Below are 53,637 nucleotides of genomic sequence, written 5' to 3' on the forward strand. Positions count from 1 at the left end.
TTGTGGGTTCTTGCCGTCCAATGCGCATAGAGCGTGTGGTTTTCCGCGCGGGTTATCTGTGTATCTTCCGTTACTTTTGTTCCACCGTTTTTTGCCGTGTACCATCCGTCAAAGGTGTAACCGTATCGGGATGCCGTTGTTAAGGAATAATCCTTATCGAACGTGTTTGGCAGTTCAGCGTCTTTTACCTCTCCTCCATTAGCATCAAAAGATACTGTATAGGTGATTGGTTCCAGAATTGCCTTGAAAATAGAGTTGCAATCTACCGTCATGGTGGTTTCCGGTTCTAATTTCTCCGGTTCTCCTACTGCTTCTCCGTTTGCATTCATTGAATACTTTTCCCAACGAATCAGCTTATATCCAATAGTCGGATAAAAGTTTTCCGGCAGATTTGGTGAAAAAACTTCCTGATAGGAATGTTCTTCATTCTGCACGTTGGTATTCTGATTGTTTCGGAACGAAACCTGATAGACTTCCGGTGTCCATTTGGCGTATACGTCTGTTCCATCCGGAACTTTCAATAAAACGCCGTCTTTGTCGAAAATCTGAGTGTTTTTCTCAAAATATCCTTCAAATACATAGTGGTCTTTCTTTGGCGGATGGATGTTGCCGAAACTACGGCTTTTCTCATCTTCCTTTCCTTCAAACACATATACCGAGTCATATTTCAGACCACTGCCCCCGCGGTTTACTTCACCGCCATCCGGAGCATCTGCATGAAGCGTAACTTCTTTTGCGGCTGCACCGATGTAAGGGAACTTGTCCGGGTCTTTCAGAATGGCCGGAATGTTAGTTTTGTACTTTGATTTGTAGATTGTTTTTAAGGTGTTCTCTGGTGTGGTAATCGGACCACGATAAGCAAAATTGTCCGCTATATTGTCCGCCCCATTCAATAAAACATTAGGCGAATTGCAGTACACAAGATTTTGATTAAAGCAGTTTTTTCCAATAACTTCCAGAGAATCCGGCAAGTAAATATCTACACGGCCTGCATAGCCATCATCTGTACTCCCATAAGCCCCCTGACTAAACGCCCAATCATTAACCGTTTTCAGCCCCGTACAAGCCGTGGCGTCAACGACAATGCCTGAACTGGTGACGTTGAAGGAGCCGAGAAAAAACGAATCCTTGTTTTTCGCGTCTGCATCTCCTAACGATTCCACCTTGTGATAGGCGATGATTTTTCCATCTTCATTACATTCCGGTACTTTATCCGGAATAACGATGTCGTTGGTGATTTTTTTTGAGAAATCACCATTTTGATATACTCCAACTATATGAAGATTCATTGCAGGACTATCACTATCACCAGAGATAGCATCATACGCCCATTTTATTTCTCCTTGCGTTTTAGAATTATATCCTTCTACCGGCACTACCGCATTCTGTTTTCCCTCTTTAATATAACAAGAACCGGCTAACAGGCCGGCAACAAACAATGCGCAGATAGCAAAGGATATAATATTTCTTTTTCTTGCTTTCATAAATAATCTCCTTTCTTAAAGCGATTCAGTTGTACGGCAGCTAATTACTACCGGACTCCTGTTGTTTTTAGTATAGTATTAATATGTCTGTTAAGTAATTGATACAACTTAACATATGAAAAAAAGAGATGGCCCTCTATGAGATAGGGACTATCCCTGTACGGTATCTTTTAAACTTATTTCAGATGGCTCTTCCTTTATAGTATCTTTTATGTTTTGCCATTCATCTGATATATCATCTGTTTGTTCTTCTTCTAATTTTTCATTAACATTATGTAGCATTGGATACATTCTAATATCATATTTTTGAATATTTTTCACAATAGCAACTGCGCTTTCGTCTTCTTGTGGATTAAATAAGTACTTTGCTATAATTTCAGGCAACTTCAATAACGAAATTATAATTGTCCCAAAAGATGACACAAGCGGTGTTAACGTTGCGGTAATCATATTAAATGAAACATGATTTGATTTTATCATATTTTGTATCATACTGATTGTGTATGTAATTGTATAATGAAATGTATACACCAATCCACTTAATATAAACATAACAATAGCAAAAAACAACATCTTCATTATAAACTTTGCCCATGTATTTCGCCGTATTCCATTTACATAATTGTTAATTAATTTTGTATATCCATCAGAACGAGCTTCATGTCCTTCTTTCTTTAAATCTTTAATCGTTATCATCGCAAAGTACTTCTCCAATTCTTTTTATTATAGATGATTTTTTTACCTTAAAGTATCTTGCAAGATATTCAATTACAAAAATTTGGCTTCCATCCGGGTTATATCTTTTATCACAACAAGCATCTATGTATTGTTTCATAAATAATTCACGCGGCATAAGCAATTCGGCCGCAAAACGGTCTGCTCGTATTTCTTTTTCAGAACAATGATTGTTTTTAGGATAAGTTTCCATAAATAAATGATTTTTATTCCGATATTTAGGATTTCCCAAACAATCAAATAAATAATGACCAAGTTCATGAGCTGCTACAAAACGTTGATGTTCAAATGGTTCATTTTTATCTGTTGCAATTACTTTGTCATAATCAAGACATTTTTCTGTTGTTCCGTGAACATAAATTACACCAGATATTTTTTTCCTTAATTTTGACACACCAAACACTTTTAAGCCAAAAGCCTCTATTATTGGTTCAATTGGCGTTTCTCCACGATAATTATAGCCAAGGCATTTCGATATATCTAATATCTCATGTGCAATTTCGGTCGCCTGCTTTGGCGTAAGATTTTGCACAGACTCGCCTGGTTTTTTCGTGAGATGTTTAATTAAATTTTCAAAGTCCTTTCGTGCTTCCATTGTCTTATCCTCTTCTTTTTGATTTATCTTATTAAATCTGATTATATTTCCCATAGTACAACCCCCTTTTCTGTTACTGTAGTGTATCAGATAAGTTGTAGCTTGTCCCATGAAATTTGTCGAATAGATATTATTCATCTATTTGACACTTTTATTATAACAAAAAACTAATTATTTGACAAGTTTTGCAAATTATATTTTTGTCAATCATGTGAATGATTGAAAGTCACTGTATTATCTTTATAATAAAATCTTTCCCCATCTGTCATCTATTATATACCTCTGAAATACGCCTTTTAGCCACAAGAAGAGGCACCCTAAAAATTTGTGATAGCATACTAATTATCATTTCCGGGTCACCAATTCGTTTAAACAATCCTTCATAAACATTTTTAAAATGTTCAGCAGGCATCAAGATGCAAGTAGCAAAATAATCCGCTTCTTGTTCTTCTTCTGATTTATCCTTATGAAAATCCACATGCAAAAAAGCAGTTTTTTTATTTATTCTGTTTTCATCATAATGTAATGCAAAATGTCCGAGTTCGTGTGCAACAATAAATCTTTGTTGGTAATCATCAAGGCTATCTTCAAATAAAATTTCTTTTATTATAGTATCATTTTCTTTTCGGATTATAATTCCTCCATCTACATTTTCTTCATGAAAAGTGGCAGATGAGACTTCAAATCCTTTAGCTCTCGCTAAAATAATAGTATCAATAATTTCATTATCCATTCCCTGTCTAAACTTTTCCGCTTTTTGTTCAATTTCTTTTTTTCGTTCTAGTATTAAGCGCATATATACCATACCCTCTATATTTGTTTTTTTCATGTAACTATCTCCTATTTTATCAATATATATTTCCCCTTGTCAACTATTATTATGCTCAAATAATAAGAAAATCCAATACACTATAATAGTAGTATTGTTTTCTAGCACTATATTGTTGCAAAAGAATTGTTAAAATTACATTTCCTTTTTTAATATGTCTGTTTGGCATTAATTTAAATGCTCTATTGACAAAATTAGTGTTTAATCTTTATAATCTATGTATATTTTTAAGAAAGGAACGATATACAATTGAATGATACATCAAAATACGTCACATTATGTCACAACTTAATAGCAGAATACTTAGAGGACGATACTCCTAAGACATTTAATGATTATAAGATGATTTTAAACCAAATTTCGTCTACAAAAGGAAAAATGCCGGACCCATTATTTAAGGAGATATTAAATTTTGCAACGGCGCGTCTATTTAATGAGGTCTGGGATTACAATATTAATGCTGAAATTTCAGATGATATTGATACAGAAAATTATCTGCAAGAAGCAAAAATTACTTTTGAAATTTTCACAAATGCCGAATTAGCACCTTACCTTGGAGAATTGCCATCGCCAGATACGGTATCTGATACTGCTAAAAAAAGCATTTTTTCATGTTATCTACTAATGAATGACTATATACATAGTGAAAATGCAGATTCCGAAATTGAATTTGACAAATTATCAGATGCTATTGATGACAAGAAAAACATCATACCGCCAGTAATATTCAATAGAATTCAGCATTTTGTTGAATATGAACTATATGAGATGTGCTATATCGAAGCCGAAGTAGAACAGCTAGGGCCAGAAAAAGCGGTTTTAATAAAGGGCGGAATCCAATTAAAGGACGAAAATGCAGCTAGAGAACTTATGTATTTATACTTTCAAAAGGTCGAAAAATTATTGGTAAAATTCAATTGTTTTGTGGAAGAAGAATTAAGACCATACTTTCCAGCAAAAAAATAAGAGGGAGCTTTTGCCCCCTCTTTTCTATTCCAGATTTTATTTTCTGACTTTCATCGTCTTAACGAATCCGGTTTTCTTTGTGAACAGTTTCTTGTATTTCTTCAAATACTTCTTAGGCACTTTAATCTTGGCCTTTTTGCTGATACCCTTAATTGCGTTCTTTCCAACCTTTTTCAAAGAAACGCTCTTAATAGTAATCGTTTTCAGTTTCTTGCAGCCCTTAAAGGCGTTTTTAGCGATTGCAGTTACTTTGTACTTTTTGCCGTTAATAGTTACTGTTTTCTGAATCGTTACCTTTTTCAGCTTTTTACTTGTAACCTTTTTAACGAAAGCACCTTTACCGCTAGCCTGGTATACTACCTTGCCTTTGGTTACGATTGAATGGACTGGCGTAGAATCATTCACGTGATGAATTTCCTCAGGTTTAGCTGTTGGTGTTGGCTCCGGATTTATAGGTGATGGAGTCGGACCGGTCGGGTCTGGCTCTGGATTTGGACTTGGTTCTGGAGTATTCACTCTTGTCCAAATTGCATAAACATCTGCACCATTCACGCCCATAGTAACCTCTGTTACAATATCGCCATCTGTACCATCAGGCTCTTCTGCCCAACCAACGAAAGTATAACCAACACGTTCCGGCATTCGCATATTCAACACTGCTTTAGAACCCCAAATAAAGGTATCTTCGCTTTCCGTAAAGTCCGGTGCTCCTGCATAATTCTGATGGAATCTTACTTTACCGTAGTCACGGTCTAAGATAATCGTAAATGCAGCACCATCTTCTACTTTGTGTTTCAAAACAGAATCCGGATTTACATGATAGCCGTCCGGTACATGGAAATCATAATTTGCTTCCAATTTAAGGTCAGTACCCTGTACAGCAGAGCCGGTAGCAACCGTTACTTCATATGTTTCGTCTGCTTTTTGAGTCTTTGTGGTGATTGTATAATTTGTATCACCGGCAGTACCCCATACAGCATATAAAGTAATGCTTTCCTCTAAATCCGAAATCACATCACCGGCTTTGTATTCCGGTTCTGTTGCCCCCTGAATAGTGGACCAACCAAGGAATACTCTTCCATCACGAGTTGTCTCGAATCCCGGCAAAGTAATTGTATGACCCTCATAAACTGTCAACGTAGTAGCATCTGTTGTTCCACCATTGCTATCAAAAGCAATTTGATTTCCCTTCTTGCCATCGTCAACAGCCCAGATTGCATACAAGTGAATCGTTTCTCCGGCAGATGCCAGATTAGCAGCTTTGTATTTGTCATAATACTCAGCATTTGTTGCTTTTGCATCACGGCTCCATCCAAGGAACTTGTAACCGGTACGTGTAAATGTATTAACGCTTAACTCCTGCTTAATATCAGAAGATAAAGTCTGCACATCCATCGTTCCGTTACCACCATTTGCATGATACGTGATAAAGTAATTTGCCGGCTTCCAAACCGCGTATAGAGTTACTGTCTGATTCTTGCCTGCAAGGTCTTTTACGGTATCTTTGTCCGTATACATTGCTTTTGTGGCATTTCTATCGGTAGACCAACCGAGGAACTGATAGCCTTTTTTGCCAAAAGCATTTTTCGTCAAATTGACGTTTGTTTTTGTATCAAAGGCATCTGCTTTCATAACGCCTTCTGTTGCTCCGTTGCCATTATAAGCAACTGTATACTGGTCGTGTTTCCATGACGCATACAAAATAAGATTCATGGTTCCGTCCCATGTTTTTGTAGATTTTCCGTTTTCGTTAAAGTATTGAACTCCGCCGTTTTCGGAACTGAAATATCCTACAAAACTATAATCTTCTTTTTCCGGAATCACAATCGGAGGAATCGGTTTGCCGTTTACAACGTAAACTTTTTCGTCTCCGTTAATACCGCCCATTGTGTTCAACTGAACAACATAAGCCGGTTTTCCGTAAGAAGTACAGGACTTATTCAAGTATGCTTGCGAATAAATATCCGCTGTAGAGTTGGTGTATCCTTTAATTTCTGTTCCATTCGGAACTAATGGACCGGCTGGGAATTTACAATTTGGATTCTCTACGCCCAAAACGTTAAGCGTAGAATCTGCAAAAGCATTTTCTCCAAAACTGATTAAACTATCGCCGGTTGTGAACTCAGTAAGAGCGGTTCCGGCAAAAGCATTTTCGCCAATTGTTTCAAACTGGTCCGTATCTTTTAAGGTTGTAAGAGAACTACAACCGTTAAACGCATTGTTCGGGACATTCGTTACTCCGCCAAAGGAGACACTGACTAAGCTTTCCGCTTCTTCAAACGCTCCTTCGCCCAATGTAATCACCGTCTTTGGTAATTCAATTGCAGCAAGTCCAGAATTTGCAAATGCGCTTTCTCCGATTTCAGCTAAAATAGCTTCTTCATCGAACGAAATTGTTGTTAAATTCTTGCAGCCCTTGAAAGCACCCGCATTGATTTTCTTTAACAACGGTCCAACAGTTACTTCAACAAGATGAGCCGGAGAATCCTGTACATAAGAATACTCTTCTGTCTTGTCTTTTTCATATCCAACCATAAGAGAAATCGGATATTCATGCGCCATAGCAAAGTCATATGCTTTACTCTTGTAATAGCATTTAACAACTGTACTGTTCGGGAATACGGCGCTGATTTCATCATAAGTAAGGTTTGCATTCATCCCTTCAAAAGTTGCTTCATTGAGAGCGAAGCATCCGTTAAATGCCCCTTTTCCAACTAAGACAACAGATTCTGGAATGGAAACTTCTGTTACGTTTGCTTTCGCAAAAGCAAATGCTCCAATATTGGATAAAACGCTCTGGTCTTCAAATTCAATGGTCTCTAAAGCGGCAATACTGGAGAAAGCACGTTCTCCGATTGATTGTACCGTATTTGGAATTTCCAATTCGGCAATCTTTGTATTATTGAACGCATAAGAACCAATTGTCTGAACGCGTCCCAGAGTAATATCTTTCAAGTTTACGCAGCTATCAAAAGCATTGTTTCCAACACTTGTGATATTAGCCGGAATATCAAACGATTCCATAGTTACTTCGTCCTTGAAGAAATCATCCGGAATTGTTGTGAGAATTTCATAAGATTCACGGTTTGCGTTCTGACAATAGCTTGCCACGCTTGACCCCTGAAAACCAATCAACTTCTCTGTTGTATTCGGAATTGACTCTTTCTCCAAAGTAGTTTCCGGATTTTTCACCGTTACAGAATGTAAGTTTGTGTTAGCGAACGCGTTTTTCTCAACCGTTTCTACCGAATACGGAATTGCTACATTTTTAACTGTGCAGCCGGCAAAAGCATTTGCCTGAATTGTTTCGCATACTTTGCTGATTTCCGGATTATCACTGTGTTTCTTCGGGCAGTAAACTAAAATGGATTTATCTTTGTTATAAAGTAATCCACCCTCTGATGCATAATCAGCATCTTTTGAGTTTACCGTAATGGATTCCAAGTTTGCAAATTTACTAAAATCCATGTCCGCAATATTATCTACATCAACGGCAAATGCAATTTTTTTAGCGTTTGCACATTCTGCATAAATAATAGAGCGAGTATTTTCTGAATTTTTGTAAATTGTTACGGTATCATCCGAAGTGTTGTAATCGTAAATATGAGTATAATTGGCTACATAATTGCGATTTCCAACAGAACCTTTTGTAATTACGACATCTTTTTCCGGAGTGTCGCCGTTGCTGCCGGTCCATCCATTAAATACATATCCCTGCTTTGTTGGTGCATTCAGATGAATGTCATCATCTTCTACTGTATAATTGCTAACATTTGCAGCAGTTCCACCATTTAAATCATAAATGATTGAATAAGTGTTTTTGTCATAAACAGCAGACAATGATTTTGTTTCATTGATTGTGTAAGTTCCATTAAATCCATCCCAAGAAGAGAATGTATATCCTTTCTTTTTCGGAATAGGCAAATTAATGGTTGTTCCACCGACTTTTACAATTGAAAAATCAGTTTCATAAATAGTTCCATTATAAGTTACTTTTCCACCATTTGAAGAGAGTTTTGTTTGATAACAAACAATTTTTTTGACAGCAGATATATTTCCTGCGCTGTCTTTAGCGAAAAAGTAATAAGTTCCTGCGGCAGAAATTGTTTTATCTACCGAAAATGATTTTGTGGAAGCCACTTTGGTATAAGCAGAACTTGCCGGACTAGCCGAAGTTCCAAAATAATAAGAAGTAACTCCTACATTATCACTAGCCTCTAACGTCACAGACTGATTTTTGCCCGCCGTAATATTAGAAGTAATACTTCCTTCCGGAGCAGTTTTATCCACAATTGTAAATGTTTTTGTAACTGAACCGGAATAATTTCCTGTACCGTTTATTACGGCAACGGCAGTTCCAACATTTGTATTGCTGCTGTAAGACACTGTATAGTCCTGTCCAAGTACTAAGGCTTTTTTGGTATAAGGGTTTTTAGCAGTTACACTATTGGTAATTGCACCTCCAGTATAAGGAACAGATGAATTTGTCAAAGCGACCGAACAATCTGTTATCGGGCATTTATTAACCATTAAAGTCCCCTCTATGAGGTTACTGTTTTTGGTTGATTTAATTGCCTTTGTATAATTGCCGGCATCCAAAACATCATCTTTTGTGTGGCCGGATAAGCCACTACCCATTGCATACTGTAAAGACTGATTTGCATTTGGCGCAACGAAATAATATCCTTTAGATGTTTGTTTCGTGTAATTGTAGCCAACAAGCCCACTTTCTGTCATAGCAGAATCAAGAGCGTCTGAAACAGTCTGTCCATAAGTAATAGATGATGCAATTGACTGATAATCACCATTTGCCTTCTTGTAAGATACATTTTTGGTAGTATCTAGTGCTGTCTTGTAAATACTAAATGAAGCAGAGTTTGATGTGTCAAGATAATTAACATAACATCCTGTTCTTGCAGAAGTATAAATTTTATCTTTTGCTGCGCTGTTTTCTCCATAGACAGTAAGCCATAACTTATCACTTTCGTCACAATCTGAACCTGTCTCATTAAAGGTCTTGTCATCTAACGAAATACTTGATGCAATGTTTCCAAACAGCAAATAACCATGTAAACTTGTGCAGTTATCAAATGCTGCTTGTAAATCACAAACATCATGATTTGCGTCACCCATTGGACACCAAATATGCTCTAATTTTCCACAATTCTGAAAAATACCTTTGGCATACGCTACCGGCGGAAGACGAAATACTTCAACCAAGTTTACGCAATTAGCAAAAGCATATTCCAAAACGCCATCTCCGTCCAATTTCATGTTGGAATTCAAGCCACCAATAACATACTTGATTTTCTTTTTAGCAGCAGTTGACATGTTAGCCAAACAACTGCCCATAACATAATAACCGGCATCATCCATTTTCGCAGACGGGCGGTTATTTTCCATCTTGTAAAAAGCGAAAACGCCATTTTTATCAATGCCCCAATAGGTAATTAATGCGTTATTCACATAAGAATAACCGGCAGTTCCACTTTCAACAATGGAATTGACATCAAAAGAGACATTCGAAAGATTGCGACTTCCGGGGTCTGTTTCGACTTCGGCAACGGACCCAGTTGCTACACTTTGTACAGCAGCTTTACTTCGGATTGAACCGATATTGCCGCTTAAAAGCATTGCCAAAGCCAAAACTCCGGCTACCGAACGTTTAAAAATTTTTCTTTTTCTCATGAAAATAGAATCTCTCCTTTCCAATAAAAAAATTAACAGTTACTCGTGTAATGCTCTCTTCTCCATTACACTTATATTAATATGTCTGTTAGCCCACCCTAAAAACAAACAAGAAAAAAAAGAGCCCTTTTCAGGCTCCTTTTTCTTACATCATAATATCCCACAAATTCGCATCCTGTTCCTGCATAGCAATTTTAAGTTTCTCTGATTTTTCTTTTTCTTCTTCTGCTATCTTCTTTTCAGTTTCCGTATTCGCAACCTTTTCGTTTTCATGTTCCAATTCCAAACATTCTTTTAATTGCTCCGGATTTCCATTACAGACCTTGTTCAAAATTGACTCAGTTTCATAACTAGGTCCATTAATTACCTTTTTCTCATCTCGCGCAATTTCTTTCTTATAACGAGCGACCTTATCATCATGTGATTGTTTTTTGTCTATCTTAGAATCAATTACACGTTGACTATTATATGGAATTTCATAACGAAGTGCTTTATCAGCGTCCCCGGTCAAATGGTATTTTGGATGTTCTGTATAATTGTATTTTGTTGTATAAAAAGGTTTTTCTCCTCGAATAAATACAATACAATCATCATCCGCCATTTCACGAATCTGGTTAAAATCTAACAAATCCGTTCCGGTATAATTATAAGACTCGTTTCCTCCGCCTTTTCCACCAATAGAAGTTCCCTGCTGACGTTTCGTTGTTTTACCAAGCATAGCTTGAATATATTCAATCATGTCTTTTTCCTGACTGCCAAGGAAAATCATAGTATCACAGTTTCCAATAATGGTGTTCATATCATCATCCCACATTTTTTTCAACTGGCTTTGATTTTGTAAAATAATGGTACACCACATCTTATAAGAACGCATCGTTGCAATTTTTTCAACATATCCGGGGATTTTACCAACATTCGCAAACTCATCTAACATAAAACGTAGATTATATGGCAACGTTCGGTCACCGGGAACAATTTTCCCTCCGGCATTAGCTAAAAACCATTCTGCTGCTTTCTTATTAAGGAAGCGTTCAATAAAAATATCTTCTTTACTAACAACTTCATAATGATTTTCTTTTTCGACAATCTTTGCGCCATGAAGCATTTTCTTCTTTGCTTTTACTTCTTCAATCGTTTCGCCCCATAAGAAAGTTTCCGTCAATCCATTTACTTCCTTTTGCAAAAAATAACTATGAGGATATATATTTTCTACTAAATAATACAAATATTCAAACAACTGCGTATACAAACAAGCGGCAATAAAGTTAAATGCTTTATCAGCGGTAGGAATGATAATAAACAAAACCTGTTTTTTTCTTCCCAATTCTTCTAAATGTAATTCATCTCTTTTTAACAAACTAGCTACATTGCTATAATCAAATGCACTTAATCGAGTCATTGTTGTAATCAACACAGATTTCAATGTCTTACCGGATGCAATACGAAACTCCTTATAACATTTCGTTGCCATACTTTCCGGTTTACCGGCTTCTTTATTTGCTTTTTCGTAATTGTCAAACAATGTATCCAATTCGGATTTTGCGGAAGAGTTATTTTCATCCACTTCCGCTAAACGAATCAGCTTCATTGCCGTAGATAAATTACACTCTTCTTTTGGCAGCTTTTCCATCATATAAAAAGAAATTGCCTGTAATAATACCGTCATGGAATCATCCCAAATCTGGTCTCCTCCGGAAGTGCCTTCTTTTCGCGTATTTTCTACAATACAATTTACCATGGAGCGGACACCATTTTCATCTCGAATATAAGCATACGGATTATAGCATAGAGAATCCGACATTTTACTAAGGTTAAAAATTTTAATTTCATAGCCAGCATCTTCCAATGGTCCAGCTAAAGCTTCCGTTAATTCTCCTTTTGGGTCAGTAAATACATAGGAGCTATTCATCTGCAGCCCATTTGGCTTAACAAGCGAAAATGATTTACCAGTACCGGACCCTCCGAAAACAATCTGATGACAGTTTCTTCGTGTTTTATGACCATTCATAGACATATACAAATCTTTTGCCAAAATTATATTATCTGCTCCATTTGTTTTAATTGAACGAAATGGCGTATTATACTTTTTATTATACGCCTTCATATCTGTATTCCATTTAGCGGAGCCTCCGGCATCTTTATCTGTATCTCTTCTTATTACCATTAAATACGCATATAACATAATAACACCAAAGATGCAGGTTCCAATCATTGAGTAAATAAATGAATATGACGTGAATGGCAAAACAGCAAGTGGCTTTTCCTGTATGTGTTCCATTGCTAATTGCATAATCTTTATCGGATTATTTTCATACTCCGGTTTGATACAGCCCATATGTAAGGTGAATAATAAAAGTAATAAATAAAGGATTCCTCCGCAAAACATAAACATTTTTCGGATTCCGCGCAATCTTTCTTCCTTATTATTAGGCATGATTAATCACCCACTTCCGGCTCAGCCTCAGGCAATGCATGTGTTGCATTTGTTGTCTGAATATCATTCAACATATCATCAAGACTTGCTTTGTAATCAAGGTCTTCAATGTCTACTTCTTTGTCAATAATCTGTTCTGTAACATGCTCATAACGTTCAATGTATCCTTTAATCAAATCGGCAGCTTGGCTTTTTTCTTCCTCGCTCCATTTTGCAATGTCTGCATCTGGCGCTGCATTTGTTCCTGAAACCAAATAATCCTCTAATGCCATATCACCATTCATGACATCCTGCAGCATCATTTCATCCACGATGGCATCATATGGCTGCACTAATTGCGTCATAGACACTTTTCGTATATAAGCATTTTTTACTTCTTTTTCAAATAAAATCTGCGCTTTTTCCTCCAGACTGGCATACATCGGGAACTTTCTTTTTCCCTGCACTAATTTTTCTAACGCTTCTTTGTCATCTTTAACAGCTTCGTATTCGTCCTTCTCCAAAACAACCGGGGCTCTCATAGAAGACACTTCCTGTTTATATACTCTGGCAAGATTGCTGAAATCTTCCTGCCCTTTAACTTTTCTCATAATTTGTGGAGTACCATCTTTTCGAATCGTTTGATGATTTAAATTATCTCCGCTTACCTCAATTACATTACTGGTGCACGTGCCGGATACAACATAAAAATTTCGAGTAGCCTTATTAGCTCCAATGTAATTCATTGATTTTGTAATGGCATCTACTTCATTTTGACGAATCATATGCTGCCGTGTTCCGGAAATTCCATCAAACTCAACCTCTGTTCTTGCCAGACAAGATTCAACTTTTTTACGGTCTTTCGGGTTGCAGTAAAAAGCCTGCCTTGTTTCACCGGCATCTCCTTCCTGCTCTACTTTGCTGAACATAACACCATTTACTCTAAATTGTTCTGACAGCATGTTCGCCTTTACTTCATCCATCGCCGGCAATTGCATAAGTGTTGGATATCCGTTTTTGCTTGCGCTGTATTTCAACGTAGGAAGACTAACTTCAACCGAATTTGACAAAACATTTCCTAATTCATCCATTCGCGTCTGTCCAATAGAAAGCGCCCTTTCCTTTGCAATCTGTGCTAAAAGCATATCTTCTTCTCGTACAAAAGCTACAACCGTACCGGTGTACGGCCCTTTTACAACTCGACCAGAAACCATGCCTTTTCCGCCCAATCCACGAAATTCATCTTCAAAATCTTTGAGTGCGAAATCTTTTGGCACAAAACATGGCGGCAGATAGTTCGGGTTATCTGCTAAATGTTCATTCATAGATTTCATTAATGCATGATAATCTGCTTTTTGCCCCCACTTTTGAGACACAGACTGTAAGATTTCTCCAAATACTTTTGGCATATCAGTAGCTATATCTGTAAATCGGGCAAAACCTTGTAATGTATCTTGTTCTACAGTTCCCATTCTTCATCATCCTTTCTTATTAATTCTTTCTTTTAATATGTCTGTTTGCCCTTGTTTTTTTCTGCCATAGTAAAAAAGACATATTATAAATATCAATCAAATAAAAGGAGGGTTAGATATGGCATACTTCAATCGTGATAAAATTTACGAAGCATTGGACGGGATAACCGTTGCAGAAAAGCTTGGCCTTGATGTTTCAAATCATGGCCGACTTGAAATTTTGTGTACAAACTTAGACCATGATGACACACACAAAAATAACTGTGTTTTAAACAAAAGAGGTCATTATTGCTTTGTGTGTGACCGGCAGACCAACTTAGAGGGCATGGTAATGAATGTTTGCGGAATTGATTATCAGAAAGCCCTTGAAACACTCGCCGGATGGGCCGGCATTGCTCCGGAGAAAAAGGCTGCTGATATTAAGCCTGTAAACAAACCGCCTTTATCCCAAAAAGAGATTGAGGAATTAAATCTTGACCTTGAAACGCCTCATGCCGTAGCAGATATTACTTCTTATGGAAATTATCGGACAAAAGAAACACGAGAACGTGATATCGCCGGTTATTATCTGAATGGCGAAAATCGTAATTTCTCCTTAAGACGGTTATGGGAAGAAGACCCGAATACTTACCGGGTTATCATGAACGGGAAAATTATGGAACGACTACACGCAATTGTAGAAAGCGGTTATTTGTATTCTTCCAAAGAAGGAAAAGAATTTTTGAAAATGACCGGAACCAGTTATTCAGTAATGAAACGTGTATTAAATCAAGAAGCGGCTCAACTAATTGCAGCTAGGAAAAAATTGTATGCTATGTAAAAAAAAGGTCACTCGGCGTTAAAACCGAGTGATTTTTTCTTTTCTTTAGAAATATAAGGTTCTTTGTGATACTAGAAGTTGCCGTAAACACTTCTTTAGCTATTGCTCATACAAATATTGGTCTTTATCATCTTTTGTAATAAGATAACCGTTCTCTTCTTTTTTAAAGTATCTTTTGTTATAATCAATTTTAGTTATATCAATGTCTTTTGAGTAGGGACGGTTAATATAACGAAATAGTCCGCTGTTTTCCACCTTATAATATCCAGAAACAAAGGATTTTGAAGTAGTTATTTCAGCAAACCCAGATTGATACTGAATTGTTTTCGTCCAATAATTCTCGATGTTGCTAAATACACGTACATCTGCTTTGGTCTTAATTGTATAGGGGGTTGTGCCGGCATAAATTTGAACCTTTAATTCTGTATCTGTATTAAGATTCTTAATGCAGCCATTTTCTCCTAAATCTTTTTGAGAAAGTTTCTTTCCGTTAACAGAATCAATTGTAAATGTTTGGTAATATTCATTGTCCATTTCCTCAACACGATGCATTACTTTGTCAAATGGACCATTCTCCAAAAGATTGGCTATATAATTTGATGTAATCAATTTACCGTTTTCTGATAAATTAATTCCTCGCAGACCAATTGTATAACCATCATCTGAAAATCGTTCCCATTCAAACACATTGTTAATTGTTTCCGATGTTTTATATACGATACTATCATCCTGATACATAGTAGGAATGATTAACTCATCTTTACCTTTTTTGTAAAACCAGTTTCTTGTCGGCTCCGGTTCATCATCCTGCGCCAAAACATATTCTGCATCTGTTTCTTCGTTTTTATAGAAACTTTGCTCCCCGTACGGAATCTCATAAAATTCATCACCATGCTTAATATAATAACAGTCATCCTGCAAATCATCTTTTGTATGTATCTGTATCGCATAAGGGTCCGGGGTATTGGACGGCGTATCAATAAATGGATTTTCGCAACCGGTATTCATCAGCATAACAACACAAACCATAGTTACCGCCAGTATTTTCTTAATAACTTTCATAATAATCTCCTTTCTACTACTTTTAATATGTCTGTTATATCTCTTTTTCTTCTACAAAATCTTGACAATTTGTTCGCGCAGGCAAATAGAAAAAAAAGAAGCCTTAGCCTCTCTTTTCAAATATGTACTATTACATACAATTTGGTATTTTTGTGCTTATATTTTAGTGAACATAAGCTTTAACGAGTAGTATAATACCCTCGCCATTCGACTACAAAATCAGCCGTTACCGGCAGCAGGCTTTAAGCCTGCATATATGCCGTTTTTACTCCGGATAAGATATATCATATGTATCAATTACAGTTCCTTTAGGAACATACAATTCCGCGCTATCAATCGAGCCACCTCTTTTTTTAATAATTATATGAGGTGTTTCTGATTTACTTAATGTATCGTAAACTGTAGCCCACTGCATAGGAACACGGTCAATAGATTTCCCGCCCTTTTCATTGATTCGATAAAAATAATAATAATCATCTTTTTCCATTCCACTGGTTCCTAAAAAGAAACAAGAAGAATATTTTGATTGAGTTTTCACACTGCATATATCATATTCTTCTGTTGATGTTTTCGTTAATGACATATACATGCCTAAAGTTAAAACAATAAAACCGCCAACAATAAAAATTACCCCGAGGGCTATTTTAATATTATTATCACTTTCGCCATTTAAACAGGAAAATATAACTCCAACCATTACTAAAACAAATCCAATTATAATAAGTATTGCTTCTAAATCCATTTTCCATTCCTCCTATCTCATATTCTTCTATTAATAACTCCACATTGCTAAAATTAAAACAATAGAACCGCCAATAAGAAAAATCACTCCAAAGATTGTTGTAATTTCATTATCGCTTTTGTCTCTTAAACGGGAAGCTGCAAATCCGGTCATAAATAAAATCGTTCCAATTATTAAAAATATCATTTTGGAATCCATATTTAAGTCCTCCTTATGAGATTCTATATTATAACGAAATCATAGCTATAATCCAAAATACTTTAGCACTTCAGTTATTAAAAAAATAATAAATATTGCTAATATAGTAATTTGATTTATTTTAACGGCTTTTTCTGCGTCTCCGTGTCGTATAATTATATTGTATCCATAAATGGCACAAACACCAAAAACATAATAGGGAATTATTGTACTTATCATTGGCTCACATCCTCTCGTTCCCTCTTAAAAGAAAATTAACATACTGAATTCATACAATCGTATTCAAAGGAATTCATGTTGTCATCCCAATTGCCAATTTCGAAAATTTTCATTGCAACTTTTGCATTGCTTTTCATAAATACACAAAAGCCAAAAGAATTAAAGCACTTACTATTTTTACGGCGGGGCTTGTAAATGCATGTAATTCGCCACTATCAATTTTATATGAATAAAGATTCAAGGAACAAAAAACTAAAAAAATAACAAATAATGCATTCCTTATAATAATTAGTGCCATTATCGCATCCTCCTTTTCCCCTCCTAAGCAGGAATTAGCATACTTTTTTAATGTCTCTTGAAAACTGCTCGCATCCGGTCACCAGATGCTTTGTCCTATTACTCCGAGACATGCAACTGCCTATATGCCTTACTCATAATTATCATACAGTTGTCACAGTTACAGTTTTTTCAACCATTCCTCGTATGAGATTTTCGAAATGGTCTAAGCAGAAAAATGAAAGAGTCCGGAATCGAACCGAAACTACAGTGTGGCCGACTGTTGTGCTTAACCTTTACACTACTCTTTCAAAAGGGCGTTGGACGGACTCGAACCGACACCTCTTAATGTATTTCACTAAGCGAGCTACCAATCGCTCTCCACCGCCACGCCTATCACGTATTGCATATGCAAGGTTGAATTCCACATTCGTCCATTAGCCTATGAACGATGATAAAGATATTTATCTACAAATTAAGCTTTTTCCTTCTATACATTTACATGCGTTAAATAACGCTTTACAAAAAATTATCTCACATTTTCACATAGCGATGGCGACCATCCTGCTTTTTTTAGCACACAAGTTATAATAAATTGTTTCTAGTCTCGTCTCTAATCCGATTCATACAATCACCTTCTATCTTGATATATCTTCATTTAACTCAGACGCTGTTTTTGCGTTTGATTCAGCAGCCTTTAATGTAATTTCATTAGTTTCTAAATCATATACGCAAGAGTCTTTTTCTAATTTCTCATTTGCTTTCGCCTGAATCCGGCTTTCTCTCAACTGCTCTCTTGATACATCGGACGTTTTCTGCTCTGCCGTACCAAGCATATCCCCTAAAATTCCCATAGAAGCAATACTTTGGCTTAAATCTGTCGGGATAAAGATTTTTGTAGCCTGTCCATCCGCAACATCTTTCATTGCTTCAATAGATTTCAGACGTAACACGTTGTCATTCATCTGCGAATTAGCCAGCATGCGAATACCATCTGCCTCTGCCTCATATACAAGTTTAATTGACTTAGCCTTACCTTCTGCCAGTGCAATTGCAGCATCCTTTTCCGCCTCCGCAGCTAACACTTTAGCCTGACGGTCTCCTTCCGCCATTGCTACTACAGATTCTTTGTGTGCCTGAGCCTGGAGTAATGTCTCTCTTCGCTCGCGTTCTGCACGCATCTGTTTTGTCATGACTTCTTCGATTTCAGCCGGAGGAATAATATTTTTAATTTCTACACGACTGACACAAATTCCCCAAGCATCCGTTGCTTCATCCAAAATCTTTTGCATTTTACCGTTAATAACTTCTCTTGACGAGAGCGTTTCGTCCAATTCCATTTCTCCGATAATGCTTCGAAGTGTTGTTGCCGTCAGATTTCGTAATCCGGAAGATGGGTCTTCTGCACCATATGTAAATTTCTTAGGGTCAAAAATAGTAGCATAAACAACCGAATCAATCTGCATCGTTACATTATCTTTTGTGATAACATTCTGCGGCGGATAATCCAAAACCTGCTCTTTTAAGGTAATATATCGCACTACGTTATCAATAAATGGGACTTTTACATGAAGTCCGGCCTGCCAAGTTGCCTTATATTTTCCTAATCGTTCAATAATCCGACAGGAAGATTGAGGAACCACCTGCACATTTTTTGCAATAATGCCGATTACAACCAAAACAATAACTGTTAAAATAATCATACCAATACTAATATTTGCATCCATAATAATCACCTTTTTGCGAAAACTTTTTCGCTATCCTTTCTTAAAATTCATTGTTACTCTGTCCATTTTATTATTGGACGAATAAAACCTTTGACCTCCTTTTCGTTATTATTTCCTACGGTTTCCCGCGTTGGATATTCTTCCAACGCAGGCATTTTAATTATTTCAGCAGGGACTACCGTAACGCCTGCCTTATCCGGTAATGAACCGGAATCTTGATGTGGAGAGGAATCGAACCTCTCATGATGCCTTTGTCCATATCCTTTCGGCTCACTTTGGCATCGTACTTGTGGTTTCCTGCGTCTTCCTTTCCGCCACACATCAACTTGTTATTGGATGGATTCAGAGAGACCTTACGCTTCCGGAAGCGCCCCTTGCTCTAAACTAAGTTCTGGTAAAACAGCCAAATCATTACAATCTTTATCCATCTAAGATTAAAACGGTCTATTACATCACTATTGTGATGCAAACGCAGATAATAGGATTTGAACCTATACACCGTTGCCGGTTACTAACGCTTTAGCAAAGCGTTGCCTTACCAATTAGGCTTATATCTGCAAAAAATAAACATGATTAAGGCTTCCCTTTATCCATTATAAACTCAGTCATATTCGGCCACCGTGATGATAAGTCTGAGCGTTCGGGAGCGACCCTTGGCTTCTTACCACTGTCTAAGCACGGGTGGGAATGATACCCACAAATTTCACGGTTCTTTCAGAGAATATTATTTTTTCCTATTTGCTCTATAAAGCAAAAGATAAATTTAATAGTTCTGCCATACCGCTACTTTAACGAATTTCTTGTGTTATACCCTGATTTCTCAGGTTCAAGGCAAACTGACTTGTTGAGATTTCCGTTTAGTCCGTGGTCTCTCACACCTCTCACATCAACGGATTATTCCCGAACATCGGGCGTCTATTATGTCAGCCACAAGGATTCTGCTTTTGACCTCTTTATAATGATACACCACACAGCGTTGTTGACAGTTTCTGTCTCCATATCAAGAATCACTTCTTAATAAAAGTTGTTAATCAATTCAATATCTCAAATTAATTCAACTTATTACCATGCGTCTCAGCAGGATTGAAAACTCCTTCTTCACTGAGATAATCATGTTTAAATGACGGCTGCGGGACTCGAACCCACACTCATAGGATGAAAACCTATTGTCTTGCCTTTTGACTAAGCCGCCATTCCCCTCTCTCGCAAAAAGAGAGGGGGCCAACCCAAAAAATAAGGAAAACAATAACATCTTTGAAACTCCCCGACTTGCTTTTTGCAAGTTCTCGTTATCACTAAAGATGTCTATAACTGCCAGCAAAAACCTGGTCGCAATGTCTTTGTTTTGCTCTCTACAGTTACAGTTTTTTGCCAAGACCCAACCTGCGACTGGTTAAACCATTTCGGCTTCAGGAAGTTTGTCCTATGCGCTCCTATCCTCCCTCGCTAGAGAAAGTGAAGCGCAAATCTGACGGTAAGGATTCGAACCTTACAAATTCGGGCAGTTCATGAAGAAAGTTTCAAATGGGAAAAAAACAAACTCTTGCAACTTATTCTTCTCGCCCGATGCATTTCCGCAAATGCCAACGTCAGAACCAAGGTTCACATATGTTAAAAATTGTCCATTATATTTGGACAGTGGCGGTAGCAGGATTCGAACCTACGAATACAGGAGTCAAAGTCCTGTGCCTTACCACTTGGCGATACCGCTAGGTTTTGTCAAGGTGCTTGCTTTTCCGCCTTGACATAACAAAATGAACTATCTGGAAAGAGGTGGATTATTAGCTCCAAACGCATATCATGATACATTGGAAAAATGTTTCACGATACATGCAAGCATTAAGGAGAGGAAGATATGGGATTTGAACCCATGACCATTCGGTTAACAGCCGAACGCTCTGCCGCTGAGCTAATCTTCCTTTTGCCCGAAGCGTTTGCGGTTATCACTCCGGGCTTTAAAGAACTTCTCTTTGCATTTAATAACATACGAAAGAAGGTTTCCCGCAAACTTTAAGAAATGGGGAGCGTGGGACTCGAACCCACGACCAACTGTGTATAAGACAGGCACTCTAACCAACTGAGTTAGCTCCCTATTTTACTGGCTGTGTTCTCCAAAAATGTGTTCTCCGCTATGTGCCCTCCTTTAATGTGTTCTCCATGCAAGAATATTTTTCTTAATCATCCTTACACTACTAATATGTCTGTTTTGGATTGAAATGAAAACGATATTATGAGCAAAATTTTCCTTACACATGTCATTGCTCATTTGTTCTCATATTCTTAATATGTCTGTTTAGAATTAAAAAATCATACAAAAAAGCCCCCCGAAGGGAGCCTTTTGCAAAATCAAATTAAAAATCATTTTCCCAACGCCAATAATGTTCCTGGTCCTCGTCCAATTCCTTGATTCGTTCAATAAGTGTTTGGATACTATAGCCGCATACTCCTATAAGCATATTGTTGGCGACTTGGAACTCTCTTTCTGTTTTGCAATCAGAAAAGGCATGTAAAATACCTCTTGCCATATCAATGGTAAGATTATCGTCTTCCTGAATAGCGTCATAAAAATTCTCACCCAATTTGTCCTCAAAGTTCTCAATCTCTTTTTTTGCGTTTGCAATAATATTATTTTTCTGCATAATTAGTCCTCCTATAATGTTTTTAAATTTTGATAATGGTAAATTCGTTGCAGTTCCCTATATAAAGAACCATCTGTTACATGCACATCCTCTGTATCATCAACCCATTCTCCATTTTGAGCCGTGCTAATTCTTACCAAATTTGCATGGTACACGTCTTTTAAGGCATTAAATTCTTCATCTTTGTAAATATGTAACACTAAATCATAGTGTTTTCCAAACTCAAAGACTATTAATTTCTCGCCTGCGGCGAGTCCATTACAAAAATCAATAATAGTTGCAAATCTGGGTCTGTTCAATTGATATTCCATATATTTCTCCCTCCTGTAGTTTTTAATAAGCTTACCGGAATTTTTTTATTGAATAATCCGGAGCCTTTTTTGTAAATTTGCTTCCATACTTTATCTTTTCTGCGCAATTCTTCAGCTAAATCCCATGGTGTCAAAACTCGTTTACTTTCTATAATTGAGTCAATTAATTGCTTATCTTCTTTCGCTACGTTATATTTTGCCGGCGAAAAGAAGATAGGCATAGTGCCATATCCACAATAACGGTCATATACACTTGAAATAGCTGGTCCCCAAGCTTTCACTCTTATATCATCCAAAAAAGCAAGTTTGTCTTTTTCAATCAAAAATGCCTTTTGAATATAATACAAAATATATTGAAGCTGCATACTGTTGATAAGATGATTTTCCTTAATACATTTTGTGATTATGTACTCAGATAAATTTATTACATCATACATAAACTTACTGCTCCTTTCTAATTGATTGCAGCCATTCTAATTTGCATTTATCGCAATCGTGTTCATGCCAACCATAAATGCACTCATCATAAGGGTCTTTCATATAAGGGCAATCAATAAAATCCGCCAGTTCTTTATCTGTCATATGTCGAATTCTATCTGCATTAGTAAACCCTTTCTTTTCTCCATTAGCCATTGTTTCTTTTTCCTTACGTCTTTTTATCCTCTCAAATCCTAACGACATTTTAATTACCTCCTTCTAAATATTCCTTTTTTCTTTTGAACTGAATTGTTCAAGACTAATTGGATATTATCTAAGAACAAGATGATTTAGCAAAAATCACTTTCATCCATACCATAATACTGTTGCGCATCAATATAATATTGGTCATCATGTAATGGAGTTCTCTTAGCTCTTTCAAAATACTTGCCAATATCTAACCAACATTGATGTTTCGTAAGAGGTTGAATATCCATGTCTAAGTGATTGTTGATGAATAATATTGTCTTTTCCTGTTTTTTCGTTGGATTATATTTCTCAGGAATCTTCCATTCATCATCTAAATATGTAATTTTACAGGACTTACAAACAAATTTTTCATGTTCAACTTTCTGATAATAAGTTTCTTCATCTTCCCAATGATAAAACCCTTCCATTTTACAATAGGTTTTATTATCCATTTCTTTATCGCAATTAGGGCACTTCATATTCTCACCTCCTCAAAATCCGAATGAAACAGTGAATATTTCTTTTTTTCAATTTAAAAACCATTACTAATTGCCTTCATTTAAAATCAATACCTTTCTCACTATTGTTTGTAAAACATTAATATCTGTAATCTGTTTTACCATTTTAAGTTGTGCGCTCATATCATCTTCCTTTTTAATTTCTTTTATCAATTTATCTGCTTGTTTATTTTTTTCTATCACTTTTGCAAAATTCATACTTCATTACCTCCTTTATCATTCAATTGTTTCTTTGCCAGTTTAAATGCGAGCATGTAAATATCAAGAATATCGGTTTCTTCTCGGCCAATATTTTTCACAAATTTATATGCATCCTCTTCTAATTCAACTAACGAATCATATCCTTTGTCCCCGATACCTTTTTCATCATTAAAGCCCATCAAGATATCATCCATAACGATATCAAGCTCATCTGAGCCAACACATAAATAGCCCGACCAATCATTTTTTTCTGCCAGTTCTTTTAACTGTTCCTTGGCTTTTTCTATATCATATTTGAAAATCGGTCTGCTATGACAAAGTATCTTTTCTGTAAAATAGTTGATGTTATTTACATAATCAGAAAATTTGTCGAAGGTCATATTATCGAAATTTGCAGCAATCAGCTCACCTAAATCACCACTAATATGTAACCGGCAATAATCCTCTTCAAAAAGAAACCGGATTCGGTAAATATTTGTGTCCGGCGCTTTGAAGTCCAATACTTTAATGTTTCCATAGTCAGTAAAAGTAGCTACATGGTTTTCAAAAATTTTCTTCCATAATTCTGAATTGAATTTTCTTCTATACATAGAATTCCTCCTTTTTAATTTGATTGTTAATACCTCCATGATGTTTGCTGTATAATAATAATATGTCTGTTTGTCCGGTGAAATAAAATCCCATTATAAAGAAAATTGGTAGGGAAACCAGAAGTTGTAACTGTAATCAGCTTCCCCTCAGCTCTATATTACCTATACATATAGTCTGTTAAAAAAATGAGGGTAGTAATATTATATATTAAACACTCTCTGCAACATACCATTTTCTGTTGTTTTTCACAAAAAAAAGACTTCCTAAATTATAGAAAGCCTCTTTTCATACTTAAATCAATCAAGTGGTAGATTTTTTATCTGCTTTTCCGTCATGACTTTGTATTTTAACAAAAGATTTACCATAATCTCTGCATCATTATCACAAAGGTCATGTTTTGGATGATAAGCCATTGCATCTGCAATTTCCTGCATTCCTTTTTTGATGGAAATATGTTTGTTCCCGTCATAATCAATAAATCTCTTATTGGACACAACATCAAACACTTCATCAAGCTTAACGCTATGCGTCCACGTTGCGATTGCCGAAAATTCTTCATCGGTCAAAGTATCTTCATCAATCTCTAATGCTCGAATACCGACTAACTCGATGTATTCTACGGAATCTTCATCACAGTTAAATTCCGGACACAAAGAACGCCAAAGCTCTTCTAAGTCGGATAAATTGATTGCATCCAGTTCTGTTTCGTCTAATGCATCATTCTTATTGATAAATCCGATTCGATAAATATGAATTAAATCGGAACCGGACGGAATAACAACATTTTTTCCTGCTTCTAAAATTGTCATATAACTTCCTCCTATAATCATAATTTATTACACTTTTGGCTCCTGCTTTTAAAATTATCATATAACTTCCTCTTAATCTACAAACCACTTACCGACTTTATTACCGTTGATGTCCATAATGTTACCATTATTACGACCATCAGCAAGGTCTCTTGAAATTTCGGTAAGATTTCTCTGTAATTCACAGCGTCCGGCAAATGTAAGTCCATCACCGTCATCATATGCAGCTCCGCTTGTTTTAATCTTAATTTCTAACATAATTTAACCCCCCTTTCAATTGTGAGTCTGGTATTTCCCGGGTAAGTATCATAAAGCGATTCGCACCACGCTTCATCATAAATTTTTTCCTCCAGGAATAAAATATCCTGAGCACGATGAGTTGTTTTAAAATAAAATGTTTTACGCCCATCTTCAGAATCTTTTGCATCATTTTTCCATTTGGTAATAATTACAATAAGACTTTTTTCATCTTCTTTTGTCATTTCTCCGGCCAAAAAACCGGTATATAATTTGTAATTACTCATTTTTTTACCTCCTTAATTCTCTAAGCGGGAATTTTTTCTCTCCATTTTCTGATTCGAACAGGATATGTTACATTCTCTCTGTATGTCTTTAACTGCATTTTTGCATCTGCAAGGTCTTCACAGTTAACTTCAATATCCCATCCATAGCCACAATTTCCTTCGATTGCATAGCAATCCTTTGTTTTTCTTTTATACATATTAATTCTCCTTTCCGTTAAGCCGGAACCAAAGGGCTCCCTGCATGAACTGTACCAATCCTTCTACACTTTTACTATGGCAAAGCATATTTTCAAATGTCATTGGACGGTCAGCTTTGTAAATGTAATAACCATCTGACGCCTTATAAAAAGCAACCGGAGTAATACAATTTTCAAAGCCAATTAATGCCCCTTTTCCAATGGGGTTACTTGTGATTTTTTCTCTGATTTTAGTTTCTGTCATAATATTGTCCTCCTTAAATTAGCTTGCCATACTTAAAGATTTCCACCAAGTCTTACCGCCGCCGGGAATATCATAGAATCTCAGAAATGCGTTAATATGGCGCATTGTAGTTGCGCTATACTTATCCCACAGTTTCTCAAATTTACCATTTCGAATTCGGCAAACGGTTGTAGCGTAACTCATTAATTCCACATCTCCGTTGTCGTATTCCGTTACAATAGCTTTGTTGTAAAAACTTTTTCTTGCATCGCCGATTGCCGGCAGTTCAAATCTTTTCATATTCATACCTCCTTGATTTTTACGTCTCCGTATTGTTTTATTGATACTATTAATATGTCTGTCAGATAGGCGCATAAAAAAAGACTCTCCGAAGAGAGCCTTATTAAATAACAAAATTAGCATACTTTTTTCCAGTTAAAAGTTTGTATGTAGCCATCTGCCTGATAAATATGAAGTTCTTCATCGGGCGGAATATCATACTCTTTTCTGCAATATTCTTCCAGACCGGACTGTGATGCCTTCCACAAAACGTCATCTGCAATTACATCACTAAAAGATTCTGTATCTGTAATAATTGTAACACAAGACACTCTGTTGAAATAAAAAGCTTCAAGCAGCTTTACATCAACATCTCCTTTAATAATATAATTTTGCCATTCACGCTGGCAAGCACTCCGGATAGTGCCGGTAGTAAATGTATCTTTCGGATATAATATACGAAGTGTAGCCATAAAAATATCCTCTGTGCATCTGCAATTCTCATACAATTCTTTAAGTTTTGCATTTGTTTCATCGGATAAATCTTCCGGATATTCACCCCAAGCATCAATATCATCCAAAACTTCTTTTGTTCTTTGATACCATGATGCCTCTGTGAAATTGTTATAATCCCGATTTCCAGTCAATACAACTTCTTCATCAAAATTTTCACAGTCAATATAATCTCTCCACATAGCACTTTGAGTATATAAATAATCCGTGCCATTTCCGGTGTTATCAATTCTAATTTCTGTCATAATATTATCCTCCAATCAAAATGTGTTTTTTATTCAATTATTTTCAATACATTCTGTCTCATATTTAATACTTTCGTTGCCTTTTTCTTGTTTGTTATAATTATAATTATGAAAGACTAACATATGATAATATGATTGATTTCTCATAACATCCAAATACAGCCTCATTGAGCTGTCTATATACGGATGTCTTAATATCATTTCTGCAATTATTTTATCCATTTCTTTTCTGGAAAACTTTTTTCCTATATATTCTGCTAAAACACCATAATCAGTTACTTTTTTGTCTGTTTCATATGGATAACAATATCTAATACTTTTTTCATTAATATAATATTCTTCCATGTTTTCCTCCAATCTTAAAATCATCGATTCATTGCCATCTATTCCATTCTTCTGTTAACACTTTTGTTGCATCACAAATATTATTGTAAAAACTTGGAATATTGATATATTCTCCATTAACAAAAAGATTGAAAATATAACCAACGTAATGGGTTCCTAAACCAACGTGTTCATAACTTACGCCAAGGCTTACATTTCCACATTTATGAAATTCAAGAATTCCACTATCAACTTCTAAGTCTAATGGAATTTCATTCTGCAAAATTGCTTCCATTTCTTTTTCTGTTATTTTTGCCATATTATATCCTCCATTCTAAAACTATTTCTTCACTACTTATATAACGCATAAGGTAGCTGCAATTTCAAATTCCTTTCTTGATAATTTAAATGGAATCTGTTCGTATTCTTCTTGTAAGACAACATAATCATCCGTTTCTTCAAGTAACTCACAAGTTTCTCCATCCATACAGGGAGTACCATTACTGGTTTCCAGGTCAAAATATTCGATATCGCCATCAGTTTCTTTTTCAATATATCCTCCATACTCCAAGAAAGCACATTCTTTTTCTTTATCAAAACTTGTTAATGCATCAAATAATGTTGCTGTGCTTATTACATACTGTTTCATATAGCTTCCTCCTATCTAAATCACCGTTTCAAACTATTACAAAAATTCCTTATTTCTTTTACAATATTATCTTTCGCAATTTCTCCTTCATCTCCTTCATAACGATTGATAACAAACACATCTTTTGTATCTAAATGATACTCATATGTATTTCCTTTATTATCATGTATAATATAGAAATCAATCTCAGAATTTATTTTATCTAAAATATATTCCATAATTTTCCTCTCTTTCCAAATTAAGAAATCATTGTTTCATCTTGTTATAATGTGGAAAATTTTTCATAACTGTTGATTCTTTCTAACTCCCTACACAAAGAACCATCTGTTACATAGATATTTCCTGTGTCGTCTACCCATTTTCCATCTTTCGCAGTGCTAATGCTGACTAAATTAGAATAATCTTTGTCTTTTGACGCATCGTATTCCTCGTCTTTGTAAATATGAAGAACCAAATCATTATTCTTGCCAAATTCAAACACTTCTAATTTTTCATTTGCAGCAAGGTCATTACAATAATCAATAATTGTATCAATACTTGGTCTATTTAATTGATATACTGCCATAATATTTTCCTCCAATCTTTTAAAAAATTACTGCAACATTTCTGGATAAAAGTCATACAGATAATCGCCAAAATCCCCACGTCTTTCTGAACCTGTTTGGCTCTGCCAAAAATGTTTCCACTTTTCGCCTTCTTTTGTTTTAATAAATTTGTCATACCTCTTTTTTAATTTGTTCTTCTTTTCTGCATTACTCATTTTTATGCTCCTTTCGATTCGTTTTAAGTCTATAATTCTTTCATGTATCTTTCTAAAGTCACTCTCGCAGCTTTAAAATACTGTTTAATAGTTCCATGATTGCAAAACCACCATTTACCGTAACCATCACGATAAAACTCAACAATAACTTTGTTTCCAATGTACTTCTTATTGATTTTCTTGTAATCCGGACATATTGTTTTAAGATATTCATTTGCAATCTTGTAGTTCTTTTTGGCTGTCAAATCCAAAATATAACTTGTTTCTATATCAATCCCGATTTCATCGCTTAATGCATATGTTGGAATTGGCTTACAAATCAAATTAAATTTTGCTCCTAAATCCATCATTAATACCGCTATATTAAATTCTCTTTTTGTTAAATATACTTGTTTTCCGTATCCTGATGTACCAATTATATATTTGATTCCGTTTTCGGCTGTTTTCCATTTACCAAATGATAATTGCTCACCATCACTTAACAATAGTTCTTCTTCATTACTATCGTCTTTATACAATTCATAACAACAATAGCCATCTTCTTCATTTGTAAGTTTAATATAACCTCCAAATTCAAGATACTGAATTCCATTGTCCAATAATTCTTTTAAGCTTATACAAAATTTTGTCATATTGTTCATCCTTTCTAAATCACTGCTTCTTCATGCCTTTGTTTACACCGCTTGCCTATCAATTAATGTTCTTACTGACTTATTTCCATAAGACCATGTGCATAACAATATTCAACTTTTTTCATCATGTATTCTGGGTTGTCACTACACAACATAAAATCTTCTCTTAATTCTAATGGATGACAACCTTTTGCAAGACCTTGTTTTTTTCTTACTCTATCATTTTTTGTCTTGTTATGAATGCAAATACTATTATACGAACCAAGCCAAGTATTAGGATTCCATTTATTTGCAAATACACAAAGATAATCTTTTCCGACTGTTACATCATAGTATTTTTGATTGTCATTTTCTCCATACTTCCATTTATATTTCATAATAATTTCCTCCAATCTTTTAAGTAAATTATTGTTTCACTACTTGCTATCCTAAAGAAATACCACCTGGAAATCTATACAGTGGAAGTGGTTCTTCGCCTTGATTCGTTTTTTGCACTCCGCATAAAACACCTTTGCATTCACCATGCCAAACTTCTAATTTCCAGTTATACTTCTTTGCTATTTTTTTCAGTTCTTCATTCATTTTAATTTCCTCCATTTCTTTGTTTAATTATCTCAACATGTGCATCTCCACGACCAATGGCCGCGCCAAAATACTTTTTCATAATACTTGCAGCCTTTACAGCCAACATTTTTTCTTTTAGATTTACTAGTCTTTCTTTTGCAAAAAAATGCCATTCTATCACCTCTAAATAATTCTTTTAAAATCTTTGTAACTTCTTTATCTTGCTCGCTCATTAAATCAATCCCTTTGATATGTAGATTATTTAACCAATCTTTCAAGGGATTTTCTTCATGATACACAAGATAATATCCAACAACCTCTTCTGTATTTGCAGTTTCATCAAGCAATATTGATGCATCATATCTAGGGTCTTTACTCCCATCATTGGATACTTCATCAAAACATTCTTTCCATCTTTCGTTATATCTTGCAATATAATACTGTTTTGTTTTCATATAGTCCTCACATAATTCTTTATAGGCTTTTTTAGCAGCTTCTTTTAACTTTGCTTCCCAATCATTGTCCGCAAAATCAATTTCATACTCGTACCATTCCTGGTCATCATCATGTTGCCAACAACCATCCTTATTTTTTAATAATCCATAAAAAGCGCTACAATATATCGTTTCTTTTGTTGCCGTATTATCAATACAGATATTGTACTCAACTGCTCGTTCATCATTTCCATACTGAACTTCGCCCCATGAATCATAACATTCATGGTTTTGAATCGCTTTTAAAATTTTGTCTTTTCTCACATTACTTATATAAATAAATTTGCTCATATATTTTCCTCCATTTCTTTTTCTTAAACCATAAATTCTCCGGCAATATACAGTCTGGCAAGATTCAGCCCTTCTGTTGAATATCTCGAAATCACTGACGTAATATTAGTAAATTCACCATCCTTATTTCGGATATAAATTTCAGCATCCCATGCATACCGACTGCTAAATACTATAAGGGAATTTGTGTAAACAACACAATCTTTCTGCCTTTCTAATAACTCATCAAGAAAAGCAATATTGGACGAAACACCATTGGCTGCATCAACAATATAATAAAAGTCTTCCTCTAATTTTGGCGTTCTTAGGCAGGAATCTTCAAAATATATTTTCATAAGCTATATCTCCTTTCCTTTTTTGTTATTTAATTTCAACTCCTCTTGTTTTTAATATAGTATTAATATGTCTGTTTTAAGAAATAAACAAAAGAAAAAGCCCCCGAAGGGGCTTCATGGAATTACAATAAATTTTGAACTGCGCTAACAAGGTTAAAATATTCCATACCGTATAACCTAGCAACATTTCCGCCATCATAACGGCGTTCCTGTTCTTCCTTATCTGAACACGGCACATCAATGCCCTTTTCGTCCAATAATCCCTCAAACAACTCTACGATTTCTGTTGCATGAGCGTTTTTCTGTGATTCAATATCATCACAATTTTTAACTTCCGGAAAATTGAGAGCATCGTCAGGTAATTGAGGCAGCGGCATCCAAAACAATACTTCTTTTGTCACATCAGCTTCTGCTTTTGAGTCAACGTATTTTCCGAGACACCATATTTTTTCCGGTTGAATAAACCGTGCTTTTCTTATGTAAATTTCATCAAACTTAGGCAAATATTCTCCTTTTGACTTGCGGTGTTCGATGATTAGATAGTAACCACTTTTCGATGGATTTAATACTGCCGGAATCCACGTCCGAGCAGCATTATAACCATCACGAAAACCATTTTCATAATTTGATTCCATAAAAGCCCTCCCTTTAGCAGCAAACGCCAAGCCAACCGTGATATTCCTTTTTAATATACTTTTCATATAAAAAGTCACACGCTTTTTCTCTTGATTCTCTGCTGATTTCCCATGAATTACATACACATATCTTGTGTACCAATCTCTGCAATAACATAATTGGACATGCCGTTTTTCTTAATCTCTGCAATTCGTCTCCGAAAACCTCTTCCACTTTTGCTGCTACGATTTTTTCTGCTGAATTTTTACTCATATCCGTTCTCCTGTTTGTTCTAAAATTTTTTGTTACACTCAATCTTCTTAAAAAATGTGTTCAAAATCTTCTGGTATTCCCATAATATTCTCCTTTCTTGTTAATAAAATCATTTTTAATATGTCTGTTTTCTTTCCATACAAAAAACCACCATGATAAATCATGATGGCTTTTGTGAAAGCAAAAAGTATTAATTGTCTGATTTCTGCCAAGGTCCATAAAATCCGTATTCTCCAAAACCTTGAACAACTTCGTCATCTTCACCTGCCTTAACACCATACCAAGGAAGAATTGCAACAACCGGCTCTGGGTCAGTGCTCCAAGGGGAGCGTTCTGTTTCATCCAAAATGCGTATATCTTTTTGTGTATACGCAATGCCGGCTTCGGCTTTTTTCATTGCATCTTCTAAAGAATAAGCTGTCTCACTTCCGGTTCCAGTTCCAAAATCTACTGTATAACGACCTTCAGCAAAATCAAATCCAAATTTTTCTAACAAGTTTCCATTTTCATCAACATCAAGAGCTTCAATAAACCATTCTTTTACTTTAACAGTTCCATCATCTTGATGAATTGCGGAACAAAATTTTTCATCCAGTTTTTTGGCCTTATCCACAAATTCTGTGTAAGTTGCGAAATCATTTTCGTCCCATGTTTCTACACATTTTATGGTGTTTGGGAAATCAAATGCTCCACAAATCGTATCACCTTTTTTAAAATTTGCGTATTCTGCTTCCGGCATAATCTTTTCTGCATATCCAAATCTACATAATTGCATATCAAATCCTCCTTATCTTAAATACCAATCCGCGGCTTTGCATTCAAAACCAACAATATTGTTAGAATTGAAGCGGGTTTTCTTTTTTCCCTGATAAACCTCAACATATTTATCGCCGTCATTATCAGCTTGAAAACGAATCTTTGTTACTCCGCGTAATGTTTTTACATTACCATTTGTGATAATAATAATCTGATTCATAATAATCCTCCTTTTACACATATGCTTTTCTTACAAGTTCTCCGGTTTCTGTCACTTGCATAAATTCGTCATCACCAGACCATAGCAGCAATTCTCTTTTTTGAGAAACGGTTAGTTCATCATGCATTCGAAGCAATTCGCTCATACAAATATCATTTCTCATGTATTGCTTTTTTACTATGGTTACAAAATCTAAACTAGTGAAAAAATATTTACTCATAATAACAACCTCCTATGGATATACACAGCCGATGTTAAAATTTTCTTCAAACCAACAATGGTCTGACACTTCCGGAACATCCACAATGATATGGTCATCATGCACTTCTGTTACTGTGCCGGAATAGAATTTTTCGTCCAATCGGCATTCTACTTTTTGCCCTACATGAAATAAATTTTTAATCATGCTCCACCTCCTAATGTTTTTTAAGATATATTTAATATGTCTGTATCCTTTTACATATAAAAAAGACCCGGTTAAAAACCGAGCCTTTTCCAAATAACAATATTTAAATTTCCTGATTCTTTTTAAAGCCAGTCATTTTTCTTCCACAATTCGGGCAATATGGTGTATCCATACAGCCATATGATTTATGGCATTTAGAACATTTACATTTTACTATTAAGGTAGGTTCTCGCCAGTAAATCCATTTTGCTTTTTTCCTAAACATTATTGCTCCTTTCTTTTCACATTATCATCAGAAAGAAATTCAACATAACTTAATGCAAGAATCTCCTGCATAAAATCATAAAACTTTTTAGTTACAATTACTTTTTCTGGTGAATAAACTAAATGGCCTTCATTAAATAATGTGCCTAAAATATCTATTTCCTCAGAATCCATCTTATTGTAACTCCAGCCTTGACAACCATTTTTTATTGAATAATCAATATAGGGATATAGTCTTAATTCTTTCTGACTAATTTCTCTTTTTAAAAATTTTAACGCCTTTTGCTTTATCTCTTCTGTTAATATGTCTCTCATTTAATTATTACTCCTTTCTAAATCATGATTAAATTAAAATCCTTATTAAATGTTTTCATATCGGTTACATACCCACACTTATCTTCATCAATAAGTATCATATCTTCGCCACGCTTCATACATCTGTATTCATTGCCTTTTACAAAATTGCTAAACCGATTATCCTCCATTAATACTTTTACATCATGCTTTGCCTTTGCTTTCATATGCATTCCTCCTATTTCCTTAAAGATAATTTTGAAAAAGATATTCTCTTGCGTATTCATCTCCAAATTTTTTATACATCCATTTTCTGTAGTCTAATGTGCAATCACCGGAATGATGATATACTTTGACATCATAATCTGTGATTTCATAATCATCGTCAACAACAATTGTTGCATTTGGGTCTTCTTTTAGCAATTCTTCCTCAAATTCTGGTATTTCTATATACCCTTCAAGGCTAATCGAATACTCATCTCTTGTAATGGTCAAGTTCTTAATTGTTGCATCTGAATCAGTGAATAAGCGATAAAGCTCTTTCAATTCATCATCTGTTAATTTGTTTGCATACTTCATAATAGTTTCCTCCTGTTTTTCTATACAGATTCATAATTAAAACTGTTTGTTTTGCCTTGTAAATATTCAAGTATATCTATTCTACCTCCATACTTACAATGAATTTTAATTAGCTTGCCCTGACTATATAACCATCTTGCTGCTGCGTACCTATGCCATCCATCCACAATAATAGGACGAGGAAGAATATAACCTCCATTACACTCGTTATCAATTTCAATATCCTTTATTTCATCTGGATGATTGATAAAGTAGATAATCCTTCCTATATGCCATTCTCTTGATTTGTGTTCTGTTACAGGATACTTCCATGTATCTCCATATGGGCTAGATATTTCTGGCAGAGCTTTCTGAATAGCAGCGGATATATCATCTAAATAAATTTTCTTTGTCCCATCCCACGACCAATATTCTGTTGGCAAAAATTCAATAAGACGGTCAATTTGAATAATATCTCCGTTATATTCTTTTAATGGTTCAAATTCTACTCCTTCTGAAACAAGCTCATTGTAAAAATCATTATTAGGAGTAGCATTAAGTTCTTCAATTAATTGTGGTAATACATCTCTCATTTTTTTAGCTACTTCATTCATGTAAAACTTCTCCTCATATCATAATTATGCCCATTGCAGTAATGATGTTTTAATTTCATCCTCACAATTATTACAATCATTACCATCACATAAGCTGCAAGGATGTATTTTCATCCCACAATTTGTACATGTTATATATTCGTTCTTCATTGGATTATATTTAAAATCTGTCTCTCTGTTACAATGAGGGCACCATTCCGTCCCTTCAAATTCTTGATTCAACAATTGTTTTTCTGTTTTTGTTAATTGTAAACTCATAATAATTTCCTCCTGTCTAATTCTAAACTTCCTTAATACAATAAAATTTTTTGGCTGTATAATCAATATATTTGGTATTATTGAATTTTTTTGATTGCTCTAATTTCATTTTTGTATGTCGTCCGGAGCAATATATCTAACTTATCATCAACCATTAAAGTACTCCCTTATCGCTTTAATTGTAATCTCGTTATTCTGATATGGAACATAAGCATCAATCCATGGTGACTGTCTATAAGTTAATGACACAAGATTTGTTGCCGAATAATCTGCAAATTTATCTACAACTCTTTCTATAAGGCTTTTGTCCTCATCTGCAATAATAGTATCCTCAAACTTGATTCTTTTAGCATTCCATATATCCTTTTCATTAAACATGATATATGACTTGATTGTAGGTATGTCTCCACTTCCATATTGCTTATATTCATAATACGCTTCTGGAACAACGGGTCCAAAATCCCATGCTTCAATCTTCTCATCAAAACAAGCAGAATGGTCTTTCTTTTTTATCAAAAAATATGCTTGAATAAAATAAAGCACTTTTTGAAGTTTCAAATTAGAAATTCCATAATCACGCTCGTTACTATAATTAATAACAAAACGACAAACATCTAAAACCTTATAACTCATTATCTCGACCTCTTTCCTCTATAATTCCATATTATATTACTTAATAATCTTTAATTAAATTTTCCCCCTGTTCAATTCTAAACTTCCTTAATACAGGAAAACTTTTTGGCAGAATAATCAATGTGATAATCATGAAAAACACTATAACCATAAAGTTCTCCAGTTTCATTATCTTCGCTGATTTCTTCAAATGATTCCGTCCCGTAGTCACGAGTTTCTACGGCAAGAAATGCCGTTTGCACATCCTCTAAAATCAAGCGAAACAGCTCTCTTTTTGTTTCTTCTTTTGTTCCCTTAAAACGATAAAGCTTTGCACCGCCATCGGCTTCAGAGTTACAAATTCCAATAATCCATTCGGAAGACATTATATTATTTTGAATTGTCTTCCAAATATCCTCAGTTCCGGATACCGGAATCGTAATATCATCCATTTCTATTGAATCTCCCTGTTCCGGATTGAACGAAAAAATCACTCTTTTTCCTCTAAAATTAATTTCCGATTGGGCGACCGGATGCGGGCAATGAGCGTTTAAACCTCTTCCCTCTTCTCCTTCTCCTGTCATAACAAGATGCGTGATAATATCCATTACTTCACTTTTTGTAAATTCAATTTCCATTTCCATATTATTTCTCTCCTTTTTCTGCAAGCATTTTTTGAATTTCATCTACCTTAATACTGTTCTTACTAGTAAAATCTTTTGTATACACATTTGCATATGTATAAATGTCGATTTTCTTTTTGTCTGTTTCTGATTTACATTCGACAGATGTGATGTCAATAGAGACACCATCTTTTGTTTCAAATACAATGTGAATCCCATCATAATTAGGGTCCGCATTTCTTCTGGCGACTAAATAGCCGTCATTTACTGGTACTCTAATTTCATTTTCATTCATTTTAAGTCCTCCTTGTTATTTGGTTTTATTTACTCCTATTTTTTCTAAGATATATTTAATATGTCTGTTTTAAGAATAACAAGAAAAACCACCAATCTTTTGCTGACTGGTGGTTTACAAATGCAATTAAATATATTTTTTTACTCCGGAGCCCATCCATAATATTCATAACGAGCCATTTCCAGTACCATGATTTTGTCATTGGTCTTTCTTTGAGTCCTTTTTTGAATTTTTTGCTCTCCAATACACTTCCAATACTTGTCTTTTTTCACAATGTAATAAGAGCCCACATATTTTGCCTTTCTTAATTCTTCACAAGCCAGAGCTTTCATATCTCGAACTGACCCTTCGGCAATTACGGTAAAGCAATTTAAGCTGAATTTTAACAATACAGATGGTTTTTTGACCTTATACAAATATCTTTGTAAAAAAGATGGTGTCGCGCCATTGTCTTTTATTTTAGCTTGACGTATAGAATAACCTACGTTGCCAATTTTAACAATTTCCCCCTCTCTTTTACCTAACACATCCATTCTTTCATGAATATACTTTCGCAAAGAAAGCTTTGGGAGAGAAGTAAAATCGCCTTTATATGTAAAACTTACACAATTAGGACCTCCACTATAGCCTTCTTGATAGCCATATTCTTCCGTATATGCTTTTTGCACTTCTTCAATTCCTGTTTTCCAATCCGTAGAAACATATGTTCCTTCTATGTTACAAGCACCCATTTGTTGACCTCCTATTTTATATTATTTTTAATTAAAATATTTCTTTAAATTTCTCATAATTGCCATCTTTTCCCTGTGGAATAGCAAAAACAACTTCCATCCATAAGAATCATAGTAATACCATTTTGTCCCATTCTTTCTTTGGATAGCAACCGCATCGCCCATAGATACAGAATGCACGTTGTAATCAACCGGTTTGCTTTGATTGAATCGCATAAAAAGTTTATCCAATACAATCTCATCATTTTCGTTGACCTTTTCTAACCTCTATGGGAGGAAAGCATAATCCGCGTCTATCTGATAAATAAAAATCTGACTCATAATAATTCCTCCTTGATTTTTGAAAGTATTAGTATTCAGTAAATTCTCCATCTACCAACTTGTAAAATGTATCTTCTTTGATGCGTTCTCCGTCTACATATTCCGTCTTAACACATTTAGGGGTCCAAGTATGACCATCTTTTTCATTCCATTCAGCAAGAGTTATCCAGCTACCCTTTTTAGCTCTTGCAATAGAGCTATACCCTGCCGCCATAACAACAGAATGATAGCCCTCTGATGTAATCTTTGCGAAATCTCCACTACTGCCAATCCGTGCGGAATCTCCACGACTGCCAATCTGTGCGGAATTTCCGCTACTACCAATCTTTGTGAAATTTCCACTACTGCCAATCCGCGCGGAATCTCCACTACTACCAATCTTTGCGAAATGACCGTTACTACCAATCTGTGCGGAATTTCCACTACTACCAATCTGCGCGAAACTTCCACTACTACCAATCTGTGCGGAATCTCCATTACTGCCAATCTTTGCGTGACTTCCACTACTGCCAATCTTTGCGTAATTTCCGCTACTACCAATCTGTGCAAATTTTCCGTTACTACCAATCTGTGCGAAATTATTACCATTGTCATTTTCTGCATTGTTTTCGTTTTCCTCAATCGTCTTTTCCAAAGTAAAATTTATGCAAGCCTTAATAAATTCTTTTAAACCTAATTTTGCTTTAATGTGGAGTTTATTAGTTGCACTTTTGTTTTCTTCTCTAAAAATTTTTCCTAACGGTTCAACTTCTGCAAATTCCGAAATCTCGCCACTCTCGTTTACAAGAGGATAATAATTTAATACGTCAAACGGATTTTCACAGTAGTGCATTACACCGGCTTTACATATCTCACTCCCATTTTCTTCATATATTGTATTTTCTTCGTACTGTTTACCGTTACAGGTAAAATCTGGATTAAATGCTTTATATCCTTTATTATTCATAATAAAACCTCCTTAAATTTTGTCGTTTCTATACTATTTTTTGTTATATTTTTGATTTTTGTTCTTCATGTTCTGCCGCCATACTTCTTTAAATTTCTCATAATTGCCGTCTTTTCCTTGCGGAATAGCAAAAATGACCTTGTGAAATACATTTTTAAATTTGTTTTCTAAATTATCCTTAAATACCTGAGCCACTTCTGCTGCATCTTGTCCAAAAACTCCACATCCAAAAGCTCCTAAAATTAAATTTTCGACTTCATTTTCCTTCGCAATGTTTAAAACGAACTCAATACGGCTCTTTAGCGCTTTGCTATTTTCTTCCTTTGTTGCGCATCCATATCTCTGTGCAACAGAATAATTCGGCGCTGCGCATGTAATTACATCACAAAATCTTGCGCTATATCCGCGGAAATATACATTGGGCGAATACAAAGCTTTATTACGATACAATCCACCATTTAAGTCCTTTCTGTTTTCTGCGTAGTAATTGTCCTCAAATTTACTCAACACATTGAACAGCGTAGACTTATGGCACAAACATTCTTCCTGCGCACGGCTTCCCTGTAAAAAGCCGCCACCCGGATACTTATAAGATGCAAAATTAAGAACAGCGGTAGGACTCGGCGCGCTATATTCCATGATGGCGCTAACGCTATCTATGGGTTCGACAATAATTTCGCACTTATCGCTTTTGCTTACAGCATCATCAAATACAAAGTTTTCCGAATAGATTTTTGTTTCCATCGCCACACGAGAAATATTTTCTGAATAATATTTTCTCATCTGCTCTTCATGTTCTGCTGCTTCTTTTGCTCTTTGACTTTTTCCAGTCCAATAAAAACTATTTCTTCCCATATTTACTCTCCTTTTTCGTTTGGAACTGCCGGTCTCGGCATCCAATATTTAACATAACTTCCTTTTTTCTTTCCACCAAAGTGACCTTTTTCCCGGTACTCATTTGGCTCATACCATGGCGCAACTGTTGCTCCACCACTTTCGCCCAATACAAGATATGTTCCTGCTTTATCGGGCAGTCGGTCCCTTACTGAAATCCATTGAGTATTTTTTTGATTTTCATACTTATACAGTTTCTTTAACGGTTCCTGCATAGCAAGATTTGCTTCAGCAGAAGCTTCTCCATACATATACACTTCCTTAACTGGACAATCCGGATAGAGTTTTGACAAATTAATTTTTTTTACTAAATGCATAAAAAACCTCCTTTTAACATTTTTTCATATTTGTTTAATTTATAACGGTTATTGATTTCCTCCTTTTCAATTGCATACTCCATTTATTGGTTTTAGATACATTTAATATGTCTGTTAACCAAACTTCTTAATTAATAAACAGAAGAAACTGCCGCGTAATTACGGCAGCCTTTGTAATTTACTTTTAAGTTATTATTTACAAATTAATTAACGCATAAAGAATAATATAAAATACAGCTGGTCCAATAAAGACAAGGCTCAAAAACGTAAATTCCTCCACATCTGCACCGATACAAAGAGCTATAATTCCAGCTATTACTAAAATAATTCCAATTATAAAAAATATCATTCCTAAATCCATATCTAAGTCCTCCTAGCTCATTTTCCAATATGCAACCATAGTTTCGTTTTCAACCTCAACTTTAGCCTAAGTCTTTAATTAAGGTCGGCTTTCCAACATACTCACCAGATGCAAATATATCATAGACATATCTTTGGACTTATACTGACTTTCTATATCTGTTACCTTAACTTCGCCTGTGCTTTTATTCCACACGTGTGCAGTGCTTTCTTGAAAACTAGTTTGTCATCCTAGCGCTTAGGCTTAATGCGAAGTGGTGGAGTCGAACCACACTTATTGTAAAAGACACCTACTTGCCTTGACTCCGCCAAATTACTATATTCAACTCCTTAACAAATCTTCTATTCTCTACAATAATATTTGCAATTCAATTAACGCATGAAAAACACAAAGCGTACCAACTATGCAAAGGCCCCAGCCAATCATTGGCTTTTTTAAACTTTCCGCCTCAAAAAACCAATAAAGAATCTTAACCCCTATAAAAATGCAAATAATTCCAACAATTGCATATATAATTCCCGGCAAATTCCATGTAGGTGCATTTAATTTGTGTGAATTATGGTGCGCCTTTTCAGCTCTCCATTCCTGAAACCCTGCTTCCTTGTGGTAATCTTCTTGTGCCTTTTGATACCCCTGTTCTTCTGCCTGCTGAATAGGGTCTGCGGTTGCAGATGGATAAGCGGTGTCATAATTTTGGTGATTATCATTGCAACAACAACATGCTTTTGCTGACATTGGAATAGTTGCACCTAATACAGTACATAAAAGCAATGCTAAAAATAATGTCTTTTTCATATTTAAGTCCTCCTAGTATCGAACTTTCCCAATCCATTCTTCTATTTCTTTTTTAAGAGTCGGCATATCTTCTTTCGAAATCATTCGTCTTTTTAGTGATAGGTGGTTATTAATGTATACATTACTCATACAATTAATTGTGTCTTTATATCTTTGAGCGCGAGTATTCGTAAATAATGGCTCGCCTTCACCTTCAAGTTTATGAGCCAAAAAATAAGACACAAAATAAATTAATATGATAATTGAAAGTACACTAACAATAATGCATATAAAACGATTTATAAAGAGAAATGGGGAAATCAGTAATAATGCAGAAGCAATAACAAGTCCCCAATATATGTATATAACGGCATTAAGCATTTTTTGTTTTGGATGCCCTAAACAAGTAACGCCATCAATATACCATTTTTCTGGGCTCTTTTTGCATGATGAATATTTGAATTCCACATTTATCGGAGCATCTTTATCCAAAGTGCTGATAAGCTTCTTTTTGATTAAATATAGGCCGACATAAAATCCGGTAACAATAAGTACCGGTCCAATAACCAATCCAATCAATTGCAGGATTAGCGACAAACAAGCAAAATAATCAGTTGTTACACTTTTATGCTGCAACTGGTTTACAATATTAGTTAATTTTTCTACTGGAAACATATCAATTCCTCCTTATTTGTTATCAATAAAAAATTGCAGACCAAAAAACAACAAATATTGCTACAATTAAAAATATTATAATAATTAATATAGACAAATTGTGTCTATCTTCTTCTGCTTCTTTTTCCTTTTTTTTCTTCTGTTCTTTCTTAAAGCGCTTATATGCTTTTTCCTCCGCTTCTTTAAGAATATCCGGCGTTGCCGTTGGGCCGGCGGTGATTAAAGCGCTTTGATTTTGACATTGTTCACAGGTACACTCTTTTGCAGATACCATAGAAGCACCGCACATCATAAGGCAAATAGCAGTGACGCTAAATAAAATTGTCTTCTTTACTTTTTTTAACATAATAATATCCTTCCTTTCTCTTTTTTAGCAATGTGCTCTCCGTTATTGTGTTCTCCTTATATATCTAATATGTCTGTTTTGAATTAAAACGGAAATCATATTATGAGCGTTTTTTTGAAATAAGCTTTCTTGAAATGTTTGATGAAGTATGTTAAGATGCCGATATACGATAACAATTAGCAAAAGAAAGGGAATATTATGTTTGTAAAACCGATAAAAATTGAGTTGATTACATCGGACGATTCAAAAGTTGTTATAAGTCTACATCCGAGTCAAAAATGGGAATTAACAAGAAAAGATTCTTATTTTATAGTATCACGAAAGAATATTATGCTTTTTCTAACGGAAGAAGAATTTCATAAATCTTTTCAAGAAAAAAGACCGTAGGAATTATCCTATCGGTCTCTTTCTTTTTATTATGAAAAAATATTTGGTTCATGTTCTCTCATTGAAAAATATGGATGTGAATTGTCTCCAATTACAATATGGTCTTCTAACTTAATATCCATAACTTTCCCGGCTTCAATAAGTCGATTGGTTATTTCATAATCAGCATTGGACGGAATTGGATTACCGCTTGGATGATTATGTACGATTACAAAATGATTTCCTCCGGATAGTAATAATCTGGTAAAAATTTCCTGTATTCCGATTAAAGATTGGTTTATTTTTCCATGGCTTACTTCAAATATCCCCTTTGGTTCTAATTTAGTGTTCATGGAGATAAGCCATGCTCGTTCTTCCGCGAGCCGGTCCGCATGAAAAACTTCGCTCATCATTTTATAGATGCTCTCTGGGTCCGGATGCATTACATTATAATCACACATGAAATCCTTTACAAGCATTGGTTTTCTCTCTTCATCCAATTCTAGGTTATACGAAATAATTTTCATGTTCATTCCTCCTTCTCGGCAACAGTTTCTGTGGACACCCATATCCAGTGCTTGCTGGTATAGTGTATATTGCTACTGTGCTAAATATGTCGCCGCCTTTTTATATGCTGTTGCATACCGATGTCTACTTTCTTCTATTTTCCTATCAGCCTCTTCAACTAACTTTCGATAAATATCACTTTCATTCATCTTCTTCTCTGCTACATTCTGAATTCCAGTCTGCGCGGCCTGACTCAAAATTATTTTCGCCATATTTATTCCTCCTTTCCGGCAGCAGTTTCTTCTTTCGGAACGGAAGGAAGTATTGGTTCAAGCCATTTTTTAGGATAAAAAATATCCTTACATCCTTCAAGATAATAATATCTTTTCGAATCAAAAGAGAAGCTATCTTCTATAATGTATTCTTTATTTACATATTTTTTCAACTCTGGAATTGCTATTTTTGTTAGAAGTGATTTTTCCTCTTTGAGTTTCTTAATTATTCCTTCCCGGACTCGTACTTTGTCACCGACTTCAAATTTTATTACTTTTTTGAGTGGGACTGTCTCTTCTAGGCTTATTGAACACATTGGTGTCCTCGTCATTGTCCCAACGGCAGTTGTCAGCATTGGTGGCGTTGACGATAATGTAATTGTTTTTGATTGACAACGATACTCTTTCGTATCATTAAAATAAGTCGGCTCAGTAAGAGACCCAGCCCATATATAACCAGCTTTCTCTGCCAACTGCATTAGGAGTAAATATTCTCCTTCGTTATTGATTTTCACTTTTGTGGTCTTTTTTAGTCTTTTTAATCTCATATTTATTTCTCCTATTTTTTAATCTCTTTCCAACCGGATATATCTCGATAGTAAAATCGAGTGCCAATTTTTCGTTCAATAGCAACAACATCACTGACAGATAATGTATGTCCGCTTCGATTTTGTGGTTTACTAAATCGGGCAGCTACATCTTCTAATATCGCTAAATCATCCTGATTTGTTAATGTTATTTCTTTACGATATTGAATTTCATCAATGATTACTTCGCAGTACACCGCCCGGTAATCATCTAATGAGTAATTGTTTTTTGCTATCTCCCATGGGGCGGAATAATATTCCGCGTTTGTTTGAAAAATAATAAATCTACTCATTCTTCATCTCCTAATTTTAATTTTTTAAGTGCGTATATAGCCATTGCTCTATATTTCAGTTTCTTTATTTTAGCAGCCTTGACATTTTTTTCGCATGTTGACAGGCGACATATCATTCTGTCTCTTTTATTTTCTGTTTTAAGAAATTCTATTGCATCAGATATTTCATCTGCGTTGTAAAACTTTTTCTTTGCATCTTTCATTATTGTTCTTCCTTTCCATACTCGCCCATGAGATAACCCACGGGCGAGATGTTTTTACTGTAAGCTATATAAGCCTGACCTTCGAAAAGTATCTGCTTTAACTTCTCCGCTCACATTGTCACAGCCTCCATATGTTGTGTTACAACGATATGGGTAAGCGGTTACGCTTTCTCCGTTATGGTCTTCTTTGATGCCATACATTACCATGTTGTTTTCTACGTATACTTCATAGCCTTTTAGTATATGCCATCCATCTTTCATATTCATACCTCCTGCATAATGTTAAAATCATCGAGCGAGAAATACACATTCCCATTGCCTGCCTCTGCCATAACCTGCTCCTTTGAGTAATTAGGCGGATAGGCAAAGATTTGATTTCCTTCTACACTGATTGCGATATACCCTTTTTTTGAAAATTTCTTAAACTGCCTTTCTGCATCATACAATTTAAGAAAACCAGAGACGATATATACAATGGAATTGGACGCCATAGTCTCCTTGGTGATGTCCTCTTCTGGAATATATGGATGGGTTTTACGAAACCATTCACATTCTTTTTTGTATTGCTCTGGACGTTTCTGATACAAATTTATAACAAATTTGTTCGGGACTTTTTTTGCATAGGCGATAATGGTTTTCATCATCGCTTCTTCTGCTTCTTTGGAAATATATTCAACATCTTCCGGACCACCATCTGCATAATCCGCATAAGTACCAATACGTTTCCCATCTAAGTAAAGACTGGCTGTGCAGCCATATCCTTTTCTTCCGGTTAAAGTTTTAATATTCTTCATCTGAAAATTCATAATCTTAGCCATAATTACCTCCTATTCCGGCAGCAGTTGGATAATACATCCATACTCGCCTGCTCGATACACGTTAATTTTTTCTGCGTAATATTTTTTACACAATCCATCATCATCATAAACTTCCATCCATTTACAAAATTCGGTTATTTTCTTATAATGATTTGGAATCTCAACTTCCGGGTCGTCTACAATGTACGCACTGTAACAACCATCTTCGCCAAAATTAAGAATCTGTGCACGAAGTCCTTCTTTTGGTTTTGGTCCTATAAGTGCCAAAGCGGCTACATCTGACGAACCAATATCTTCTTTTCGGTCTTTGTAAAATTTCATAACGAATTGCCTCCTTGATTAAAATAAATTTTTATTGACAGCGAACAATTCCGCCATAAGTGTCTACTATTACTCCAATTTCGCCGATTTCCTGTTCTCCGGTTGTAAGATTACAGCAATTAGACAAAACATAACAAACATCATTGTTTATATACATAGGCGTTGCCTCATTTTCCGGTAAATCTTCTTCCGACACAAACAATAAATCTGCCAATGTGCTAAAAGCTGTCTTTGATACAACAACGTGATATACACGGCAGTTATAAGCTTCTTCTGTTTTTTTTTATTAGACGCTCAATATTATTGCGGTTTGGAAGTTCGAACAAATGATACGCAATTCCGAGTTCAGAAACGCCTCTAATGCATTGAGGGGGAAGAATTCTTTTTTTAGACAAAAGAATTTCTCCCGGCTCCACTTGCAAATAATCGGAAAAATTTGCACCCATTTTTGCTAATCGCCGTTCTCCTATCCTTGTAAGTTCTTCATAAATTTCTTTTTTCATAAAAAACCTCCTTTTATTATTTTGATATTTATAATATGTCTGTTTGAAAGCAAGACAAAAATCATATTATAAAGAAAAAGCCCAACTATTAAGTCAGGCTTTTTGCGATTATTGCTTATTCATTTAGTTTTGCCATCAGCCGATACCCGATGTCTGTAATTTTATACGCCCATGTATCACCTACGCAATACATAGTATTGATACCGACAAGGCTTGGGCCGTTATCATATACAGCCCCTTTAGTAAGATATTTCTCCCGGATATGCTTCGCTGTCATTAAGAGGTTCTCCTCTCCACTGGCAGCATTGATACCCTCTGCTTCATCGGAATATACACCAAAGCCGGTATAATTATGGTCCTCTTTGGCACGCTTAGAAGTTCCCCATCCACTTTCTAATGCGGAAAGTGCGCATATGGCAATTGCGTTAATATGTAATTCTTTTTCAATCCTTACATAAACCGGAGCAAACTCCTGCAAGTCGGTATCCTGCAAAATCTGCCGCATCTGCTTAACTGAAATATTGCTGAGTTCTGTAACATCATTTGGATTAAAGACAACGCCGTCAAGAGAATTTAATTCTTGCAAGTCAATCTTCATCTGAGAAAGCACCTGTTTTTCCATATCGACATTCTGGCTTAATTTTTTCTTTTCGACCTCTAATGTTTTAATCCGTTCACTAATCTTCTTTTCTTTTAAGATTTTCTTAACGGCATTTGTGTCAATTTCTCGATATGCGAAATTCTGCGTTTCCCATGGCTCATCTTGCAAATTGTCAACAAATGGTGATTTTCGCTCTTCCATTAGCTGATTTTGCACATTTGCATCTTTTTGGGATTTCTGTGATTTAATCTCAGATGCAACATCTCTCTTTTTTTCTCTAAATGTTTTTACCACTTTGGACTGATACTTCATATCCTCTTTAAGCTCTTCTACTTTTGAAGTGACCTCCGGAGAAACATATACGACTCGCTTCATTTCAACCTCTTTAACATCCTTTTCTACGGCTGATGCATGATGAAACATTCCACCAACAATACTTAATGTAGCTGCTACTGCAATAATCATTCTTTTCATATGAAAATTCCTCCTTATTATTGATAATGATTACATTCTTAATATGTCTGTAAAGCAAGGCGTTTTAGAAAGAGAGGTTAAATTTTTCCCACCATAATGGTTATATATAAATTTGTTATATATGAAATTTCCCCCACAATAATGATGCAGAAATTAAAAGCTATCCCCACTATAGCGTTTATTATCTTATCCCCGATATACTGGGTGTCTTTTTGTTATATATCAAAACGTATTATGACGTTTTTTGTTATTAAAAAGGCGACACCTCCCACCATAGCGGAATCCCCGCTACTCCACCATGCAGAGAAAGTTTATTTTCCCCACTATAGAGTGGTTTATCTTCAAAGCGGGTACCGGAATTCTTATTTCCCTACCCCACCATAGCGATATTACATCGTTTCCCACCATGACGGCAGTTCCGATTACGATTTACCGTCTACATAGAGGGATGATTTATTATCGTGGGAGGGCAATCCAATACAAGGAAATATTTTTTTGTCATATATGAAAAAACATTATATCAATTATTTCACAGAGAGTTTAAGCCGGTCTTCCTCGTCCAATGATTTTATTTACTCCTACTACATCTCCGGGAACTCTTCTTCCTTAGTGGTAGCGGTTATTTCTTATGCAGGCACATCTGATTATGGTATAATTTGATGTGAGAAAATGGTTAAGTATAAACCTAATATACAATTGTGTAGAAAGTATATATACTTTTTTCTTTTTGAACAGGAAAAAATAATACTATATAACACAAAAGACGCCTGCTCAACGCAAGCGCCTTCGTTGCTCTTTCTTCCTATAAATGGTAGACGAGCTATAATATCACCAATTATAATTTTGCATTTTATACTCCAATCATTTATATCACTCCTTTTTGTTTAAAAGTGCTTTGTCTGTAATTTGCTTATCCATAACAGCGGCCAATTCAGTTACGAATCTTGATTCTCGCATCTTCTTTCCTCTTGAACGGTTTGTATACGAGATATGTAAAAAATCCTTTGCTCTTGTCATAGCCACATAGAACATCCGGCGTTCTTCTTCAATGTCATTAATTTCGCCTTTGTGTGAGTATGGCGTAAAGCCTTCATTAGCGTTAATAATGAATACATGCTTAAATTCTAAGCCTTTAGAGCCGTGCATTGTCATCAAATAGATGCCCTCTTTTGTCTCATCAATACTCTTTTTTAGAGTAAACGTGTAATCTTTTGCATATTCAACCCATTCATCGAAAGAATCAAATGTTTTTGATGTATCAACAATCTCATCCAGAATATCAATTAATTCCTGAGGATTCATCCTGTTATAATCCGCAAAATCAAGCAAGGCCTTTTTATAATCCATGTGATTGATTAAATAATCCAAAAAGCTTTGTAATTTCATACGGCTCATGGTTTTTATATCCTGTTTAAACCGAAAAATATTTCTTGCAATGTATGGTTTACGATGCATAACGCCCCATTCAACTAAATCATCTAAGCTCTTGCTCTGCTGCAAGGCTTCATTAGGAATGTATCGCGTTGGACGTTTTAAAGCTTTTTTGATTTCACCAAACGGAGCAGTATTTATACTTTTTCCGAGTTCATGAAAGCGAACAATGTCTTTAAAAATCCAATGTTCAAATAAATTGACAACACCTTCTGTTTTTGCGATAAACGGAATATCAGCATCCATTAAAACAGATGCGATTTTAGGACATTCTTTATTTGTGCGATAGATAATAGCAATATCGTCTAGTGAGGTGCCTTTATTAAGCAATTTTTTAATATCGCCTATAACGCCTATAGCTTGGAGTTCCGGCGTGCGGTAGGGCTTAATCTCAATAGAACCCTTTTCGCGAACTGATTTGAAATCTTTATCAAATCGCTTTGAATTTGATTTAATGAATTCAGAAGCAGCACTCACAATTTTTTCTCCAGAACGGTAATTTGTATCAAGTGTAATTCTTTTAGCATTTGCTTTCTTTTCGAATGCTAACATAATTTCCGGTTTTGCGCCTCTGAATTGATAAAGTGATTGGTCATCATCTCCAACAATGCATAAATTATTGCGAGGATTCGCCAATAATTCAATCAACTCCATCTGTGTATGGCATACATCTTGGCACTCATCTACCTGAATATATTGATATCGTTCACGCCAACAATTCAATATGTCCTTGTTTTCTTTTAGCAATTTTAGGCACTCAATTTGCATGTCATCATAATCAATTTTTTTGTTTTGTTTACAATAATTACAGTATTCATTGAAAATTAATTGCAACTGTTCTTCCCGGCAACCGCATTTGATGTCATAAGGCGGTTTAAGCATTCCGGATTTAATATTACTGATAGCACTTACCAAATCCTTGATTAAAGTATTAATGTCTTCTGTGTAAATTTTGTTGTTCTTTATGATTTCGCGCAAAACATTCCATTCGTCTCTTTCTGTTAACACATTCTCATATGTATAATCAAAAGAAGTTGTTAATATAGCCAATGCAACAGAATGAATTGTGCCAAAAGTAACACCCGGTGTTTCGCATTGAGTTAAAGCCTCATATCTCATCTGCATTTCTTTGGCAGCGGCTTTCGTAAATGTAATGACTAATATATTATATGGATTTACGCCTTTTTCAATTAATTTAGCCGTTCGATTTACCACAACTGTGGTTTTCCCGGAGCCCGGTCCGGCTACTACAATTAACGGCCCATCTTTATGATTGATAGCTGCTTTTTGTTCTTTGTTAAAACTCATAGTTTACCTACTTTCTTTTCTTAATTTTGTTATTTTTAACTACAATAGCTGCCAACGCAACAAATAAAACAATAAGAACTAATGCATTATATTTATTGTTTTTTGCCACATCAGCTCCAATTTCTTTAAATTCTTCTTCAGGACTTAAAGTTGCTTTTGGCGTTGAGCTCGCAATTGTTGCGGCACTATCTGTTGCACTTTCAACATTGTATTCATATTGACTTGCAGGTTGCATTGTAGTTTCTGCCTTTGCATAATTAAATGGCAATGCCATAATTACAAGAGCTATCATTAAAATATATTTTTTCATAAAAATCCTCCTTTTGTTGTTGTGATATTATTAATAGTCTCCTTTTATTATCGTGACACTATTAATATGTCTGTTTTTAGGCAAAATGAAAATCATATTATGAGAAAAAAGGCTTCATTAGAAGCCTCTTTAACAACATTCAGTTAATATATCAACTGCAACTTGGTTCAGCCCTTTATCCGACTTCATAATTTTAAGAGCTTCTTCTTTTGACCGTTTTTTATGATATACGCGGTCTGCAGTCAACGCTTCATAAACATCAGCTACGCTCACTATTTGAGTTAATATATCAATTTTATGTCCTCGTAATTTTTGTGGATATCCACTTCCATCTAGCCGTTCATGATGATGATATACAATATCTACAACTGTACGATTAAAGTCCAATTGCTTTAATACCCAAAAGCCGTACTGGGGATGACACTCAATTAAGGTTCTATCATCCTGAGTTAATTTTTTGGCTTTATTAAGTACGTCTTGATTTACATAAGATTTTCCAATATCATGTAATAAAGCTCCTGCTGCTAAATCAATTTTTTGTTGCAAATTAAATCCATATACTTCAGCTATTTGCAAAGCAATATTGCACGTCCGGTTGCAATGCTCAAATACATCTTCACCTAGTGAATATTGAAAATCTTTTGCATATTTATCCTTAATAATGTTTAATGCAATATCTTTAATATTTTTCATGCATAATTTGCACCTCCTTAACATAATCATTTTTAATATGTCTGTTAAAATTCAAAAAATCATATAAGAATACTTAATATGATGCAGCAGCTAACATATAAATAGGGAATTAGGGCCTTAGATTTGTCACTTTTCCTCATATAACAAACAATACTATATAAGAAAAAACAAACACACGCTGTCAATATAGTTATAAGCAATATAAAAAAATAAATTTTACCAAAGACCGCTAAATAATGAATAGCAACCCCTACGCAAAGAAATGATGCTTTTTTATTCCATTTTCGAAATCGGCCTAGAAGCATAATACCTAAAAAGAAAAATATCATGGAAAAAGTTTCTTCTTGTACATCCACAAAAGACGTCTTCATCACAATAATTCGAATTGTATATAAAATAATGCCAATACAAATAAATAAAATACCTTGCCAATTTGCAATATCTTTCATGTGTGCGTCTTTTATTGAAGTAAACAATAAAAAGACAAAGATTGATATTATTGGACAAATCAACAACATCTTTGTTATTAAAGGCATACTTATTGGAATTATGCGTATGCATATACTAATCAGACTAATCAAACATAAACATACTGAAAATATAAAATATCTGTCTTTGCAAAAATTATTTATTATTTTTTTGAACATTGAGTGATAAACTCCTTTCTATTATTTATTTTAATATGTCTGTTATAAAGTAATTTTTCTAACCAAAAAAGGCACCCCTTCTGGGATGCCTGGAATAAATATATAATCTATTTGATATATTTGCTTGAATTTTCTCCTCTTTCCAAAAATAATCTTATCATATCCTAAAGTCCTAACTAATTCAAACACTAATATCTCCATTTATTATAAACGCAATATTTTAAGAGGCTGCTCTTTCCTCTTTTTGTTCTCCTCTTTTAGCTTTTCCCTTCTTAAATCGCCCACACAATCTCCGGAGCAATAAACATAGATAAATAACTTACACTTGCGACAATTCCAAATGCAAGAAAAAATACCATAACTTTTTTTGCCATATTTTATTCCTCCGTTTCCTTGCTTGCATCACCATGTTGCCGAATAATTTCACATGTTTCATCCGACACCCCGCGTTGCTGCAACTTTTTTGCAAATCGTTCATTGGGCGGTAAGTTCTTCCATCTTGATTTCCCTTTTGCCATTATTTTGTCCTCCTAAAATTTGAATTTTAAATGCAATTCCTCCTTATTAAATTATATATTTATTATAAAAGAGACCTTGCGGTCTCTGAACATTCTCCAATTTGTTTAATTAATATACTTATAATATGTCTGTTTGCTATAGGCAATAAAAAAAAGTGGCAGCAAAAGCTACCACTTAATTGTTTACTCGCAACCGTTAAGCAAAATGTGATTCCAACGAGAAAGAAATCTTTTAATTGCTTTTCTCTTTGAAGCATTGTACTTCTCCTGCAATTTTTTCAAAGCAATTTCCTTGCCTTTTTGTTCATTAAATACATCGCCGGGATGTAATTTCGCTTTTCCGCGATAAGAATTCATCATAAGAGCTGTGCGAATTGAGGCATCCTCAAAAAAGCCTGCACCTAAACAGCCAAGCTCTGTTCTGCCGCAAATTGTATCAATAGCATCAAACATACAATTGTCAAGATACGCTACGACAACTCCTTTTTCTTTATCAACATTAAATCGCGGCACTCTGCCACCTACTTTTTTACACATATTTGTGTACCTCCTTGTAAATTGTTCAGCTTTAAGCTGTTCTAATTTTAATATGTCTGTTTTATTTCAAAAAATCATATAACATGAATAATTGAACGAAAAATGCATATTGTAACATAATCAATACTATTGTTACCAATATATCCCCCGGAGCTCCGCTATAAGTATTACGCATAGAATACTTTTCTTTTACAAAAGGATAGCCCCATGCAATACCTCCTCTCGTGCATGTGTCCTGAATCAAATGAAATACAAATCCACTTAATAAACTTGCACTTAATACAAAGGCGTCAAATTGAACGGAGTAAAGCACCGATGTAAGAACTGCCAAAAACATCGGAATTATCAAAGTATGGATAGCCATACGATGTTCTGTAAATTTACAAACAACCCATGAAACAATCGGATGTTTAAGGCTGATTATAGAATGTGGGGTATCAATATCCGGCAGCAGTCCTCCAATTCCGCCCAATAAGGCTCCGCTCATTGCTAAAAGCATGTTTCCATTTGTGGTTTGAGGAAGCTGTGAGCATAATGCAGCAGTCGTAATAATGCCTGAACACGCCCCTCCAAAACGATGCAGTTTCCCTGTCATGGGCCATCACCTTCCTTAATTTCCAATTCATAGGCAATTTTTTGTAATTCTTTTTTCGCTTCCTGCTGCTCTGACGTTAAAGACATAGTTTTTGACTTTTCTAACAAGAACAGAATAAAAACAAAATATTTTTCTTTGTTTGGATAAACAAATCTATCTAAATCATCAATAGACGGGAACCATCCATCAAGGTCGTAATCACAATTTTGGATTGCCCGTTCCATCTTAGTAAACTCTTTTTCTGTAATAGTCATATTAAACTTAACCTCCTATGTTTATATATTTAATATGTCTGTTTTTCAGAAAAACAAAAACCATATTATAACAAAAATCACCCAATTCCACGATAAATTGCCCGATATGTTAAGTCTTTCTTTTCTTCGTTCCAACCGGTAATTTCTGAAATCTCTGTCACCTTAAAGTTTTTCATAAACACAATAGTTTCCAGTGATTGAAGCATTTTTTTCGCTTCTGCCTGCGAATACCCGGATTCATAGGTGACATAATCC

80 protein-coding genes and 7 tRNA genes (1 of these 87 only partly in view) are annotated in these 53,637 nt (G+C 35.0%); 2 read left to right on the forward strand and 85 right to left on the reverse strand.

The features are described from left to right. From DW019_RS10975 to DW019_RS10990, 4 genes are all read right to left on the reverse strand, one after another. Window positions 1-1,484 (reverse strand): InlB B-repeat-containing protein (locus DW019_RS10975; RefSeq protein WP_147353025.1); only part of this gene is annotated, 1,484 nt, incomplete at its 3' end. A 150-nt stretch (window positions 1,485-1,634) separates the two neighbouring features. Then, window positions 1,635-2,180 (reverse strand): hypothetical protein, encoded by a 546-nt coding sequence (locus DW019_RS10980; RefSeq protein ID WP_118443387.1) that lies wholly within the window; start codon window positions 2,178-2,180, stop codon window positions 1,635-1,637. After that, window positions 2,167-2,868 (reverse strand): ImmA/IrrE family metallo-endopeptidase, encoded by a 702-nt coding sequence (locus DW019_RS10985; protein ID WP_182431104.1) that lies wholly within the window; start codon window positions 2,866-2,868, stop codon window positions 2,167-2,169. The genes DW019_RS10980 and DW019_RS10985 overlap by 14 nt, the downstream gene beginning before the upstream one ends. Before the next feature lie 211 nt (window positions 2,869-3,079). Then, complete coding sequence (locus tag DW019_RS10990; RefSeq protein WP_118443389.1) at window positions 3,080-3,643, reverse strand: ImmA/IrrE family metallo-endopeptidase; 564 nt, start codon at window positions 3,641-3,643, stop codon at window positions 3,080-3,082. 249 nt (window positions 3,644-3,892) lie between these two features. Between DW019_RS10990 and DW019_RS10995 the strand changes: the two genes are divergently transcribed. Beyond that, window positions 3,893-4,609, forward strand: a complete 717-nt coding sequence (locus tag DW019_RS10995) for a hypothetical protein (RefSeq protein WP_147353026.1) — start codon at window positions 3,893-3,895, stop codon at window positions 4,607-4,609. Between the two features lie 36 nt (window positions 4,610-4,645). On the opposite strand, the gene DW019_RS11000 is transcribed toward DW019_RS10995, so the two are convergent. The 3 genes from DW019_RS11000 to DW019_RS11010 form a co-directional block, all read right to left on the reverse strand. Continuing rightward, window positions 4,646-10,297, reverse strand: a complete 5,652-nt coding sequence (locus DW019_RS11000) for a leucine-rich repeat protein (protein WP_118443391.1) — start codon at window positions 10,295-10,297, stop codon at window positions 4,646-4,648. Window positions 10,298-10,442: 145 nt separating this feature from the next. Continuing rightward, window positions 10,443-12,731 (reverse strand): VirD4-like conjugal transfer protein, CD1115 family, encoded by a 2,289-nt coding sequence (locus tag DW019_RS11005; protein ID WP_118443392.1) that lies wholly within the window; start codon window positions 12,729-12,731, stop codon window positions 10,443-10,445. A gap of 2 nt (window positions 12,732-12,733) precedes the next feature. Then, entirely contained in the window at window positions 12,734-14,182 is a 1,449-nt protein-coding gene (locus tag DW019_RS11010; protein WP_118443393.1) for a hypothetical protein, read from the reverse strand. Window positions 14,183-14,300: 118 nt separating this feature from the next. On the opposite strand from DW019_RS11010, the gene DW019_RS11015 reads away from it, so the two are divergent. Beyond that, window positions 14,301-15,002, forward strand: a complete 702-nt coding sequence (locus DW019_RS11015) for a hypothetical protein (protein ID WP_118443394.1) — start codon at window positions 14,301-14,303, stop codon at window positions 15,000-15,002. Between the two features lie 99 nt (window positions 15,003-15,101). Here DW019_RS11015 and DW019_RS11020 read toward each other — a convergent pair whose 3' ends face one another. From DW019_RS11020 to DW019_RS11360, 78 genes are all read right to left on the reverse strand, one after another. Continuing rightward, complete coding sequence (locus DW019_RS11020) at window positions 15,102-16,064, reverse strand: hypothetical protein (protein WP_118443395.1); 963 nt, start codon at window positions 16,062-16,064, stop codon at window positions 15,102-15,104. Between the two features lie 265 nt (window positions 16,065-16,329). Next, window positions 16,330-16,806 (reverse strand): hypothetical protein, encoded by a 477-nt coding sequence (locus DW019_RS11025; RefSeq protein WP_118443396.1) that lies wholly within the window; start codon window positions 16,804-16,806, stop codon window positions 16,330-16,332. Window positions 16,807-16,836: 30 nt separating this feature from the next. Then, complete coding sequence (locus DW019_RS15090) at window positions 16,837-17,004, reverse strand: hypothetical protein (protein ID WP_182431105.1); 168 nt, start codon at window positions 17,002-17,004, stop codon at window positions 16,837-16,839. Window positions 17,005-17,738: 734 nt separating this feature from the next. After that, window positions 17,739-17,810, reverse strand: a tRNA-Gly gene (locus DW019_RS15095). A 4-nt stretch (window positions 17,811-17,814) separates the two neighbouring features. Continuing rightward, window positions 17,815-17,888: transfer RNA gene (locus DW019_RS15100), tRNA-OTHER, on the reverse strand. Window positions 17,889-18,137: 249 nt separating this feature from the next. Continuing rightward, window positions 18,138-19,226, reverse strand: coding sequence for an SPFH domain-containing protein (locus DW019_RS11030; protein WP_243024150.1), 1,089 nt, complete (start codon window positions 19,224-19,226; stop codon window positions 18,138-18,140). Window positions 19,227-19,696: 470 nt separating this feature from the next. Continuing rightward, window positions 19,697-19,784, reverse strand: a tRNA-Ser gene (locus DW019_RS11035). A 563-nt stretch (window positions 19,785-20,347) separates the two neighbouring features. Beyond that, window positions 20,348-20,418 (reverse strand) — tRNA-Glu (locus tag DW019_RS11040). Between the two features lie 447 nt (window positions 20,419-20,865). After that, a tRNA-Gln gene (locus DW019_RS11045) sits at window positions 20,866-20,936 on the reverse strand. Between the two features lie 137 nt (window positions 20,937-21,073). Continuing rightward, a tRNA-Asn gene (locus DW019_RS11050) sits at window positions 21,074-21,145 on the reverse strand. A gap of 99 nt (window positions 21,146-21,244) precedes the next feature. Further along, window positions 21,245-21,317, reverse strand: a tRNA-Ile gene (locus DW019_RS11055). A gap of 260 nt (window positions 21,318-21,577) precedes the next feature. Beyond that, on the reverse strand, window positions 21,578-21,865 hold the full coding sequence (locus DW019_RS11060) for a hypothetical protein (protein ID WP_118443397.1): 288 nt from the start codon (window positions 21,863-21,865) through the stop codon (window positions 21,578-21,580). An 11-nt stretch (window positions 21,866-21,876) separates the two neighbouring features. Then, window positions 21,877-22,176: a hypothetical protein gene (locus DW019_RS11065; protein ID WP_118443398.1), complete on the reverse strand. Its 300-nt coding sequence runs from the start codon at window positions 22,174-22,176 to the stop codon at window positions 21,877-21,879. Continuing rightward, window positions 22,161-22,613 (reverse strand): hypothetical protein, encoded by a 453-nt coding sequence (locus DW019_RS11070; protein ID WP_118443399.1) that lies wholly within the window; start codon window positions 22,611-22,613, stop codon window positions 22,161-22,163. Before DW019_RS11070 ends, DW019_RS11065 begins: the two co-directional genes overlap by 16 nt. Window positions 22,614-22,617: 4 nt before the next feature. Beyond that, window positions 22,618-22,857 carry a hypothetical protein gene (locus DW019_RS11075; protein ID WP_118443400.1) on the reverse strand — a complete coding sequence of 80 codons (240 nt, stop codon included), beginning with the start codon at window positions 22,855-22,857 and terminating at the stop codon, window positions 22,618-22,620. 86 nt (window positions 22,858-22,943) lie between these two features. Beyond that, window positions 22,944-23,321, reverse strand: a complete 378-nt coding sequence (locus DW019_RS11080; RefSeq protein WP_118443401.1) for a hypothetical protein — start codon at window positions 23,319-23,321, stop codon at window positions 22,944-22,946. A gap of 66 nt (window positions 23,322-23,387) precedes the next feature. Then, a complete protein-coding gene (locus DW019_RS15105; protein ID WP_182431106.1) occupies window positions 23,388-23,558 on the reverse strand; it encodes a hypothetical protein in 171 nt (56 codons plus the stop codon). After that, window positions 23,555-24,151: a hypothetical protein gene (locus tag DW019_RS11085; RefSeq protein ID WP_118443402.1), complete on the reverse strand. Its 597-nt coding sequence runs from the start codon at window positions 24,149-24,151 to the stop codon at window positions 23,555-23,557. Before DW019_RS11085 ends, DW019_RS15105 begins: the two co-directional genes overlap by 4 nt. 297 nt (window positions 24,152-24,448) lie before the next feature. Continuing rightward, window positions 24,449-24,961 (reverse strand): hypothetical protein, encoded by a 513-nt coding sequence (locus DW019_RS15110; RefSeq protein ID WP_182431107.1) that lies wholly within the window; start codon window positions 24,959-24,961, stop codon window positions 24,449-24,451. 72 nt (window positions 24,962-25,033) lie between these two features. Then, window positions 25,034-25,219 carry a hypothetical protein gene (locus tag DW019_RS11095; RefSeq protein ID WP_118443403.1) on the reverse strand — a complete coding sequence of 62 codons (186 nt, stop codon included), beginning with the start codon at window positions 25,217-25,219 and terminating at the stop codon, window positions 25,034-25,036. Next, a complete protein-coding gene (locus DW019_RS11100; RefSeq protein ID WP_118443404.1) occupies window positions 25,213-25,485 on the reverse strand; it encodes a hypothetical protein in 273 nt (90 codons plus the stop codon). The genes DW019_RS11095 and DW019_RS11100 overlap by 7 nt, the downstream gene beginning before the upstream one ends. Window positions 25,486-25,505: 20 nt before the next feature. Next, window positions 25,506-25,682, reverse strand: a complete 177-nt coding sequence (locus tag DW019_RS15115; RefSeq protein WP_182431108.1) for a hypothetical protein — start codon at window positions 25,680-25,682, stop codon at window positions 25,506-25,508. Window position 25,683: 1 nt separating this feature from the next. After that, window positions 25,684-25,926 carry a hypothetical protein gene (locus DW019_RS11105; RefSeq protein ID WP_118443405.1) on the reverse strand — a complete coding sequence of 81 codons (243 nt, stop codon included), beginning with the start codon at window positions 25,924-25,926 and terminating at the stop codon, window positions 25,684-25,686. 18 nt (window positions 25,927-25,944) lie between these two features. Continuing rightward, window positions 25,945-26,205, reverse strand: a complete 261-nt coding sequence (locus DW019_RS11110) for a hypothetical protein (protein WP_118443406.1) — start codon at window positions 26,203-26,205, stop codon at window positions 25,945-25,947. 116 nt (window positions 26,206-26,321) lie between these two features. Beyond that, window positions 26,322-26,942: a hypothetical protein gene (locus DW019_RS11115; RefSeq protein WP_118443407.1), complete on the reverse strand. Its 621-nt coding sequence runs from the start codon at window positions 26,940-26,942 to the stop codon at window positions 26,322-26,324. Window positions 26,943-26,975: 33 nt separating this feature from the next. After that, the gene (locus DW019_RS11120) at window positions 26,976-27,287 is read right to left on the reverse strand and encodes a hypothetical protein (RefSeq protein WP_118443408.1); all 312 of its coding nucleotides are present in this window, start codon (window positions 27,285-27,287) and stop codon (window positions 26,976-26,978) included. Window positions 27,288-27,315: 28 nt separating this feature from the next. Then, on the reverse strand, window positions 27,316-27,585 hold the full coding sequence (locus DW019_RS11125) for a hypothetical protein (protein ID WP_118443409.1): 270 nt from the start codon (window positions 27,583-27,585) through the stop codon (window positions 27,316-27,318). Window positions 27,586-27,621: 36 nt separating this feature from the next. Then, on the reverse strand, window positions 27,622-27,915 hold the full coding sequence (locus DW019_RS11130) for a hypothetical protein (RefSeq protein WP_118443410.1): 294 nt from the start codon (window positions 27,913-27,915) through the stop codon (window positions 27,622-27,624). Window positions 27,916-27,935: 20 nt separating this feature from the next. Next, window positions 27,936-28,133, reverse strand: a complete 198-nt coding sequence (locus DW019_RS11135) for a hypothetical protein (RefSeq protein ID WP_118443411.1) — start codon at window positions 28,131-28,133, stop codon at window positions 27,936-27,938. Between the two features lie 44 nt (window positions 28,134-28,177). Beyond that, window positions 28,178-28,480, reverse strand: coding sequence for a hypothetical protein (locus DW019_RS11140; protein ID WP_118443412.1), 303 nt, complete (start codon window positions 28,478-28,480; stop codon window positions 28,178-28,180). 27 nt (window positions 28,481-28,507) lie between these two features. Further along, window positions 28,508-28,675 (reverse strand): hypothetical protein, encoded by a 168-nt coding sequence (locus DW019_RS15120; protein ID WP_182431109.1) that lies wholly within the window; start codon window positions 28,673-28,675, stop codon window positions 28,508-28,510. A 29-nt stretch (window positions 28,676-28,704) separates the two neighbouring features. After that, the gene (locus tag DW019_RS11145) at window positions 28,705-29,307 is read right to left on the reverse strand and encodes a hypothetical protein (RefSeq protein WP_118443413.1); all 603 of its coding nucleotides are present in this window, start codon (window positions 29,305-29,307) and stop codon (window positions 28,705-28,707) included. A gap of 71 nt (window positions 29,308-29,378) precedes the next feature. Beyond that, window positions 29,379-29,684 (reverse strand): hypothetical protein, encoded by a 306-nt coding sequence (locus tag DW019_RS11150; protein WP_118443414.1) that lies wholly within the window; start codon window positions 29,682-29,684, stop codon window positions 29,379-29,381. 46 nt (window positions 29,685-29,730) lie between these two features. After that, entirely contained in the window at window positions 29,731-29,889 is a 159-nt protein-coding gene (locus DW019_RS15125; protein WP_182431110.1) for a hypothetical protein, read from the reverse strand. A gap of 32 nt (window positions 29,890-29,921) precedes the next feature. Beyond that, window positions 29,922-30,656, reverse strand: a complete 735-nt coding sequence (locus DW019_RS11155) for a hypothetical protein (RefSeq protein ID WP_118443415.1) — start codon at window positions 30,654-30,656, stop codon at window positions 29,922-29,924. A gap of 23 nt (window positions 30,657-30,679) precedes the next feature. Then, a complete protein-coding gene (locus DW019_RS11160) occupies window positions 30,680-30,991 on the reverse strand; it encodes a hypothetical protein (RefSeq protein WP_118443416.1) in 312 nt (103 codons plus the stop codon). A 122-nt stretch (window positions 30,992-31,113) separates the two neighbouring features. Continuing rightward, entirely contained in the window at window positions 31,114-31,626 is a 513-nt protein-coding gene (locus DW019_RS11165) for a hypothetical protein (RefSeq protein ID WP_118443417.1), read from the reverse strand. A gap of 13 nt (window positions 31,627-31,639) precedes the next feature. Then, on the reverse strand, window positions 31,640-31,879 hold the full coding sequence (locus tag DW019_RS11170) for a hypothetical protein (RefSeq protein ID WP_118443418.1): 240 nt from the start codon (window positions 31,877-31,879) through the stop codon (window positions 31,640-31,642). Window positions 31,880-32,069: 190 nt separating this feature from the next. After that, complete coding sequence (locus tag DW019_RS11175) at window positions 32,070-32,654, reverse strand: hypothetical protein (protein WP_118443419.1); 585 nt, start codon at window positions 32,652-32,654, stop codon at window positions 32,070-32,072. A 12-nt stretch (window positions 32,655-32,666) separates the two neighbouring features. Continuing rightward, on the reverse strand, window positions 32,667-32,855 hold the full coding sequence (locus DW019_RS11180) for a hypothetical protein (RefSeq protein WP_118443420.1): 189 nt from the start codon (window positions 32,853-32,855) through the stop codon (window positions 32,667-32,669). Between the two features lie 13 nt (window positions 32,856-32,868). Then, window positions 32,869-33,075 carry a hypothetical protein gene (locus DW019_RS11185; RefSeq protein WP_118443421.1) on the reverse strand — a complete coding sequence of 69 codons (207 nt, stop codon included), beginning with the start codon at window positions 33,073-33,075 and terminating at the stop codon, window positions 32,869-32,871. Window positions 33,076-33,087: 12 nt separating this feature from the next. Continuing rightward, window positions 33,088-33,261: a hypothetical protein gene (locus tag DW019_RS15130; protein ID WP_182431111.1), complete on the reverse strand. Its 174-nt coding sequence runs from the start codon at window positions 33,259-33,261 to the stop codon at window positions 33,088-33,090. Between the two features lie 264 nt (window positions 33,262-33,525). Then, on the reverse strand, window positions 33,526-33,840 hold the full coding sequence (locus tag DW019_RS11190; protein WP_118443422.1) for a hypothetical protein: 315 nt from the start codon (window positions 33,838-33,840) through the stop codon (window positions 33,526-33,528). A 17-nt stretch (window positions 33,841-33,857) separates the two neighbouring features. Next, complete coding sequence (locus tag DW019_RS11195) at window positions 33,858-34,046, reverse strand: hypothetical protein (protein ID WP_118443423.1); 189 nt, start codon at window positions 34,044-34,046, stop codon at window positions 33,858-33,860. A 19-nt stretch (window positions 34,047-34,065) separates the two neighbouring features. Continuing rightward, window positions 34,066-34,398 (reverse strand): hypothetical protein, encoded by a 333-nt coding sequence (locus DW019_RS11200; RefSeq protein WP_118443424.1) that lies wholly within the window; start codon window positions 34,396-34,398, stop codon window positions 34,066-34,068. A gap of 20 nt (window positions 34,399-34,418) precedes the next feature. Beyond that, window positions 34,419-34,991 (reverse strand): hypothetical protein, encoded by a 573-nt coding sequence (locus DW019_RS11205; RefSeq protein ID WP_118443425.1) that lies wholly within the window; start codon window positions 34,989-34,991, stop codon window positions 34,419-34,421. Between the two features lie 24 nt (window positions 34,992-35,015). Continuing rightward, window positions 35,016-35,249, reverse strand: a complete 234-nt coding sequence (locus tag DW019_RS11210; RefSeq protein ID WP_118443426.1) for a hypothetical protein — start codon at window positions 35,247-35,249, stop codon at window positions 35,016-35,018. Window positions 35,250-35,396: 147 nt separating this feature from the next. Beyond that, window positions 35,397-35,882: a type II toxin-antitoxin system antitoxin SocA domain-containing protein gene (locus DW019_RS11215; RefSeq protein ID WP_207663931.1), complete on the reverse strand. Its 486-nt coding sequence runs from the start codon at window positions 35,880-35,882 to the stop codon at window positions 35,397-35,399. Between the two features lie 77 nt (window positions 35,883-35,959). Continuing rightward, window positions 35,960-36,505 (reverse strand): hypothetical protein, encoded by a 546-nt coding sequence (locus DW019_RS11220; protein ID WP_118443428.1) that lies wholly within the window; start codon window positions 36,503-36,505, stop codon window positions 35,960-35,962. A gap of 1 nt (window position 36,506) precedes the next feature. Beyond that, on the reverse strand, window positions 36,507-36,779 hold the full coding sequence (locus DW019_RS11225) for a hypothetical protein (protein ID WP_118443429.1): 273 nt from the start codon (window positions 36,777-36,779) through the stop codon (window positions 36,507-36,509). 140 nt (window positions 36,780-36,919) lie between these two features. Continuing rightward, window positions 36,920-37,447, reverse strand: coding sequence for a hypothetical protein (locus DW019_RS11230; RefSeq protein WP_147353027.1), 528 nt, complete (start codon window positions 37,445-37,447; stop codon window positions 36,920-36,922). Between the two features lie 90 nt (window positions 37,448-37,537). Next, a complete protein-coding gene (locus DW019_RS11235; protein ID WP_279217651.1) occupies window positions 37,538-37,741 on the reverse strand; it encodes a YodL domain-containing protein in 204 nt (67 codons plus the stop codon). Between the two features lie 118 nt (window positions 37,742-37,859). Continuing rightward, window positions 37,860-38,777 (reverse strand): hypothetical protein, encoded by a 918-nt coding sequence (locus tag DW019_RS11240; protein ID WP_118443432.1) that lies wholly within the window; start codon window positions 38,775-38,777, stop codon window positions 37,860-37,862. A 33-nt stretch (window positions 38,778-38,810) separates the two neighbouring features. Continuing rightward, complete coding sequence (locus DW019_RS11245) at window positions 38,811-39,632, reverse strand: TIGR02452 family protein (RefSeq protein ID WP_118443433.1); 822 nt, start codon at window positions 39,630-39,632, stop codon at window positions 38,811-38,813. Between the two features lie 2 nt (window positions 39,633-39,634). After that, on the reverse strand, window positions 39,635-39,988 hold the full coding sequence (locus DW019_RS11250; protein WP_118443434.1) for a DUF551 domain-containing protein: 354 nt from the start codon (window positions 39,986-39,988) through the stop codon (window positions 39,635-39,637). A gap of 196 nt (window positions 39,989-40,184) precedes the next feature. Beyond that, window positions 40,185-40,349: a hypothetical protein gene (locus DW019_RS15135; RefSeq protein WP_182431112.1), complete on the reverse strand. Its 165-nt coding sequence runs from the start codon at window positions 40,347-40,349 to the stop codon at window positions 40,185-40,187. 348 nt (window positions 40,350-40,697) lie between these two features. Further along, entirely contained in the window at window positions 40,698-41,144 is a 447-nt protein-coding gene (locus DW019_RS11255) for a hypothetical protein (protein WP_118443435.1), read from the reverse strand. 12 nt (window positions 41,145-41,156) lie between these two features. Further along, window positions 41,157-41,798: a hypothetical protein gene (locus DW019_RS11260; protein ID WP_118443436.1), complete on the reverse strand. Its 642-nt coding sequence runs from the start codon at window positions 41,796-41,798 to the stop codon at window positions 41,157-41,159. Window positions 41,799-41,820: 22 nt separating this feature from the next. Continuing rightward, a complete protein-coding gene (locus DW019_RS11265) occupies window positions 41,821-42,144 on the reverse strand; it encodes a hypothetical protein (protein WP_118443437.1) in 324 nt (107 codons plus the stop codon). A gap of 416 nt (window positions 42,145-42,560) precedes the next feature. Then, window positions 42,561-43,037, reverse strand: a complete 477-nt coding sequence (locus DW019_RS11275; protein ID WP_182431113.1) for a JAB domain-containing protein — start codon at window positions 43,035-43,037, stop codon at window positions 42,561-42,563. Window positions 43,038-43,109: 72 nt separating this feature from the next. Beyond that, window positions 43,110-43,289, reverse strand: coding sequence for a hypothetical protein (locus DW019_RS11280; protein WP_118443440.1), 180 nt, complete (start codon window positions 43,287-43,289; stop codon window positions 43,110-43,112). A 2-nt stretch (window positions 43,290-43,291) separates the two neighbouring features. Beyond that, window positions 43,292-43,837: a hypothetical protein gene (locus DW019_RS11285; RefSeq protein ID WP_118443441.1), complete on the reverse strand. Its 546-nt coding sequence runs from the start codon at window positions 43,835-43,837 to the stop codon at window positions 43,292-43,294. Window positions 43,838-43,848: 11 nt separating this feature from the next. Beyond that, complete coding sequence (locus DW019_RS11290) at window positions 43,849-44,169, reverse strand: YodL domain-containing protein (protein WP_118443442.1); 321 nt, start codon at window positions 44,167-44,169, stop codon at window positions 43,849-43,851. Then, window positions 44,166-44,372 (reverse strand): hypothetical protein, encoded by a 207-nt coding sequence (locus DW019_RS11295; protein WP_118443443.1) that lies wholly within the window; start codon window positions 44,370-44,372, stop codon window positions 44,166-44,168. The genes DW019_RS11290 and DW019_RS11295 overlap by 4 nt, the downstream gene beginning before the upstream one ends. Window positions 44,373-44,426: 54 nt before the next feature. Continuing rightward, window positions 44,427-44,633 (reverse strand): hypothetical protein, encoded by a 207-nt coding sequence (locus tag DW019_RS11300; protein ID WP_118443444.1) that lies wholly within the window; start codon window positions 44,631-44,633, stop codon window positions 44,427-44,429. A gap of 2 nt (window positions 44,634-44,635) precedes the next feature. Further along, on the reverse strand, window positions 44,636-45,190 hold the full coding sequence (locus tag DW019_RS11305; protein WP_118443445.1) for a hypothetical protein: 555 nt from the start codon (window positions 45,188-45,190) through the stop codon (window positions 44,636-44,638). Window positions 45,191-45,199: 9 nt separating this feature from the next. After that, a complete protein-coding gene (locus DW019_RS11310) occupies window positions 45,200-45,511 on the reverse strand; it encodes a hypothetical protein (protein WP_118443446.1) in 312 nt (103 codons plus the stop codon). Window positions 45,512-45,542: 31 nt separating this feature from the next. Continuing rightward, the gene (locus tag DW019_RS15680; RefSeq protein WP_279217652.1) at window positions 45,543-45,668 is read right to left on the reverse strand and encodes a hypothetical protein; all 126 of its coding nucleotides are present in this window, start codon (window positions 45,666-45,668) and stop codon (window positions 45,543-45,545) included. Between the two features lie 103 nt (window positions 45,669-45,771). After that, the gene (locus DW019_RS11315; protein ID WP_118443447.1) at window positions 45,772-46,014 is read right to left on the reverse strand and encodes a hypothetical protein; all 243 of its coding nucleotides are present in this window, start codon (window positions 46,012-46,014) and stop codon (window positions 45,772-45,774) included. A gap of 115 nt (window positions 46,015-46,129) precedes the next feature. Then, window positions 46,130-47,089, reverse strand: coding sequence for a glucosaminidase domain-containing protein (locus DW019_RS11320; protein WP_118443448.1), 960 nt, complete (start codon window positions 47,087-47,089; stop codon window positions 46,130-46,132). An 870-nt stretch (window positions 47,090-47,959) separates the two neighbouring features. Next, the gene (locus DW019_RS11325; protein ID WP_118443449.1) at window positions 47,960-49,828 is read right to left on the reverse strand and encodes an ATP-dependent helicase; all 1,869 of its coding nucleotides are present in this window, start codon (window positions 49,826-49,828) and stop codon (window positions 47,960-47,962) included. 7 nt (window positions 49,829-49,835) lie between these two features. Continuing rightward, window positions 49,836-50,138: a hypothetical protein gene (locus DW019_RS11330; protein WP_118443450.1), complete on the reverse strand. Its 303-nt coding sequence runs from the start codon at window positions 50,136-50,138 to the stop codon at window positions 49,836-49,838. A gap of 129 nt (window positions 50,139-50,267) precedes the next feature. Continuing rightward, a complete protein-coding gene (locus DW019_RS11335) occupies window positions 50,268-50,831 on the reverse strand; it encodes an HD domain-containing phosphohydrolase (protein WP_182431114.1) in 564 nt (187 codons plus the stop codon). Between the two features lie 1,024 nt (window positions 50,832-51,855). Next, the gene (locus DW019_RS15140; protein WP_182431115.1) at window positions 51,856-51,996 is read right to left on the reverse strand and encodes a hypothetical protein; all 141 of its coding nucleotides are present in this window, start codon (window positions 51,994-51,996) and stop codon (window positions 51,856-51,858) included. Window positions 51,997-52,179: 183 nt separating this feature from the next. Beyond that, on the reverse strand, window positions 52,180-52,533 hold the full coding sequence (locus DW019_RS11345; protein WP_118443453.1) for a hypothetical protein: 354 nt from the start codon (window positions 52,531-52,533) through the stop codon (window positions 52,180-52,182). Window positions 52,534-52,594: 61 nt separating this feature from the next. Then, complete coding sequence (locus tag DW019_RS11350; protein WP_118443454.1) at window positions 52,595-53,128, reverse strand: metal-dependent hydrolase; 534 nt, start codon at window positions 53,126-53,128, stop codon at window positions 52,595-52,597. Next, on the reverse strand, window positions 53,125-53,382 hold the full coding sequence (locus DW019_RS11355) for a hypothetical protein (protein WP_118443455.1): 258 nt from the start codon (window positions 53,380-53,382) through the stop codon (window positions 53,125-53,127). Before DW019_RS11355 ends, DW019_RS11350 begins: the two co-directional genes overlap by 4 nt. Before the next feature lie 77 nt (window positions 53,383-53,459). Next, window positions 53,460-53,637: the 3' end of an ATPase, T2SS/T4P/T4SS family gene (locus DW019_RS11360; protein WP_118443456.1), read on the reverse strand. 1,694 nt of this gene lie beyond the right edge of the window; the window shows 178 of its 1,872 coding nt (coding positions 1,695-1,872); the start codon falls outside the window, past its right edge — the gene reads right to left on this strand; the stop codon is at window positions 53,460-53,462.

The sequence above is a fragment of the Clostridium sp. AF37-5 genome (assembly GCF_003477605.1).
In the GTDB taxonomy this organism is placed as follows: Bacteria; Bacillota; Clostridia; order Lachnospirales; family Lachnospiraceae; genus Eubacterium_F.

What these genes read in the sequence shown, in the direction of transcription:
- DW019_RS10980 (WP_118443387.1), bottom strand. Translation starts at nt 2,180, where the DNA reads ATGATAACGATTAAAGATTTAAAGAAAGAAGGACATGAAGCTCGTTCT.
- DW019_RS10985 (WP_182431104.1), bottom strand. Translation starts at nt 2,868, where the DNA reads ATGGGAAATATAATCAGATTTAATAAGATAAATCAAAAAGAAGAGGAT.
- DW019_RS10990 (WP_118443389.1), bottom strand. Translation starts at nt 3,643, where the DNA reads ATGAAAAAAACAAATATAGAGGGTATGGTATATATGCGCTTAATACTA.
- DW019_RS11000 (WP_118443391.1), bottom strand. Translation starts at nt 10,297, where the DNA reads ATGAGAAAAAGAAAAATTTTTAAACGTTCGGTAGCCGGAGTTTTGGCT.
- DW019_RS11005 (WP_118443392.1), bottom strand. Translation starts at nt 12,731, where the DNA reads ATGCCTAATAATAAGGAAGAAAGATTGCGCGGAATCCGAAAAATGTTT.
- DW019_RS11010 (WP_118443393.1), bottom strand. Translation starts at nt 14,182, where the DNA reads ATGGGAACTGTAGAACAAGATACATTACAAGGTTTTGCCCGATTTACA.
- DW019_RS11015 (WP_118443394.1), top strand. Translation starts at nt 14,301, where the DNA reads ATGGCATACTTCAATCGTGATAAAATTTACGAAGCATTGGACGGGATA.
- DW019_RS11020 (WP_118443395.1), bottom strand. Translation starts at nt 16,064, where the DNA reads ATGAAAGTTATTAAGAAAATACTGGCGGTAACTATGGTTTGTGTTGTT.
- DW019_RS11025 (WP_118443396.1), bottom strand. Translation starts at nt 16,806, where the DNA reads ATGGATTTAGAAGCAATACTTATTATAATTGGATTTGTTTTAGTAATG.
- DW019_RS15090 (WP_182431105.1), bottom strand. Translation starts at nt 17,004, where the DNA reads ATGGATTCCAAAATGATATTTTTAATAATTGGAACGATTTTATTTATG.
- DW019_RS11030 (WP_243024150.1), bottom strand. Translation starts at nt 19,226, where the DNA reads ATGGATGCAAATATTAGTATTGGTATGATTATTTTAACAGTTATTGTT.
- DW019_RS11060 (WP_118443397.1), bottom strand. Translation starts at nt 21,865, where the DNA reads ATGCAGAAAAATAATATTATTGCAAACGCAAAAAAAGAGATTGAGAAC.
- DW019_RS11065 (WP_118443398.1), bottom strand. Translation starts at nt 22,176, where the DNA reads ATGGAATATCAATTGAACAGACCCAGATTTGCAACTATTATTGATTTT.
- DW019_RS11070 (WP_118443399.1), bottom strand. Translation starts at nt 22,613, where the DNA reads ATGTATGATGTAATAAATTTATCTGAGTACATAATCACAAAATGTATT.
- DW019_RS11075 (WP_118443400.1), bottom strand. Translation starts at nt 22,857, where the DNA reads ATGTCGTTAGGATTTGAGAGGATAAAAAGACGTAAGGAAAAAGAAACA.
- DW019_RS11080 (WP_118443401.1), bottom strand. Translation starts at nt 23,321, where the DNA reads ATGAAGTGCCCTAATTGCGATAAAGAAATGGATAATAAAACCTATTGT.
- DW019_RS15105 (WP_182431106.1), bottom strand. Translation starts at nt 23,558, where the DNA reads ATGAATTTTGCAAAAGTGATAGAAAAAAATAAACAAGCAGATAAATTG.
- DW019_RS11085 (WP_118443402.1), bottom strand. Translation starts at nt 24,151, where the DNA reads ATGTATAGAAGAAAATTCAATTCAGAATTATGGAAGAAAATTTTTGAA.
- DW019_RS15110 (WP_182431107.1), bottom strand. Translation starts at nt 24,961, where the DNA reads ATGACAATTTTAGAAGCAGGAAAAAATGTTGTTATTCCGTCCGGTTCC.
- DW019_RS11095 (WP_118443403.1), bottom strand. Translation starts at nt 25,219, where the DNA reads ATGTTAGAAATTAAGATTAAAACAAGCGGAGCTGCATATGATGACGGT.
- DW019_RS11100 (WP_118443404.1), bottom strand. Translation starts at nt 25,485, where the DNA reads ATGAGTAATTACAAATTATATACCGGTTTTTTGGCCGGAGAAATGACA.
- DW019_RS15115 (WP_182431108.1), bottom strand. Translation starts at nt 25,682, where the DNA reads ATGTATAAAAGAAAAACAAAGGATTGCTATGCAATCGAAGGAAATTGT.
- DW019_RS11105 (WP_118443405.1), bottom strand. Translation starts at nt 25,926, where the DNA reads ATGACAGAAACTAAAATCAGAGAAAAAATCACAAGTAACCCCATTGGA.
- DW019_RS11110 (WP_118443406.1), bottom strand. Translation starts at nt 26,205, where the DNA reads ATGAAAAGATTTGAACTGCCGGCAATCGGCGATGCAAGAAAAAGTTTT.
- DW019_RS11115 (WP_118443407.1), bottom strand. Translation starts at nt 26,942, where the DNA reads ATGACAGAAATTAGAATTGATAACACCGGAAATGGCACGGATTATTTA.
- DW019_RS11120 (WP_118443408.1), bottom strand. Translation starts at nt 27,287, where the DNA reads ATGGAAGAATATTATATTAATGAAAAAAGTATTAGATATTGTTATCCA.
- DW019_RS11125 (WP_118443409.1), bottom strand. Translation starts at nt 27,585, where the DNA reads ATGGCAAAAATAACAGAAAAAGAAATGGAAGCAATTTTGCAGAATGAA.
- DW019_RS11130 (WP_118443410.1), bottom strand. Translation starts at nt 27,915, where the DNA reads ATGAAACAGTATGTAATAAGCACAGCAACATTATTTGATGCATTAACA.
- DW019_RS11135 (WP_118443411.1), bottom strand. Translation starts at nt 28,133, where the DNA reads ATGGAATATATTTTAGATAAAATAAATTCTGAGATTGATTTCTATATT.
- DW019_RS11140 (WP_118443412.1), bottom strand. Translation starts at nt 28,480, where the DNA reads ATGGCAGTATATCAATTAAATAGACCAAGTATTGATACAATTATTGAT.
- DW019_RS15120 (WP_182431109.1), bottom strand. Translation starts at nt 28,675, where the DNA reads ATGAGTAATGCAGAAAAGAAGAACAAATTAAAAAAGAGGTATGACAAA.
- DW019_RS11145 (WP_118443413.1), bottom strand. Translation starts at nt 29,307, where the DNA reads ATGACAAAATTTTGTATAAGCTTAAAAGAATTATTGGACAATGGAATT.
- DW019_RS11150 (WP_118443414.1), bottom strand. Translation starts at nt 29,684, where the DNA reads ATGAAATATAAATGGAAGTATGGAGAAAATGACAATCAAAAATACTAT.
- DW019_RS15125 (WP_182431110.1), bottom strand. Translation starts at nt 29,889, where the DNA reads ATGAATGAAGAACTGAAAAAAATAGCAAAGAAGTATAACTGGAAATTA.
- DW019_RS11155 (WP_118443415.1), bottom strand. Translation starts at nt 30,656, where the DNA reads ATGAGCAAATTTATTTATATAAGTAATGTGAGAAAAGACAAAATTTTA.
- DW019_RS11160 (WP_118443416.1), bottom strand. Translation starts at nt 30,991, where the DNA reads ATGAAAATATATTTTGAAGATTCCTGCCTAAGAACGCCAAAATTAGAG.
- DW019_RS11165 (WP_118443417.1), bottom strand. Translation starts at nt 31,626, where the DNA reads ATGGAATCAAATTATGAAAATGGTTTTCGTGATGGTTATAATGCTGCT.
- DW019_RS11170 (WP_118443418.1), bottom strand. Translation starts at nt 31,879, where the DNA reads ATGAGTAAAAATTCAGCAGAAAAAATCGTAGCAGCAAAAGTGGAAGAG.
- DW019_RS11175 (WP_118443419.1), bottom strand. Translation starts at nt 32,654, where the DNA reads ATGCAATTATGTAGATTTGGATATGCAGAAAAGATTATGCCGGAAGCA.
- DW019_RS11180 (WP_118443420.1), bottom strand. Translation starts at nt 32,855, where the DNA reads ATGAATCAGATTATTATTATCACAAATGGTAATGTAAAAACATTACGC.
- DW019_RS11185 (WP_118443421.1), bottom strand. Translation starts at nt 33,075, where the DNA reads ATGAGTAAATATTTTTTCACTAGTTTAGATTTTGTAACCATAGTAAAA.
- DW019_RS15130 (WP_182431111.1), bottom strand. Translation starts at nt 33,261, where the DNA reads ATGATTAAAAATTTATTTCATGTAGGGCAAAAAGTAGAATGCCGATTG.
- DW019_RS11190 (WP_118443422.1), bottom strand. Translation starts at nt 33,840, where the DNA reads ATGAGAGACATATTAACAGAAGAGATAAAGCAAAAGGCGTTAAAATTT.
- DW019_RS11195 (WP_118443423.1), bottom strand. Translation starts at nt 34,046, where the DNA reads ATGAAAGCAAAGGCAAAGCATGATGTAAAAGTATTAATGGAGGATAAT.
- DW019_RS11200 (WP_118443424.1), bottom strand. Translation starts at nt 34,398, where the DNA reads ATGAAGTATGCAAACAAATTAACAGATGATGAATTGAAAGAGCTTTAT.
- DW019_RS11205 (WP_118443425.1), bottom strand. Translation starts at nt 34,991, where the DNA reads ATGAATGAAGTAGCTAAAAAAATGAGAGATGTATTACCACAATTAATT.
- DW019_RS11210 (WP_118443426.1), bottom strand. Translation starts at nt 35,249, where the DNA reads ATGAGTTTACAATTAACAAAAACAGAAAAACAATTGTTGAATCAAGAA.
- DW019_RS11215 (WP_207663931.1), bottom strand. Translation starts at nt 35,882, where the DNA reads ATGAGTTATAAGGTTTTAGATGTTTGTCGTTTTGTTATTAATTATAGT.
- DW019_RS11220 (WP_118443428.1), bottom strand. Translation starts at nt 36,505, where the DNA reads ATGGAAATGGAAATTGAATTTACAAAAAGTGAAGTAATGGATATTATC.
- DW019_RS11225 (WP_118443429.1), bottom strand. Translation starts at nt 36,779, where the DNA reads ATGAATGAAAATGAAATTAGAGTACCAGTAAATGACGGCTATTTAGTC.
- DW019_RS11240 (WP_118443432.1), bottom strand. Translation starts at nt 38,777, where the DNA reads ATGAATAATAAAGGATATAAAGCATTTAATCCAGATTTTACCTGTAAC.
- DW019_RS11245 (WP_118443433.1), bottom strand. Translation starts at nt 39,632, where the DNA reads ATGGGAAGAAATAGTTTTTATTGGACTGGAAAAAGTCAAAGAGCAAAA.
- DW019_RS11250 (WP_118443434.1), bottom strand. Translation starts at nt 39,988, where the DNA reads ATGCATTTAGTAAAAAAAATTAATTTGTCAAAACTCTATCCGGATTGT.
- DW019_RS15135 (WP_182431112.1), bottom strand. Translation starts at nt 40,349, where the DNA reads ATGGATTTAGGAATGATATTTTTTATAATTGGAATTATTTTAGTAATA.
- DW019_RS11255 (WP_118443435.1), bottom strand. Translation starts at nt 41,144, where the DNA reads ATGAAAAAGACATTATTTTTAGCATTGCTTTTATGTACTGTATTAGGT.
- DW019_RS11260 (WP_118443436.1), bottom strand. Translation starts at nt 41,798, where the DNA reads ATGTTTCCAGTAGAAAAATTAACTAATATTGTAAACCAGTTGCAGCAT.
- DW019_RS11265 (WP_118443437.1), bottom strand. Translation starts at nt 42,144, where the DNA reads ATGTTAAAAAAAGTAAAGAAGACAATTTTATTTAGCGTCACTGCTATT.
- DW019_RS11275 (WP_182431113.1), bottom strand. Translation starts at nt 43,037, where the DNA reads ATGAAAATTATTTCGTATAACCTAGAATTGGATGAAGAGAGAAAACCA.
- DW019_RS11280 (WP_118443440.1), bottom strand. Translation starts at nt 43,289, where the DNA reads ATGGCGAAAATAATTTTGAGTCAGGCCGCGCAGACTGGAATTCAGAAT.
- DW019_RS11285 (WP_118443441.1), bottom strand. Translation starts at nt 43,837, where the DNA reads ATGAGATTAAAAAGACTAAAAAAGACCACAAAAGTGAAAATCAATAAC.
- DW019_RS11290 (WP_118443442.1), bottom strand. Translation starts at nt 44,169, where the DNA reads ATGAGTAGATTTATTATTTTTCAAACAAACGCGGAATATTATTCCGCC.
- DW019_RS11295 (WP_118443443.1), bottom strand. Translation starts at nt 44,372, where the DNA reads ATGAAAGATGCAAAGAAAAAGTTTTACAACGCAGATGAAATATCTGAT.
- DW019_RS11300 (WP_118443444.1), bottom strand. Translation starts at nt 44,633, where the DNA reads ATGAAAGATGGATGGCATATACTAAAAGGCTATGAAGTATACGTAGAA.
- DW019_RS11305 (WP_118443445.1), bottom strand. Translation starts at nt 45,190, where the DNA reads ATGGCTAAGATTATGAATTTTCAGATGAAGAATATTAAAACTTTAACC.
- DW019_RS11310 (WP_118443446.1), bottom strand. Translation starts at nt 45,511, where the DNA reads ATGAAATTTTACAAAGACCGAAAAGAAGATATTGGTTCGTCAGATGTA.
- DW019_RS15680 (WP_279217652.1), bottom strand. Translation starts at nt 45,668, where the DNA reads ATGTATATAAACAATGATGTTTGTTATGTTTTGTCTAATTGCTGTAAT.
- DW019_RS11315 (WP_118443447.1), bottom strand. Translation starts at nt 46,014, where the DNA reads ATGAAAAAAGAAATTTATGAAGAACTTACAAGGATAGGAGAACGGCGA.
- DW019_RS11320 (WP_118443448.1), bottom strand. Translation starts at nt 47,089, where the DNA reads ATGAAAAGAATGATTATTGCAGTAGCAGCTACATTAAGTATTGTTGGT.
- DW019_RS11325 (WP_118443449.1), bottom strand. Translation starts at nt 49,828, where the DNA reads ATGAGTTTTAACAAAGAACAAAAAGCAGCTATCAATCATAAAGATGGG.
- DW019_RS11330 (WP_118443450.1), bottom strand. Translation starts at nt 50,138, where the DNA reads ATGAAAAAATATATTTTAATGATAGCTCTTGTAATTATGGCATTGCCA.
- DW019_RS11335 (WP_182431114.1), bottom strand. Translation starts at nt 50,831, where the DNA reads ATGAAAAATATTAAAGATATTGCATTAAACATTATTAAGGATAAATAT.
- DW019_RS15140 (WP_182431115.1), bottom strand. Translation starts at nt 51,996, where the DNA reads ATGGCAAAAGGGAAATCAAGATGGAAGAACTTACCGCCCAATGAACGA.
- DW019_RS11345 (WP_118443453.1), bottom strand. Translation starts at nt 52,533, where the DNA reads ATGTGTAAAAAAGTAGGTGGCAGAGTGCCGCGATTTAATGTTGATAAA.
- DW019_RS11350 (WP_118443454.1), bottom strand. Translation starts at nt 53,128, where the DNA reads ATGACAGGGAAACTGCATCGTTTTGGAGGGGCGTGTTCAGGCATTATT.
- DW019_RS11355 (WP_118443455.1), bottom strand. Translation starts at nt 53,382, where the DNA reads ATGACTATTACAGAAAAAGAGTTTACTAAGATGGAACGGGCAATCCAA.